Raw genomic sequence first — 55,304 nt, forward strand, 5'->3', positions numbered from 1 at the left:
TCAGGATATAGGCTTCGGCAACGAACTTCTTGTGCGGCTTGACGGTGCCGGGCTTGGCCAGGACCTGGCCGCGCTCGACGCCTTCACGGTCGACACCGCGCAACAGCGCGCCGATGTTGTCGCCGGCCTGGCCCTGGTCGAGCAGCTTGCGGAACATCTCGACGCCCGTGCAGGTCGTCTTGGTGGTCGGACGGATGCCGACGATCTCCAGCTCCTCGCCGACCTTGACGACGCCGCGCTCGACGCGGCCGGTCACCACCGTGCCGCGGCCCGAGATCGAGAACACGTCCTCGATCGGCATCAGGAACGGCTTGTCGAGCGGACGAACCGGCGTCGGGATGTAGGCATCGACCGCAGCCATCAATTCGCGGATGGCGTCCTCGCCGATCTTCTTGTCAGAATCTTCAAGTGCGGCAAGCGCCGAACCCTTGACGATCGGAATGTCGTCGCCGGGGAACTCGTTCTTGGTCAAAAGCTCGCGCACCTCCAGCTCGACCAGCTCGAGCAGCTCGGCGTCGTCGACCTGGTCGACCTTGTTCAAAAACACCACGATCGAGGGCACGCCGACCTGGCGGGCCAAAAGGATGTGCTCGCGGGTCTGCGGCATCGGGCCGTCGGCGGCCGACACCACCAGGATCGCACCGTCCATCTGCGCAGCACCGGTGATCATGTTCTTCACATAGTCGGCGTGGCCGGGGCAGTCGACATGGGCATAGTGGCGGTTGGCGGTCTCGTATTCGACATGCGCCGTCGAAATGGTGATGCCGCGCGCCTTCTCTTCCGGCGCCGCATCGATCTGGTCGTAGCGCTTGTATTCGCCAAAATACTTGGTGATCGCCGCCGTCAGCGACGTCTTGCCATGGTCGACGTGACCAATCGTGCCAATGTTCACATGAGGCTTAGTGCGCTCGAATTTACCTTTTGCCATAGTCTCTTTCCTTGGACGGCCTAGGGACGGCCTGGACCTTCAGTTCAGTCGAATGCGGGGCGATTAGCGACTAAGGCCGAAAAACACAAGTGCCTTGTCGCCGAGCGCGCTCGCCCGCCCGAACGCGTGATCCGGTTTCGGAGAATGTGGCGCGGATATAGGAACGAACAAGGGCAAATGGAATGGTTACGGCGGCGGCTGACGGCTTTGACGGATTTACAGCCGGATCTGGCCCATTGCCGCTCTGGCGCCGGTCTGATTTCGTGGGCCGATGCATTTCATCCCGACTGCCATACGAGGCCCGCTGTTCATGGTCGTTTCGACCGGGTCCTACATCGTCAACGACACGATGATGAAGCTCGCAACCGCGGGACTGCCGCCCTATGAGGTGCTGTTCCTGCGCGGCGCTGCGGCAACATTGTGGGGCATTCCGCTGCTGTTCATGCTGGGCTATGGCAAGCAGATCCCGCTGATCCTAGACGCCAAGGTTTTGCGCAGGAACCTGCTCGAGCTGGGTGCTATCCTTTGCTACGTGGTGGCGCTCGCCAACATGCAGATCGCCGACTCGACCGCGCTCGGGCAGATCACGCCCTTGCTGATGCTGGTCGGCTCCTCGATGCTGTTTGGCGAACGGATCGGCGGGGTACGCCTGGCGCTGATCGGGCTCGGCTTTGTCGGCGCGGTGATGGTGGCACAACCGACAATGCAAGGGATTTCGGTCTACGCCCTGCTGGCGCTAGGCAATGCAGCCCTGTCCGCGGCGCGCGATCTGGCCGGACGCAAGGTCGCCGCCGACGTGCCGGGAATGGTCGTGGCTATTTCCGCGGTGATTGTGGTGCTCGCGGGCGCCGGCGTTGCGCATCTGGTTTCCGAGCAGTGGGTGGTGCCTGGGACCGGTCACCTGCTGCTGATGGGCGGCGCCGGACTGTTCCTGATCTTCGGCCACTTCTTCATCTTCATGGCCTATCGCGTCGGGCCGACCAGCGTGGTGGCGCCGTTCTACTATTGCTTTACCGTCTGGGCGGTGATTTCAGGCCTGGTGGTATTCCGGCAGCTCCCGAATGCGCTGGCCATCTGCGGCATCCTGCTGGTGGTGGCCAGCGGGTTGACCATCGTCTCGCTCGACGAGCGCAAGCGCCGGTTGACCGTCGTCGCTTGAAACTGAAATCGGCCTGCACAATGGGAGGAGCGCGTGGCAAGCCCGGATGACAACCAGAATTCACGCAACCGCACGCTCGCCGGAAAGTGCCTGTGCGGCGCCGTTCAGTACGCGGTGGCGGACGCGTTCATCTATGCCGCGAACTGCCACTGCTCGAACTGCCGGCGCACCACCGGCTCGGCCTTCAAGCCATTCGCCGGCATCGAGCGCGACAGGCTGAGCCTGGCGACGGGCGAGGACAATCTCATGATCTTCGGCGACGAAACCGGCCATGATGCGCACTGCAAGACTTGCGGCTCGTTGCTCTATTCGGTGGTCCGCGACGGTGCCTTCGTGCATGTCGCCATGGGAAGCCTCGTCGACGAGCCGACCATCCGCCCGACGCAGCACATCTTCGTCGGCTCCAAGGCAAAGTGGTTCACGATCACCGACGATCTGCCGCAATATGAAGAACACGCGGTCGCCGGAGATGCCGGCGAATAGCTGACCGTTAGAAACGCTCAACCAAATTATCGTTTCGTTTTCGCGTGCGCCGCCAAGCAAACTATACTGTGCTCCGTCACTGAACTTATGTCGCGGAGATTTCTGTGGCATTGCCGCCCGACTGGTTGCCCAATGTTGCGATGAGGCGCGTCATTTGCCATTGGACGGCAGGCTCGCATTCGGCCGGCGATACCGACAGGGATGCGTATCACATACTGGTCGAGGGGAATGGCCGTCTGGTCAGGGGCCGGCCTTCGATCGCACTCAATTCGGGCCGGGTAAAACCGGGATATGCCGCGCACACGCTCAACTGCAACGGCGGCTCGATCGGGGTTTCGCTCTGCTGCATGGCCGGGAGGAAAGGCCGTTCGATGCCGGCCGCTATCCGATGACCAGGGCGCAGTGGGACGCGATGACCGCGGTTGTCGCCGAACTCTGCAAATATTACCGCATCAAGGTCACGTCCAAAACGGTGCTCTCGCATGCCGAGGTCGAGAGCAATCTCGGCATAGAACAACGCGGAAAATGGGATTCACCCGGCTGCCCTTCGATCCGACGATCAGCGGCGCAAGCGCCTGTGGCGAACGGCTGCGCCGCGACGTGACGGCGGCAATGGGCTTGATGCCAAATCTGCCGGTGAGGATTGGGCGCGATGCGGCATGGCAGCGACTGCTCGAGGAATTATGGCCGATCATGGTGAGAGGGCTGGAAGCCGGCCTCAACACGCTGATCCGCGAAATCCTCAAAAGGATCAGATAGGCGGTCGGCATTCGGGTGAATGCCGACGCAACTGCCGAACGGCTTCTACAGAGCCCTCTTGCCGCTGAACTGGTGATAGGCCCACAGGACAACCACGGCACCGACAACGGCTACGATCAGGCTGTAGATGTTGAGCCCGGTAACGCCCGACGCACCAAACGCACTGAAGATGAGCCCGCCGACGATAGCCCCGACAATCCCGAGCACGATGTCGAGCACAAGGCCTTGCCCGCTTTTATTGACAATCTTGCTGCCTATGAAGCCGGCGATGACGCCGAGAATAATCCAGCTTAATATTGACATTTTTCCTCTCCGTTCCCCGCGCTCGATTACTTCCACATTATTAAGCAAAGCTCAAGCCAACTTGAAAATCATGATTACGGAAAGCTCAAACCGGCTTGAAATTCGCCATGAATGCGTCATTGTCGGGGACGGACGGGCAATTTGACATGGAGATCCACAATGGGACTGTTTGACAATGCCGTTCCCGGCGGCAACGTCGCCAAGCCGCTGATGATCGCGCTCGGTGCACTTTTGGTGGGAAAAATGCTGAGCGGTGGAAGTTCCGCCCAGCCGGAGGCAGCGCAAAGCCCTGCCCCCGTCCCGCCTGATGCAACCGCATCCGCCGACGGCGGACTGCTCGGCGGTCTGGGCGGCCTGCTCGACAAACTGAAGGACGCCGGCCACGGCAACGTCGTCAATTCGTGGGTCGGCACCGGTCAGAACCAGCCGATCAACCCCAGCGATCTGGGCAGTGCTCTCGGGCCACAAATCATCCAGGAGATCGCCCAAAGGACGGGCCTGAACCAGCAGGAATTGCTCCAGCAATTGTCCGCGGCCTTGCCCGGGCTTGTCGACCAGCTGACGCCGAAAGGGCAAGTGCCGCAGCAGAACCAACTCGCGTCCATATTCAGCAAATTCGCGAGCTGACGCCTGTCGCCCAATGCCGCCTGCGGGTTGGGACAACGATATGCGTAAAACACAGATTAGAGTTCGTCGCGCGTCCGTTTGGACGCGCAACGAATACTTTGAACTATCGGCAAAGCGCTTCGCTTGGCGCTGCCTGCTTCGGGATCGTGCGCGAGGGACGCGGCGGCTGCGGGAAATCTGGAGCGGGTAGCGGGAATCGAACCCGCATATTCAGCTTGGAAGGCTGCTGCTCTACCACTGAGCTATACCCGCGCCTTTCAGTCAAGCGTCGGATCCGCTCCGACGCTCGCTCTGCGTTTCAGGGCTTCCGGGCCGGCAGTGGTGGAGAGGGTTGGATTTGAACCAACGTAGGCATAGCCAACGGATTTACAGTCCGTCCCCTTTAACCACTCGGGCACCTCTCCAGTCTGCCGCCGGAGCCATGCAACGAGGCATCGACGCGTCGCGGCCGCCAAAGCAGCCCTTCCGCGAAGCGCCTTATGGCGGCAGCGCCCAAAACTGTCAACCGCAACAGCCCGGCAAAAAGCGCTGAATCTCACGCCTCGCCCGACAAGCAGCTTCTGCGGCTGTATCCATGGCCGGACGACACGGCTATAGAAGCCGGCCATGAGCAACGATAACAAGTCCAAGACCCCGAAAGACACCCACTACGCCAAGCTGCGCCGCGCGCATCGCGACGAGAAGAGCGGCGGCGCGCCGTCGTTCAGGCCACGCCAGCCGGTGCCGGCCGGCGAGAACCCGGCGGATGGACTGGTGCGGCTCTACGGGCTGCACACGGTGCGGGCGGCGCTCGACAATCCGCGTCGCAAGATCAAAAAAATGCTGGTGACGCGCAACGCTGCCGAGCGGCTGGCAATCGCCGATCTCGGTGCTTTGGCCTTCAAGGCGGAACTGGTCGAGCCCAGGGACATCGACAAGGTCACCGGCTCCGATGCTGTGCACCAGGGTGTGCTGATCGAGGCCGAGCCGCTGAAACCGAAGCGGCTCGATGCGCTTGGCGACGCCAGGCTGGTGCTGGTGCTCGACCAGATCACCGATCCGCACAACGTCGGCGCGATCCTGCGCTCGGCGGTGGCCTTCGGCGCCGGCGCGCTGATCACCACGGCGCGCCACAGCCCGCAGGAATCCGGCGTACTGGCGAAGTCGGCCTCCGGTGCGCTGGAGCACATCGATCAGATCGAGGTGAAGAACCTCGCCGACGCGCTCGGCCAACTGCACGAGGCCGGATTCCAGACGATAGGGCTGGATTCGGACGGTCCGGCGGAGCTCGAAAAGAGTTTTTCGGGAGAAAAGATCGCATTGGTGCTGGGCGCCGAGGGCAAAGGCCTGCGCCAGAAAACGCGCGAAACGGTGACGACGCTTGCCCGGCTCGACATGCCCGGCGCCATCCGCTCCCTCAATGTGTCGAACGCGGCGGCGGTGGCGCTTTATGCGGCAAGGAAATTTTTGAAAGAGTGAATGGTGAATGGTGAATGGTGAATGGTGAGACTGCACGTAAGTCGTGACCAATTCACTATCAACTACTCACCTATCTGCTACTGACTACCTACCCACCATTCACTATTCACCCACTTCACATCCCGCCATCCGCTCCAGCGCTCGAACAAGCGCCGAATGATCTTCCTTAGCCCCACCATTCGCCGCGCAAGAATTGAACAATTGCTGCGTGGTCGAGGTGTTGGGCAGCGCCACGCCGAGGGCTTTCGCGCCTTCCAGCGCGAGATTGAGATCCTTCTGGTGAAGTTCGATGCGGAAGCCCGGCGCGAAGCTGCGCTTGATCATGCGCTCGCCGTGCACTTCGAGAATGCGCGAGGCGGCGAGCCCGCCCATCAGCGCTTGCCTGACCTTGGCCGGATCGGCGCCGGCTTTTGAAGCAAAGACAAGCGCTTCGGCGACGGCCTCGATGGTCAGCGCGACCACGATCTGATTGGCGACCTTGGTTGTCTGGCCGACGCCGTTCGGTCCGACCAGCGTGATGTTCTTGCCCAACTTCTCGAAGATGGGCCTGGCGCGTTCCAAGGCTTTTTCCTCGCCGCCGACCATGATGGTCAGCGACGCTGCCTTGGCGCCGACCTCGCCGCCCGACACCGGCGCATCGAGATAGTCGCAGCCGAGATCGTTGATCTTTTTTGCGAATTCCTTGGTCTCGATCGGCGAGATCGAGCTCATGTCGATGACCAGCTTGCCTCTTGTCAGCCCGGACGCGACGCCGTTTTCGCCGAACAGCACGTCGGCCACCTGCGGCGTATCCGGAACCATGGTGATGACAATGTCGGCCGTTTTCGCGACGGCGCTGTGGCCAGAGACGATCTTCAGACCCTTGTCGACGAGATCGGCCGGCGGTTTCGAGCGGTGGTCGCTGGCGAAGACTTGATAGCCGGCGTCGAGCAGATGCCCCGCCATCGGCGCGCCCATGATGCCGAGGCCGATGAAGCCGATGGTTTCCATGGTAGTTCTCCGTTCTTGTTAAGGCGGCGTTCCTGCGCGCCCCCCTCTGGCCTGCCGGCCATCTCCCCCACGAGTGAGGAGATCGGCAGTTCCCGCGCCGGCCCTCCCGACCTCGAAAATTGGCGAAAGCGGCGGTGACATCCAATCTCCCTCCTTGTGGGGGAGATGCCAAGTTTTGGCAAAGAGGGCAGGCCAGAGGGGGGCGCGAGGGAACGCGACGTGCGACACGTAGCGTCTACGCCGCCGCACTCCCCTGCCCGGCCGCGTCCCGAAACCACCCCAACCCGGCTTCCGTTCCGCCCTTTGCCTTGTATTCTGCGCCGACCCAGCCGGAATAGCCGATGCGGTCGATGTGGTTGTAGAGGAAGGGAAAATTGATCTCGCCCGTCCCCGGCTCATGGCGGCCGGGATTGTCCGCAAGCTGGATATGTGCGATGCGGCTGAGGTTTGCCTCTATGGTACGGGCGAGATCCCCCTCCATGATCTGCATGTGATAGATGTCGTATTGCAGGAACAGGTTCTTCGAGCCGACGCGGTCGATCAGCGCCAGGGCCTGATGCGAGTAATTCAGGAAAAAACCCGGAATGTCGCGGGTGTTGATCGGTTCGATCAGCAGCCTGATGCCGGCCTGCTCCAGCTTTTCGGCCGCGAAAGCCAGATTTTCGGCGAAGACGTCTTCCAGCACGGAGCGATCGACGCCCTGCGGCGCGATGCCGGCGAGGCAATTGACCTGTTCGCAGCCCAGCGCGTGCGCATAGGTGACGACCTTGGCAATGCCTTGCCGGAACTCCGGCACGCGGTCCGGCAGGATCGCAATGCCGCGCTCGCCCTTGGCCCAGTCGCCGGCAGGCAGGTTGAACAGGACCTGCGTCAGCCCGTTCTTCTTCAACCTGGCCGCGACCACATCCGGCGCATGGTCATAGGGGCCGATATACTCGACGCCCTTGAAGCCGGCGCGGGCGGCGGCATCGAAGCGGTCGAGGAAGTTATGCTCGGGAAAGAGCATCGAAAGATTGGCTGAAAACCGTGGCATTCTTCTTCTCCCAGTCAGTCCAGCATGACGATCGCCGTGGGGGCATCTTCGTGATGCTCGGCAAGTTCCTCGAATTCGGTGATCTTGTCGATTTCGGTACCCATCGAAACATTGGTGACGCGCTCGAGGATGAATTCGAGCACCACCGGAACCTGGTGCTCGTTCATCAGCTGCTGCGCCTCTTCGAAGGCACCGGCGAATTCCTCCGGCCGGCGCACCCGGACCGCCTTGCAGCCCATCGCCTCGGCAACGGCGACGTGCTCGACGCCGTAGCCCGCCTCAGGTTCGTCTTTCCGGTTGACGTTCTCGAAGGCCAGGCTGACCTCGAAATCCATCGAAAAGCCGCGCTGTGCCTGGCGGATCAGGCCGAGATAGGCATTGTTCACCACGACATGGATGTAGGGCAATTTGTGCTGTGCGCCGGCCGCCAGTTCCTCGATCATGAACTGGAAATCATAGTCGCCGGACAGCGCGACAATGGTGCGGTCCGGATCGGCGGCGCGAACGCCGAGTGCTGCCGGCAATGTCCAGCCGAGCGGCCCGGCCTGGCCGCAATTGATCCAGTTGCGCGGCTTGTAGACATGCAGGAACTGCGCCCCGGCGATCTGCGACAGGCCGATCGTGGTGACATAGGTGGTGTCGCGGCCGAACGCCTTGTTCATCTCCTCGTAGACGCGCTGCGGCTTCAGCGGCACCTGCTCGAAATGGGTCTTGCGCTTCATTGTCTTCTTGCGCTGCCGGCATTCGCCGGCCCAGCCCGACCAGTCGCGCAATTTTCCGGCCGTCCTCCATTCGGTGGCGACGTCTAGCAGCATTTTAAGCGCCGCACCGGCATCCGAGACGACGCCAAGGTCCGGCGCGAAGACCCGGCCGATCTGCGTCGGCTCGATATCGACGTGGATGAACTTCTTGCCTTTGGTGTAGACGTCGACCGAACCGGTGTGGCGGTTGGCCCAGCGGTTGCCGATGCCGAAGACGAAATCGGCTTCGAGCATCGTCGCGTTGCCGTAGCGGTGCGAGGTCTGCAGGCCGCACATGCCGGCCATCAGACGGTGGTCGTCGGGGATCGCGCCCCAACCCATCAGTGTCGGGATGACAGGCACGCCGGTGACTTCGGCGAATTCGATCAACAGGTCCGACGCATCGGCGTTGATGATACCGCCGCCGGCGACGATGACAGGCTTTTCCGCTGCGTTCAGCATCGTCAACGCCTTCTCGGCCTGAGCGCGCGACATTGCTGGCTTGAACGGCACCAGCGGCTCATAGGCATCAATGTCGAACTCGATCTCGGCCAGTTGCACATCGACCGGCAGATCGATCAGCACCGGCCCCGGCCGCGACGAGCGCATCAGATGGAACGCTTTCTGCAGCGCCATCGGCACCAGATAGGGCTCCATGACGGTGACCGCCCATTTGGCGACGGGTGCAGCGATGGCGGCGATGTCGACGGCCTGAAAATCTTCCTTGTTGAGACGCGCGCGCGGCGCCTGCCCGGTAATGCAGAGGATCGGGATAGAATCGGCAGCGGCCGAATAGAGACCGGTGATCATGTCGGTGCCGGCGGGACCCGAAGTGCCGATGCACAGCCCGATATTGCCCGACCTGGCGCGGGTAAACCCTTCGGCCATATGCGAGGCTGCCTCGACATGACGCGCAAGGATGTGGCGGATACTGCCCCTCGCCTTCAGCGCCGAATAGAGCGGGTTGATCGCAGCACCCGGCACGCCGAAGGCACAGGAGATGCCTTCCTTTTCGAGAACGAGAACCGCTGCGTCGACTGCGCGCATCCTGGCCATGTCAGCCTCCACGGAATTGTTGATAGCCGATGATGCCACCGCACCAACGATTTCTCAATTTTTTCAGAATATTTTTTCATTTCTAGAAAACGGCTCTTGTGGATTGAATTGATTTGGCTTTCTGTTTTCCACGAATTCACTTCGCAAAGCGGTGAAAAACTTTTCCATTGCCTATTTGGGCAAACAGAGCGAAGAACGGCCCGATGGAAACCACCGAAAAACGCCAGCGCGGCCGGCCGCGCGCCTTCAACGGGCCGTCCGAGGCCGCTTCGGTGCAGTCGCTGGACCGGGCGCTGCGCATCCTGGCAATCGTGGCCGATGGCAGCGGCCTGTCGCTGAGCGAGATCGCCGCCAGTTCCGGTCTGCCAGCATCCACCGCCTACCGCATGCTGACGACGCTGGAGAACCATGGCATGGTCGAGTTCGACGGCACCGACCAGCTGTGGTCGATCGGCGTCGAGACCTATCGCATGGGCGCGGCGTTCCTGCGCCGCCGCAAGCTGGTCGACCGCGCCCGTATCGTCATGCAGGAATTGATGGAGAAGACCGGCGAGACCGCCAATCTCGGCGTCGCCGAGGACGATTGCGTCGTCTTCGTCAGCCAGGTCGAGACCCATCAGGCGATCCGCGCCTTCTTCCGGCCAGGCACGCGCAGCTCCTTCCATGCCTCGGGTATCGGCAAGGCGGTGCTGGCGCATCTCGAGCCGGAACGCGTCGCCACCATCCTGCGCCGGGCCGGGCTGGAGCGCTTCACTGAAAACACGCTGTCCGACATCTCGGCTCTCGCCCGCGACCTGGTGACGATCAAATTGCGCGGCTGGTCGGTCGACGACGAGGAGCGGCATCCGGGTATGCGCTGCGTCGCCGCCGCCATCTTCAACGAATTCGGCGAGCCGATCGGCGGCGTTTCGGTCTCCGGGCCGACGGTGCGGGTCACGCCGGAACGGCTAGCCGAGATCGGCCCGCTGGTGCGCGATGCAGCTGCAGAGGTGACGAGGATGATCGGCGGCCTGCCGACCCGTCCCGGCCTTGGCAGCGAACCGAGCGCATGGCAGCGCTGACCAGCGCCGAATGGTGCGACATCAGCCAGGATGGCCAAAGCTAGGCCCCGGGCACCGCGCTCTTGGTCGATAGGTCGTAGAAATCAAGCAGCATCGCCAGCCCAACTCCGCAGGCGGTGAAGATGAGGCCGGCAATGAAGATACGATTGGCGCGTTCAAGAACGCGCCGTTGTAGAGACGTTAAGTCGAGCAGCAACCGCAGCGCTCGTATCTGCAGGGCAATGCCGATCAAAATCGGCACGACTGCGGCCAGGTGATAGATTTCCCATGGTATCGGGTTGGCGGCCCAATGCGTGATGAAGCCCAACGAGAACGCCAGCAGGATGCCGACGGTGGTGATTGTGCCGTTGCGGAAAACCGTCTCGATCGGCTCTTCGTTCGGATCGTGCTCGCCCAAGCGCCCTCTCCCTGTTTCGGCTCGGCAGTAGATTAGGCTGTCGGGAAATCGCTGTACATCCGGCAAGAGCCGAACGGCGGGATAAGGCAGTCTTCAGTGTTGGCGGTTGGCGAAAGCCGTTCGGCAATCCAATCTCCCCCCTTGCGGGGGAGATGTCCGGCAGGACAGAGGGGGGTGGGAAGGATCGCCGGCTTCGATGTTTAGCCACTCCAACTGGGAATTGGCTTAGGACTTGACTGTCATCTATTGACAGGTAGTGCGGGACAGCACCCCCCTGTGCCCTGCCGGGCATCTCCCCCGCAAGGGGGGAGATTGGCAGTTTCATCGACGGCGCCCAATTCGAAAATGATGCGCTATGCCGACAGTGGCGGTCGACCATTCGAATAGGAGCCCAGACACACAGAAAATGGGGCAGTGGGGTGCCCCTTCTTCCGGTGCCTGAAACGGTCACCTCCTCTCAAGCTGGCATAGTGGCTCTCAAAGCCGGCAGCGATGGCGATAACCGTCGTAGCCGACATAGGTGTCCGAGTACGGGTCGTAGCTCTGGTAGCGATTGAGGCAGCGCCGGACGTGCCAGGAGCCGCCGTCTTCCTCGATATAGACGGTGCGCGGCTGGGCCAGCGCGCTGCCGAGCAGGAAGCCGCCGACACCTGCGGCAATACCGATGCCGAGGTGCTTGTGCTTGTGATGGGCGGCTGAAGGCTGAACCGTGCCGACCAGCATGGCGGCGGCGACAGTGGTGGCGACGAGGCCGGAAACGATGGTGCGCTTGAACATGACGATCTCCTTGTTGTGGGAGGCGATCCAACCGCCCCTTGACCATCAGTCGTCGCAACAAGGAAAAAGGTTCGAAGATCTTTTTGGATTTTTTCTCGACGGGGGAAATCGCCCGGTCTGATGCTGTCAGCCGCGCGACCACGAACGGTCGCGCCGTCGACAGTTCACCGGAACAATCGGCAGGCCTCAGCCCATGCCGGTGATATGGCGAAGCCAGAAGGCGAGCGCGATGAAGCCGATGATGGTGGTGACGCCGGTCCAGTCGATATTGGCGCGCTTCAGATCCTTGATGAGCTTCACCAGGAGAAGCCAGGTCACGACGACGAGCGGGAGAATGATGACAAACCTGATCATGCGACAGCCTCGCTGATGCGATTGCACCTTCGATCAATATAGGGAGCGAATTGGCCGTTTTCAGGACGCCCTGGCGGCAGAACCGGCGCGTTCGCCGGGAACCGAAAAACGGAGTTTTGTCTTTACTGGCGCAACAAATATGCTAACCGAGGCGCCGTGCCCTTGTAGCTCAGCTGGTAGAGCAGCGGTTTTGTAAACCGAAGGTCGGCGGTTCGATCCCGTCCGGGGGCACCAGCACGGGCTTCTTGAGACCTCCGGGGCGCCTGATATCTGCTCATCCCCGATATCCACAGGCCGGGGCCGTCAGGATCGGTAGCACATCAGCTTCAACGCATATATTCCCTAGCGGAAACCATAGTTCCCTAGCGGAAAACCTAGGAGTCTTCGTTGGAGCAGAGACGCACGACTACCCCCTTCGTCAGCGGCATGTTTGGTGGCGTTGTCGTCTTCGCCTTCGCCTTCGGCTTCCGTTTCCTGATAAGTCCCGATCCTGATCCTGCATCAAGAGCAACGACAAGTCTTTCGGTACTGGCCTTCGCCATTTGTTTCGGCGCGGCATTCCTTCGCGAGCATCGACGCCAGATTGCCGCCGCCCGAGAATTTCTAAGCCGCCCAAGAACGTATTAGGCCCCACGCGTTCCCGACCGTCCCCCCTCGGCGAACCACAAATTTTGCGTGAGTTGCCGGCTTAATCTGACATCAGATTGCGCTTTGGCGTCTCATACCAGGAGATCCCTAGCCTATTCGTGTCTTGCGCTTACAGGGCGGTCATTTCGGCCGCTCTCCGGGCTCCGGGCCATTTAACAGCATTCGATTAAATTGCTCCTGTGTATATTAGCACTCGCTCAATTAAGCGCGCCGACAATGGCCGTGCGGCGGGCCAAAAACCAAAGGGTGTTGTCATGCGAAGCGATTTCGCCGCGGCGCGAGAGCTTTTGGAGTGCGCACAAAACCGCCTCTGCGGCGCGGATGAAACGAGCCGACGCGTCAACGAGGCCCTCGACGCGCTGATTGAAGAAATAGCCATCGCGGAATTCCGCAAGGCGCCACTGACGGTCGTGCCGTTTCCACGAGCGCGCCCGCCTAAGCATATCCGGTAGAGCGCCGGTCGCGCCCGTGTCGACGGAGCCGGCGCAAGAATTTCACAATCGCCCGTTCGAGCGTCGTTGAACGACCAACCCTTTAACCGTAACCTTGCCGGCAGCGGTGCTCTGAACCCGGAGCTGATCCATGTCACGTTGTGGAGATGTCTACGAGAACAAGGTGACCGGCGAATATGCAGTCATCCTGCGTGGCACCGAAGACCGCGGCCAGGGACCTGGCATCGCTCATCTGACCGCCCGGCCGGGAGCCGCAGTGGTGGGCGAGCACTTCCACCCGAACCTGACAGAACGGTTTACCGTCCTCGGCGGCCGGCTCGACGCCTGCATCGGCGGGAAGACTTTGTCTCTGGGGCCTGGCCAATCCGCCACGGTCGAAGCGGGCGTCGCACATGATTGGTGGAACAGCAGCAAAACCGAAGAAGCGCATGTGCTGGTCGAAGTCGATCGGGCGCCAGGTGCGGAAGATGTCGACCCGAACCGTTTCGAGCTGCTGATTGGCATGCTCTTCGGCCTGGCCAATGCCGGCAAGGTGGACAGAAAAGGCAGACCTTCGCCGCTTCAGGCGGCAGTCATCGCCAGGGAATTTGCCGACGTGATCGTCTTCACGCACCCGCCACCTTCGATTCAGCAAGTGGCGCTGGCGATCCTAGCGCCACTCGGCCATCTGCTCGGCTATCGCGCGATCGACCCGGACTACTGCAAGCCGCACGGGCATGTCACGCCGGCTCCTGAAATCCTCGCTAGAGCAGGCCTAGTAGCCGGATGATCCGGGTCCATATTGGGCGCCCGGCATTTTTGTCGGCAGCCATACATAGGACTCGCGGCAAGCTCTATGAAGCACTCGCGACCTGACCGGATATGGCGACCCGGTCGAACGTGTTTCTCACCCTGACCGACTTGTAGACGTAGGCGACCCAGATGCCGGTCAAGACAAAAGAAACTGCGGGCATTACCAGCGCATGCCCTGCAAGCACCAAGCTCACAGGAGCGCTCATAACCGCTGAGATCCATACCGCGTCCAGAATAAACACGATTGGTATTGCAAACCACTGATACAGGAATAGCTGCTTGAAGCGGTAACTCCGCAGCAGCATCGCAAAGAGCACAACCACCTGGAACACCGCAAACGCCAGCAAGAGGGCAATCTCTCCGTAGACCGCCAAAGTGCCATTCGGGAGCGTCATGAGCTGTCGGTAGCCTTCACTCGATGAGCCCAATGAGACGAGCGTGCGTAGCGGAGAGAAAGCCTGAAGGATCGCCAGCAGCATAAGCCAGCCTCCGAAACCTACGAGAGCCGAAGTATCCTGTAATGGCTTTGCGGCTGACCGAACGGCAAAGAAAACAGGCACGCCGATCAGCAGCAGCACTATAGCCCAATGCCAGATGGAAATCTGCATCCAATCCCTCCTTGATGCCCTTTTAGGTTGTAACAGATTTCAACCTCAACTCAAGAGGCAACATCGAGAGGAAGCGCTGCTTGCAGACCCGTCAACACTAGATTTCTGGCATGATACTATTTCCGGCAGGATGCAGCCATGTCGCGAACTCTGATCGTCGTTGGTCTCAGCATAGTCGCCATAGGCCTGCTGTGGCCTTGGTTGGCCCGGACCGGCCTTGGCAGGCTGCCCGGCGATATCGTGATCGAGCGTGAGAACTTCAGGCTTTATGTCCCCATCACCACGGGGATACTGGTCAGCATCGTGCTCTCGGCCATTCTATGGCTGATCAACCGTTAGGCGATGCTCCGGCTGCGGCGATTTGTGTTGCAGGCCCTACTCGCTCTTGATCTTCTTACATTCCGATTGCCGCCACCAATATCCGGTTCTGCCTGCGTATCGCCGTGCGCAGTTCGGCAATCCTCGCCTCCTCTCGCTTCACGAATTCGATGAACATCATGTTCATGTTGTTGAAGATGAGTTCGCCCAGCGCCGGCCCGTCGATGTCGCGGCGTACCAGGCCGAGCGCCTGCAGGCGGGCGATCAGCGCGCGGATCTGCTCGGTCAGTGCGCGGTCTAGCGCGGTGTAGGCCTGGCCGAACGGGCTGTCGGGCAGTTGCGTCGAGATCGCCATGGCCTGCCGCCACATCTCCTTGCTGAGGTAATGCAGCGAGTGCTCGATATAGATGCCGAGCAGCGTGTCCAGCGCGTCGCCGATATTGGCCGGCGGGTTGGCGACGACGCCGCGCCCGGCATTGAGCACCTCGTTGACCTCCATCGAGACGATGGCGCCGAGGATGTCGCCCTTGTTCTGGTAGTAATTGTAGATCGTGCCGACCGAGACTTCGGCCTGCGCGGCGATGGTCTCGATCTTGGCGCCTTCATAACCGGCATCGCGGAAAAGCGCCGCCGCAGCCTCTATGATGCGGCGGTGCCGATCCGCCTTCTGCCTTGCCCGCAATCCGCTCATAGCGGCTGTTTGCCACAAAAACAGAATTGACTCAATTTTAGAATTGGTTCAATTTTTTGCCACAAGCCAAAAGGCAAGGGAGAACACTCGATGTCCGTCAATCCAAAGACCCCCAATCCAACCGTCAGGAATCCGCTTTCCGTTCTGAAGAGCCATCTCCAAGGCGCGTGCGCCGCGGCAGCACTGCTGCTGGCGGCTGGCAGCCTCGCTCAGGCGCAGGACCTCAATGCGTTGATCTGGTGCGATCACGCCGATCCGGCACTGCTGCAGCCGTTCGAGGAAGCGAACGGCGTCAAGGTCAATGTCAAGGAGTTCGAAGGCACCGGCGCCGGCCTGGCCATCGTCGAACAGTCGCAGCCCGGCGATTGGGACGTGATGGTGATCGACAGCATCGACGTACCGCGAGGCGTCGAAAAGGGCCTGTTCGAACCGCTGCCGGAAGACAAGCTGCCGCTGTCCGACCTCTTCCCGCAGGTGAAGATGGACAGTTCCACCGTGGTCGACGGCAAGCGCTACGGCATCACCGAAAAGTTCGGCTACAACACGATCGGCTACAACAAGACCAAGGTCGACCCGGCCGACATGCAGTCGATGGCGGCGCTGACCGGCGACAAATACAAGGGCAAGATCGCCATCTACGATTATTACCTGCCGGTCATCGGCATGGCCGCACTGGCGATCGGCAAGAGGACGGCGGAACTGACCGAAGCCGACCTTCCCGCCATTAAGGAAGAGCTGCTCAAAATGAAGGCCAACGCCAAGCTGGTCGGCGAAGTGACCGCCAGCCAGACGGCGCTGGCAACCGGCGAGGTCGACATACTGGTCGGCGGCGGCGAATGGGTGACGGCCGGGCTAGCCAAGGAAAACCCGGCGCTGGACTTCTCGATCCCGAAAGAAGGCGCCGTGTTGTGGTCGCAGTCGCTGGCAATGTTCAAGGATTCCAAGAACAAGGAGCTGGCGCTTAAATTCATCCAGTACATTATGAGCCCCGAAGGCCAGGCGCGGCTCGCGACCTCGTCCTGCTATTGGGGCATGCCGGCCAACAGCAAGGCGGCGTTGAGCGACGAGCAGAAGAAGATCCTGCGTTTCGACGAGCAGCCGGAATTCCTCGCCCGCGCCCAGTCCTATCCGGCGCCGAACGCCGATCTCGACAAGAAGATGCAAGACGTCTGGACCGAAATGCTGCAGGCGCAATGACCGGCTACCGGTCGTGAGCGCTGCCACGAAGAGTGAGCGTGCCCTGCCCTGGGCGCTGGTCACGCCGGCGCTCGGCTGGACGCTGCTGTTCTTCGTGCTGCCCTTCGTCGCCATGGCGGTATCCAGCCTGACCGCGCATGAAGGCGGCGGCTTCACGCTGTCCAACTACAGCCAGTTCTTTGCCAATCCATCTTACTGGCAGGCGATGGTGAACTCGCTGCAGGTCACCGCTATCGTTACCGTGATCTCCGTGCTGCTTGCCTATCCCTTTGCGTGGATCCTGGCCGAGCAGGTGCCGGAGCGCTGGCAGCGGCTGGCGCTGATGCTGGCGGTGCTGCCGTTCTGGACCTCCTATGTCGTGCGCTCCTATTCGTGGCTGCTGGTGCTGGCGCAGAACGGCGTCGTCAACCGGGCGCTGACCGGCTCCGGCCTGCTCGGCGAACCGCTGCAACTCGCCAATACGCGGCTAGCGACCGTCACCGGCTTCGTGCATTTCTTCGTCATGCTGCTGACGCTGACGATCTTTGCCAATCTGAAGCAGCTCAGCCCAAGCTACCGCAAGGCCGCCGCCGACCTCGGCGCCGGGCCGGTGCGCACATTCCTGCACGTCGTTTTGCCGCTGACGCTGCCGGGCATCATGGTCGGCGCCTTTCTCACCTTTGTGCTGTGCATCGGCGACTACATCACGCCGCAGATCCTCGGCGGCAACAACGAGCTGTTGATGCCGCAGCTCGTCATGATGCAGATCGGCCGGCGCGGCGACTTTCCGCTCGCCTCTGCGCTGTCGATCATTCTGATGGCGGTGGTCACCATCGCCTATCTCGCCTGCGCCCGCTGGCTGAAGATCGAGCGGGCCTGACCATGCGCGCTTTCATCCGCCTCGTCTCCGGCCTTTATGCCCTCGCCATCTATGGCTTCATCTTCCTGCCGGTGGTGGTGCTGGTGCTGTTTTCGCTGCAAGCGACGTCGTTTCCGATCCCGCCCTTCACCGGGCCTTCGCTGCGCTGGTACGAGGCCGTGCTCGCCGACACGCGGCTGACTTCGGCGCTAGTCAATTCGCTGCTGGTGGCAATCGTCTCCTCGGCTCTCGCCATCACGCTCGGCTTCCTCTCCGCCTGGGGTTTTGCGCGCTTCGTCTTGCCGGGCTCAGGCCTGATGCGCGGGCTGATCACCTTGCCCTTGACCGTCAGCTATCTGATCATCGGCATGGGGCTGCTGGTGCTGTTCAATTGGGCCGGCGTGCCGAAGTCGCTCACTGCCGCCGGCATCGGCCATGTGGTGATCAACCTGCCGCTCTGCTTTGCCATCGTCTACAGCCAGATGGGCGACCACCAGATCAATATCGAGCGCGCTGCGCGCGACCTCGGCGCGCCGGAATGGAAGGTGCTGCTGCTGATCACGGTGCCTGTCATGGCGCCGGCCATCTTCGCCGGCTACTTCCTGTCGATGACCTTCTCCTGGGACGAATTCGTCATCTCGTTCCTGTTGACGCGCTTCGACACGACGCTGCCGGTCGAGATCTGGAACCTGCTGCGCTCCGGCCTCAATCCCAAGACCAACGCCGTCGGCTCGCTGGTCTTCGCCGTATCCATCGTACTGGTGGTATTGTTCGAGCTGATGCTGTTGCGGAGGAAGCCGGCATGAGTGCGCCACTGGTCGATATAAGCTCTGTCTCGCATCGCTTCGGCCAGCACACGGTGCTGAAGAACGTCTCGCTGACGATCGAGCCGGGCAGCTACACGATCCTGCTCGGGCCGTCCGGCTCCGGCAAGACGACGCTTCTGTCCATCCTCGGCGGCTTCGTCACGCCGAGCGAAGGCAAGGTGCTGATCCGCGGCGAGGACTGCACCGCCGTGCCACCGGCGAAGCGGCCGACGACGACCGTGTTCCAGGACTATGCGCTGTTTCCGCATATGAGCGTCGGCAGCAATGTCGGTTTCGGCCTGCGCATGCAGGGCGTCGATGGCGCAACCCGAGCAGCGAGAGCGCGCGAGGCGCTGGCGCTGGTTGGGCTGGCCACCGCCTTCGACAAGAAGCCTCACCAGCTTTCAGGCGGTCAGCGGCAGCGCGTGGCGCTGGCGCGCGCCCTGGTGGTCGAGCCGGCGGTGCTGTTGCTCGACGAGCCGCTCGGCGCGCTCGACCTGAAATTGCGCCGGCAGATGCAGGACGAGTTGAAGGCGATCCAGAAACGCGTCGGCACCGCCTTCATCCACGTCACCCACGACCAGGAAGAGGCGATGGCGCTGGCCGATCATTGCGTGGTGATGAATGACGGGCGCATCGAGGACGAAGGACCGCCCGAGCGCGTCTATGCACGGCCGGCGACGCGCTTTTCCGCGACTTTCATGGGCGAAAGCACGCTGATATCGGGAACGGTGACGGAGGCGAAGAGCGGCAAAATCACCGTCACCACGAAGCTTGGGTCGCTCTCGCTGCCCGGCACATTGCCGACCGGCTCGACCGTTGTGCTGGCCATTCGGCCTGAGCATCTTGTCCTCGGCGCGGCCGGCGGCGCTGTGCCGCTTGGCATGGTCAAAGTGAGCGACGTTGTCTTCCAGGGCAGCTTCAAGCGTGTGCTGGGGACCTCCACGACCGACCCGGCGCTGCACTTCATCGCCAAGGTTCCCTCGGCATCGGCCGTCCAGCCGGGCGACGTGGTCGCGGTATCGTGCGATGCTGGCGACATCATCCTGCTTGCGGACTGAACATGAGCACGCTTCCAACCATCGACGCCGGCCACTGGTACGAAACCATCCGCATGGGCGATGGCGTGACGCTGATCCACGAGCCGTGGATCAAGCCGTTCTTCCGCTGCAACATCTGGCATGTGCGCGGCCGCGACCGCGATCTGCTGTTCGACACCGGCCTCGGCCATTTCAGCTTGCGGTGCCACGTGCCGCTGGTGACGGAACGCAAGCTCGTTTGCGTGGCCAGCCATACGCATTTCGACCATATCGGCTGCCATCACGAATTTCCCGACCGCTGCGTGCACCCGGCCGAGGCCGAGATCCTCGCCGACCCGCGCAACGAATGGACGGTTGCCGACCGCTATGCCACCGACGAGATGTTCGACGGCATGCCGCAAGGCTGGGACACGAAACGCTACCGGATCCTGCCCGCACCAGCCGGCCGGTTGCTCGAACAAGGCGATGTCGTCGATCTCGGCGACCGCGCCTTCGAGGTGATCCACACGCCCGGTCATTCACCCGGCGGCATTGCGCTCTACGAAAACAGGACGGGCATCCTGTTTTCCGGCGACATCGTCTATGACGGACCGCTGATCGACGATGTCTATCACTCCGATATCGACGACTATGTCGAAACGCTGCTGCGCATGCGCGATCTCGATGTCTCGGTCGTGCATGGCGGCCATTTCCCGAGCTTCGGCAAAGTCCGCTATCGCCAGCTTGTCGACGAGTATCTCGCGCAAAAGCGCAAGGCCGGCTGCCACCTGCTCGCCCGATAAGCACTGGCGCAGTGGCGTCAAAGCGCCCTTTGCGGACAGGGTGTCCCCACCGCGTCGCCGCAGCGTGACGCCGTAGGCTCGGGTCTAAAACTCTTTTCCTCCGACTGGCGCACCAGTTCCGCGAAAGCCAGGGCAAAACTTGCCAGCATCAGGAAGACAATAATCAAGCGTGCCAGCGGCAATAGATCGGCCTCGACTGGTTAGCCCCACGCCGCCCGTCCGCTGCCGGCTAACATGATCGATCCGGCTTTACGAGAGTTTAAGGCGAGTCTTAACCATCACATCATTTTGTCCCGCGACATGATGCGCGAGTGCGGCTTGTTTGGCCGCCAACTCAAGGCACCTCCCTCCCTTTGCAGAAATGCCCACCCATGCTAACCCGGCGCTGGCGCGGCCCAGCAACCGGTCGCCGCCAATCGGTCGCCAAACGGTCGTCGCCAATCGGTTGTCGTTGAGAGCCATGAGCAAAACCGCCAGCCGTTTCGCCTTCGTCTCATCCGGTACAGCCGACGCCAATGCGGCGCTGGAAAGCCTTTCTGCACGTTACGGCCAGGCATCCGTCGAAGAAGCCGGGATCGTCGTGGCGCTCGGCGGCGACGGCTTTCTGCTGCAGACCCTGCGTGAGACGATGAGCACGGGAAAGAAGGTCTACGGCATGAACCGTGGCACCATCGGTTTCCTGATGAACGAATACCGCGCCAGCGGCTTGACGGGGCGCATCGCGGCGGCCGTTGCCGAAACGATCCGTCCGCTGGAGATGCAGGCGGTGACGGCGGAGGGCGAGACGATTTCGGCGCTCGCGATCAACGAGGTCGCGCTTTGGCGCCAGTCCTACCAGACCGCCAAGATCCGCATCACCGTGGATGGGCAAGAGCGGCTGGAGGAACTGCACTGCGACGGCGTGATGATTGCGACGCCGGCCGGCTCGACCGCGTATAATCTGTCGGCGCACGGGCCGATCCTGCCGCTCGACGCTCCGCTGCTGGCGCTGACCCCGGTCAGCCCGTTTCGTCCGCGCCGCGGGCGCGGCGCGCTGCTCTCCAACAAGGCGATCGTGCGTTTCGACATTCTGGAGCCGGAAAAGCGGCCGGTGAATGCCGCCGCTGACCACACCGAGGTCAAGGCGGTGACGACGGTCACGGTGAGGGAATCGCCGACGGCAACGGCGACGCTGCTGTTCGATCCCAACCATTCGTGGAACGAGCGCATTCTCGCCGAACAGTTCAGGTATTGAGCCGGCGCAGCAGCCACTGCGCAAATTAAGCATCGCGATTAAGGTTACGACTTCACAATCGCGCCAATGCCGCCCGTTTGTGTTGACAAATCGTGGGCTTGCGCCTACCTGCAATACCAATCTTGCAGGCGCGCGGCGCTTGCCGCGACTGCTTATGTTGCGCCCCCGAACCAGCCAAAGACAGCCAAACTTGTCCTCAGACACCCAGATCGCTCAAGAAGCGTTGACCTTCGCAGACCTCGGCCTGTCGCCGAAGGTCCTTTCCGCAGTTACCGATGCCGGCTACACCGAGCCGACGCCGATCCAGGCTGGCGCCATCCCTCACGCCTTGCTCGGCAAGGACGTGCTGGGCATTGCCCAGACCGGCACCGGCAAGACGGCGTCCTTCGTCCTGCCGATGCTCACCCGGCTGGAAAAGGGCCGCGCCCGCGCCCGCATGCCGCGCACGCTGATCCTCGAGCCGACGCGCGAGCTCGCCGCGCAGGTCGAGGAAAACTTCGTCAAATACGGCAAGAACCACAAGCTCAACATCGCGCTGCTGATCGGCGGCGTGTCCTTCGACGAGCAGGACAAGAAGCTCGAGCGCGGCGCCGACGTGCTGATCGCGACCCCCGGCCGCCTGCTCGACCATCGCGAGCGCGGCAAGCTCCTGCTCAATGGCGTCGAGATCCTCGTCATCGACGAGGCCGACCGCATGCTCGACATGGGCTTCATCCCCGACATCGAGCGTATCTGCGAGATGATCCCGTTCACCAGGCAGACGCTGTTCTTCTCTGCGACGATGCCGCCGGAGATCACCAAGCTCACCGAGAAGTTCCTGCACGCGCCGGTGCGCGTCGAAGTGTCGAAGGCTGCGTCCGCCGCCACCAACATCATCCAGCGGCTTGTGAAATCCGGGCCAAAGCCCTGGGACAAGCGCGAGACGCTGCGCAATCTGATGAAGGCCGAGGATGCCGAGCTGAAGAACGCCATTATCTTCTGCAACCGCAAGGTCGAGGTGTCGGAGCTGTTCCGCTCGCTGCTGAAATATGATTTCGACGCCGGCGCCCTGCATGGCGACATGGACCAGCGCGCGCGCATGCAGATGCTGGCGAATTTCCGTGACGGCAAGCTGCGCTACCTCGTTGCTTCGGACGTCGCGGCGCGCGGCCTCGACATTCCCGATGTCAGCCATGTTTTCAATTACGACGTGCCGATCCACGCCGAGGATTACGTCCACCGCATCGGCCGTACCGGCCGCGCCGGACGCTCCGGCAAATCCTTCACCATCGCGACCAAGTCGGATACCAAATACATCGACGCGATCGAACGGCTGATCGGCACTAAGATCGAATGGCACGACGGCGACCTATCGACGGTCGTCGCCAGCGAGGGCGGCGAGGATGAGGCGCCGCGCCGTGGCCGCGGTGCACCACGCCGCGCCGGCCGCAAGGACGACGCCAAGGACAGGGGCGAGCGCAAACCGCGTGAACGCCACGCCAAGCGCAGCGAAGAAGCAGCGCCGGAAGCAGTTAGCGAGGAACAGCCGGTCGTGGCCGAAGCCACCGTCGCCGACATAGGCGAGCGGCGTACCCGCAAAGACGCGATCCGCTCCGAAAATACCGAACGCAAAGCTTCGCCCGATCGCAACGAACGGCGCGCGCCCGAACGCGGCGACACCAGGCCGCAGCGCGAGCGCCCTGCCCGCCAGCGCCAGGAAGACAATGACGCGACCGTCGGTTTCGGCGACGACATGCCGGCCTTTATGCGGATCGTCGCCAAGGTCTGATACGGCGCTCGCGCGTACACCGACGCGCGAAGCATTGCCGCGAGTCAGTCCGGCAGGCCCGCCTTCCGAAGGCCTTCGATGTATCTGCTGCGATCGTCCGGTCGATAAAACGGCGGCAGCACCTCGGCGAGATTCGAAAGCCGCAGCGAAGGATCGAACTCGCAGACCCGGGCCATCATTTGCTGCGCTTCCGACAGGCGCCCCGCAAGGGCATGACTCGCCGCCACTACACGCATCGCGCTCACATAGTTCGGTTGGTACCGCAGCGACTTTCCCGCCCAAGCGACGGCGTCATCGTAGCGGCCGGCACAAAAATGAGCGAGTCCGGTGTTGAATTGCCAAGCGAACAGGCGTGGATCCAATGGGCTTAGGCGCATGGCAAGCGCGGCGTGCTCGACGGCCTTGCCTGGCTCGCCCAAGCAAGCCCTCACCCAGCTGCTGACGCCCAAAGCAGCGGCCAAGTTCGGGTTGAGCGCGAGCGCGCGATCGATGCAAGCCGCACTGTCATCAAGGTCGCCACCTACGTAGCCGAGGACGTATCCACCGAAGGTAAGCGCAATCGCATCGTCCCTTCCGAGTTCGACCGCTCTCCTGGCCAGTCGAGTAGCCTCGGCATTCTCTTTCGCGCGGTCGACCATCCAGCCGTTGCTTTTTCGGGTGGCGTAGCACCGCGCCGCCCGCGCATGGGCTATCGCGAACTCCGGGTCACGGTCGATCGCCTTCATGAAGAGGCGCAAGGCATCGTCAATGGCCGATCTGCTAGTGATCGTCCGGTCAAAGGCCGCCACCCCGCGGAGATAGTAGTCGTAAGCGTCGAGGCTCTCCGTCGGCTTGCTCTTGGCACGCTCGATCTCGGCCTCCTCCACTTTCGGCGTTATTGCGCCCACTATGCTTGAGGCGACCTGATCCTGCAGATCGAAGACTTCGGCGAGCGTTCCGTCAAAACGGTCGATGCGCAGGCGATCACCCGTCCGGCGTACACTTCCCTCAACCACATAGCGCACGTCCAACTCGCGCCCGACCTGCTTTAAGTCTACGGCCTGGCCCTTGTAGGTGAAGCTCGAATTCCGGGCGATGGCGTACAGGTGGCGGAAGTGAGTTAAGGCTATGATGATGTCCTCGACTATGCCGTCGGCAAAATACTCCTGCTCCGCATCGCCGCTTAAATTCTGAAATGGCAACACCGCTACCGACGGTCGATCGTGATGTTTCGTCGGGACCGGCAAGACTTGCGGCTGCGGTACCACATCAGATCTAGGTGCGGTCCGCTGATATTCGGCTCCCTTCCGTGATTGCAGCGAAGCCGCCAAGGAGACCGTCTGTGCCTCAGGTTCCGCGCCCAGATGCTTCTTCAAGAGAGCCCGACAGGACTCGAACTGTCGCAAAGCCGCGTTTTCGTGGCCCGTGAGGGTATGGATCCGCATCACCGCCCGATGGGCCGCCTCCACGGTCGGATCCGAAGCGAGCAGCCTCTCCGCGAGCCCTTCGCAGGCCGATTCTTCTGCGGAGCCGGGCTCGGAGAGAGCGAGGCTCAGCCGCTCCACCAGCTGCTGTGCCTTCCGTTGATACTGGCTCTGATAAGGTCCAAACCACTCGTCCAGTTCGTCAGGAATGGCTTGCCCGGCAAGCAGCTCACCGCGGTAGAGATCGGCGGCGACGGCGAGATCGGCGGTTCGGCCCTGCTCTAATTTCCGGTCGAAGATCGAGATGTCCGCCTCATCCGGACCGGCAAAAAGCGCGACGGTTTCCTGATCACCATCGATATAGACGGTTGCATCCGAGCTGGCGGGGAACGTGCGCCTGATGTCGACCAGCGCTTGCCGCAGACTATTGCGGGCCTGCCCGTTGCTTCGCCCCGGCCAAAAAGTTTCGGAAAGCTGCTCGCGACGATGGCCGCGGCGGCCTGCGAGAACCAGAGCAGCAAAAAGAAGCGAAGTCTTGCGTGTGGCGAACCGGACAGGCCGGTGCTCCGGGGAAGTAACCTCCAGGCCACCAAGCAACCGGATGCGCACAAATCCTCTCCAGACTTCGACCGCAGCGACAGAATAGCATCTCGGTGGATCGATTTAACACCGATTTAACGGCCGATCGCCGGACTTCTCCCAGTTGTTCACGCCCAGCCGAACAGCCCGAAAACGCCTGCGTGGCACGCTCCCATCCGCAAACTCGAAATGGGAGACCAAAACAATGGCTCACACGGAACCTCGCGCCGCCCGCAGCATGGCCAAACGCTTGCTTGGGTCTAGCCTTAAAGACGCAGCAATGATGATCGCTGCCTTCAGCGGTTGGCGGCGGACCGTCGCAAGACGCAGGGCACTGGCAGATTTGACGACCGATCAGCTGAAGGACATCGGTCATTCGGAGGTCCATCAGCCCGCACTCGACGCCGTCACAGCTGTTCTGATCACGAACTTGATGTCGATGAGGTAAGATCGGCGTTCAGTTTGGTCTGGGCCCTAAAGGTTCTTGAGCTCCAGGCGGGATGCCAGCAGGTCCAGAAAAGCGCGGACTTTGGCCGAGGATGATCTGCCTTCCGGCCACACGGCGTGTATCGGCACCGGCACTGGCTCGAATTCGGTCAGAACCAGTTCCAAACGGCCATCGTCCACCAAGTGCCTTACCTGCCAAAGCGGCGAGTAGCCCAGACCCAATCCGTGAACCGCGGCTGCATAGATCGATATCATCAAATTCGACCGGAAGGTGCCCGCGACCTTCACCGGCCGGGGCTTGCCTTCAATCTGAAACATCCATTCCCCTGGGCGGCCGTCGACAGTTCGTACGATGCATTCATGCTCACGCAATTCAAGCGGATGGGCCGGTCGGCCGTGTTGCTGGAAGTAGGCAGGTGCGCCGAACACCACGCGCCGCAGCGCCCCCAGGCGCTTCGCACGTAAATTGGAATCCGGCAAATTGCCGATCCTTACCGCCAGATCGAGACCCTCGGCATCAAGATCGACAAATTCATCGGAAAGCTGGAGGTCAACCCCGACCCGGGGATATGTCCGCATATAGTCGGCGATAACCGGCACGAGGAAGTCCGGGCCGAACAGAACCGGGGCACTCATGCGCAGGATGCCGGACGGCTCGGATCGTCGATTGGCCGCTTGAAGCCTGGCTTCGTTAATTTCCTCGACGGCGGGTTTGATGCGCTGGAAAAAGGCCGCTCCGGCTTCGCTCGGCGTCGAGCGGCGCGTCGTCCTGTGCAGAAGCTCGACCCCGATTGATTCCTCCAATGTCGCCAGAGACCGACTGACCGACTGCAGCGAGCGGTTCAGCCGGCGTGCGGCAGCCGTCAGGCTGCCATGCTCGACAATGGCAATGAAGGCTTCGAAATCCTCTATCCGGCTCATTGCCTATTTCTCCCGAAAACCGGGAGAAACTATCGCAAAATCGGTGAATTGTAACGCAGTTCGCTAGATTTTATCTTCCCTGCACAGGCCGAAAGGCAGACTCGAGGGAAGGAGATCGTCATGCGAACACCCAGTCCAACCGTCCTGGTCGTAGGCGCCGCAGGCCGCGTTGCCGGTTTGGTGGTGCCTGAACTCGTCCGCCGCAACGCCAGGGTTCGGGCGCTTGTTCGTGACGCCGCGAGTGCCGAAAAAGCCCGGAAAGCCGGCGCATCAGAGATCGCGATCGGAGATCTGCGCAACCATCAGAGCCTTGAGCAGGCCGTGAAAGGTGTCGACGGTGTCTTTCACATCGGACCGGCCTTTGCTCCCGATGAAGCCGCCATGGGGGTTGCCATGGTTGAGGCGGCGGCGCGAGCGGGCGTTCGGAAATTCGTCTTTTCGTCGGTGATCCAGCCCACAAATACGAGGCTGGAAAACCATGCAAGCAAGATACCCGTCGAAGCTGCCCTCTATTCGACGAACATGGAATACACCATTCTGCACCCGGCCAATTTCATGCAAAATATCGCGGCCGCCTGGCCGTCCGTCGTCGAGCATGGCGTTTTCTCGGAGCCGTTTCCAAAGACGGCGAAGCTTGCCCGCGTCGACTACCGCGATGTGGCTGAAGTGGCGGCGATCGCACTGACCGAAGCGCGTTTGTCCTATGCGACCCTCGAACTGTGCGCCGACGGTATGCACAGCCGCGAAGAGGTCGTTGCCATGATGAGCCAAGCGCTTGGCCGGCCGGTTTCGGCGGGCGAGCCGACATTTCAGGACTGGGCGGCGAAAGCCCGCCTTCCCTATACCGACCGCCAGTTGCAGATGCTGGCCAAAGTACACAGCCACTACGCCAAATACGGCCTCGGCGGGAACAGCCTGGCGTTGCGCGCCGCGCTTGGCCGCGAGCCGCGTTCGCTGCGAAGCTTCATTCGGGAATTGGCGCTGCAGGCGGCATATGCCGCCTGATCGTCCTCACAATAATACTTACGCACATTTTCTGATGGGGAGATTTCGATGCAAGCATCACCGGACCGAGCCTTCAAGTTGAGAAAGCTGCCGCCCTCCTACGGCGCGGTGGTGATGCCGTTGGTTCTTTCGATTCTGATGTCCTCGATTGTCTCGGCGGTTTCGACGGCAATCGGCGCAGGCTGGACGAACGGGTTTATTGCGGCCTGGAGCTATGCATGGGGTGCTTCATGGCTTGTCGCGTTTCCCAGTCTGCTGATTGTGCTTCCGATCGTACGCCGGATCGTTGCCGCGATTGTCGATCAGCCGGCCCGGTCCTGACATCACGAACAAAGGGCGCCGGCGGCCGGCGGTCCGGCATAACCATTAGAGCGGCCCCTTGCGGGGCCGCTCCCGGTTCATGCGCTTGCCTCAGGTGAGCGGCGACAGCTGGATCTCGACGCGGCGGTTCTGTGCCCGGCCGGCAGCGGTCGCATTGGAGACGATCGGACGCGTCTTGCCGAAGCCGGTGACGGCGAAGCGGCGGGAATCGACGCCCTGTCCGGACAGGTAGTTGGCGACCGCCAAAGCGCGGCGCTGCGACAGGTCGAAATTGTGCTCGTCGCTGCCGGTCGAGTCGGTGTGGCCGAACACGTCGACCGTGGTCTGGCGGAATTTTTTCAGCACAAGGGCCACTGAATTCAGCACCGGATAGAAACCGGCCTTCACCGCATCCTGGTCGACGTTGAAGGTTATGTCGGACGGCATGTTGAGGATGATCTGGTCGCCGGTGCGCGTAACGCTGACGCCGGTGCCCTGAAGCTGCCGGCGCAGTTCGGCCTCGTTCTGGTCCATGGTGGCGCCGATGGCACCACCGGCAAGCGCACCGATGCCCGCGCCGATCAGCGCGTTGCGGCGGTCGTTGCCGCCGGCAAGCATACCGAGCCCGGCACCCGCCAAAGCACCGAGACCGGCGCCGGCAGCGGTGTTGGAAACCTTCTGCTCCCCGGTGTAGGGATCGGTGGTGCATGCGCTCACGAGCACAGCCGTCGCCACGACGGCGAGCACAATCTTTTTCATTTGGTGGTCCCTCTCCATTCCACGGCCGCGCAACGGCGCACCGCATCAGCCCTTCCAGCGACTTGTAACATGAAATGCGGCGAAAAGCGGACCAGCAAAAGCCGCTGCCGCGGCTTTCCCCGGCTCAATTCCACACGCCTGCAGCGGCTCGCGCGACCACCGCAATTCGACCCGGCTACCAGAGATTCTTGCCGTCGATGACCACCACTTCGACCTTGTCGAGATCGAAATCGTCGAACAGCCGCGAGTTCACGCTGATTTTCGGATTGTCGAAATTCGGCTCGCCCGTCGACCAGTCCGGCGTCTCGGTGAAGGTGCCGCAGCCGCAGGTGGCGCAAAAACCATGTTTTATGGTTTTCGATCCCCACTGGTAGAACGAAACATTCTCCGGCGGGCTGGTGAGTCTGAATTGCGATGGGGTGTAATAGGCCCACAACGACCCGCGTTTCGAACAGAAGGAACAGGTGCACCGGGTCACTGTCTGCGGCGCTTGCGAAACCTCGAACGTCGTCGCCTTGCAGTGGCAGCTTGCCTTGATGGTCATGAACCAGTCCCTCATAATGCCCGCCGCCCCTACGGCAAGGCACCATAAAGTAACGCTCCTGACAACTCCCCGTCAGCAGACCTGTGGGCCTGCGATGGAGCGCGTCAATCCAAAACCGCTGCACTCCCTGGGGTCAAGCCGTGGGCAAAACTTTGGGTGACATGCACTAATAGGACGAAGGTGGCACGAACAGGCAGATGGTCTTTCCGTCATTGGCGCCGGCGACGGAGCACCAATGATATTCGCCGTCGGGCGAATTCTTGATCCGCTTGTCGCTATAGGCCACGACTTCCCCGGTTCCTTTGATGACATAGCCCTCGGGACGTTCGCTGATCGACGTCTGAGAGACCTCGCGGCAATCATAGCCCGAGCAGCAGGAGAACGGGTAGCTCCAGCCTTGAGGCATGGCCGCGGTCGGCGTGGCATCATGCGCCAGAGCAGGCGCCGCGAATGGAATGGCGGCAGCTATCAAAACCACTGCCGCGACAAGTGAATTCAGGAGTCGGCGCGCCGTGCGGGCGATTGGGGCCGGTCTGGGTGCGAGAGCAGGCATGAGCGCAGTTCCTATCAACGGTTGTCAAGCATTTCGCTTGCCCGTTCCCGGAACGTGTCTTCCCAGTGGCCGGATCGTCAGGTCGCAGATACGCCGCGTCCGGCCATAAATGCTTTTTCCTCCCCAGCGCATGAATGCTGAGCTGATTCGTTGGTTGGCGCAAGGAATTGCTGTTGCAACCGAACGCCGACCTCTGCAGTCGGAACCAACCTGCCGCCCTGATTGACGAAATTTGGTCAACCCCGGCAGCGGGATCGCCAATAACGGGATTTGGCTCGCGCTGGTTCCAGGCTTGGCACCGGCAGGCCCGAGGCATCCACGTCAAAAGCGGAATTCGATTTTGAAAAACTCTACGAAAAACAAAGTTGTAGAACGACAGGTAAGTGCAAATTGAGAGCTCGTCACTCTCGCGCGATGGCCGTAACTCTCGCGTGATGAACTCACATTCCCGGCAGCCTCAGTCGATATCGGCCACCGTTTCACCGGCGCCACCCTCGATCCGCTGCGACAGCGAGGCTTCCATGAAATCGTCGAGGTCGCCGTCGAGCACGCTCGACGGGCTGGTGCTCTCGACACCGGTGCGCAGATCTTTCACCAGCTGATAGGGCTGCAGCACGTAGGACCGTATCTGGTGGCCCCAGCCGATATCGCTCTTCGACGCTTCCGTGGCGTTCGCCACCGCTTCGCGCTTCTTCAGCTCTTCCTCGTAAAGCCGCGAGCGCAGCATTTCCCAAGCCTTGGCCTTGTTCTTGTGCTGGGAGCGCTCCGCCTGGCAGGCGACCGCGATGCCGGTGGCGAGATGGGTTATGCGCACCGCCGAATCGGTGGTGTTGACGTGCTGGCCGCCCGATCCCGAAGAACGGTAAGTGTCGATACGGACGTCGGATTCGGAAACGTCGATGTCGATCGTATCGTCGATGACGGGATAGACCCAGACGCTGGCGAAGGAGGTGTGGCGGCGCGCATTGCTGTCATAGGGCGAAATCCGCACGAGACGATGCACACCGGATTCCGTCTTCAGCCAGCCATAGGCGTTGTGGCCCTTGATCAGCAGCGTGGCGGACTTGATGCCGGCTTCTTCGCCGTCATGCACTTCCAGCACCTCGACCTTGAAGCGGCGGCGCTCGGCCCAGCGCGTATACATGCGCAGAAGCATCGAGGCCCAGTCCTGGCTTTCGGTGCCGCCGGCGCCGGCATGGACTTCCAGATAGCTATCGTTGGCGTCAGCCTCGCCCGACAGCAGCGTTTCGATCTGGCGCGCCTTGGCCTCGCCGCGCATCGAGCGGATCGCCGCTTCGGCCTCCGCGATGACGCCCTCGTCGCCCTCTTCCTCGCCAAGCTCGATCAGGCCGATATTGTCTTCGAGGGCCTGGGTGAGGCCTTTGACCGCGGCAATGCCTTCCTCGAGGCCCTGACGCTCGCGCATCAGCTTTTGCGCTTCCAACGGCTCGTTCCAGAGGCTTGAATCCTCGGCACGCACATTCAGGTACTCAAGCCGCTTTATGGCTTGGTCCCAGTCAAAGATGCCTCCTCAGCAGGGTGATCGCCTGCCTGATCTCGTCGACAATATTTTGCGTTTCCGCGCGCATGGCTGGCTGTTCTGTCCTGTTGTTGGATGGCGGTTTGGTGGCGCGATACATAGGGACGGCACGGTCTCCTGTAAAGCGCCGGCCCCTGTAAAGCGGAGTGGGCCGGGTCGACCATGATCGTCAAGCCGGCCCGACCCGATGTAGTGATTGTCAGTAGAGCCCGCCGCCGCCCGACTGGATGGCCTGGTTGGCCTGCGGCGATAGCGCCCCGCCGGTGGCGTTCGAGCCGTCCGCACCCATGCCGATCACCCAATAGCTGTCGGCGGGACCGGTACCCGGCTTGAAGGCTTCGATGATGGTTCCGGCGTCGCCCGCGTTAGCCCGCATGCCGGTCTTGCGATTGATCGCAATCAGCTTCATGCCTTCCGGAACCTTGAAGTCGACATTGGGCGTGCCGTCCAGCGCCACGCGCATGAAATCCTTGAAGATCGGCGCGGCAAGGCCGCCGCCGGTCGCGCCCTTGCCGAGACCTTTCGGCTGATCGTAGCCCATGTAGAGGCCGACAACGAGGTTCGGCGTATAGCCGATGAACCAGGCATCCTTTTCGTCGTTGGTCGTTCCGGTCTTGCCGGCGATGTGACGACCGAGTTCGTTGATGGTGGCGCCGGTACCGCGTTGCACGACGCCCTCCATCATCGATGTGATCTGGTAGGCCGTCATCGGATCGAGCACCTGCTCGGAATTGTCGACCAGCTCCGGCTCTGGCTGGTTCTGCCATTCTGCAGCGTTGCAGTTCGAGCAGCCGCGTTCGTCCTGCCTAAAGACGGTCTTGCCGTAGCGGTCCTGGATGCGGTCGATCAGCGACGGCTTGATCGACTTGCCGCCATTGGCCATGATCGAATAGGCCGACACCATGCGCATCACCGTCGTCTCGCCTGATCCCAGCGCCATCGGCAGATACGGCGCCAGGTGGTCGTAGACGCCGAAACGCTCGGCATATTCCACGACCAGCTTCATGCCCATGTCGTTGGCAAGCCGCACCGTCATCAGGTTGCGCGATTTCTCGATGCCGGAGCGCAACGTCGCCGGGCCGGCCACCGTTCCGTCGTAGTTCTTGGGCGTCCAGGTCGTGTTGCCGCTCTGGATGGTGATCGGCCCGTCCATGATCACGGAGGCGGGCGTATAGCCATTGTCGAGGGCGGCCGAATAGACGATCGGCTTGAACGACGATCCCGGCTGGCGCATGGCCTGCGTCGCCCGGTTGAACTCCGACTGCGCGTAGGAGAAACCGCCGACCATGGCCAGGACGCGTCCGGTATGCGGGTCCATGGCGATCAGGCCGCCCTCCACTTCGGGAACCTGGCGCAAGCTGTAGCTGTTGTCCGAGCCGTCGTTCTTCTGCACGAAAATCACGTCGCCCGGCTTCAGCACGTCGGCCGGCGACTTCGCCTTGACGGTTCTACCGTCGACGACGTGGCGCATGGCGAAGCTCATGTCCTCCCGGCTGACGGTGCCTTCGACACGGTCCTTGACGATTTCGCCGGAGATCTGGCGCGTCGGCTGCAGGCCGATCGACAGGCCGGTGGCCGAGCTGTCGAGCACGACGGCGAGCGACCATTCCGGCACGTCTTCCAACCGCTTGACGTTGCCCAGCGGCACGCCCCAATCGCCGGAAATGTCGATGCTCGTGACCGGCCCGCGATAGCCGCGCAGTGTGTCGAACTTCATGAGACCATTCTGCATGGCCTTGCGGGCAATCAGCTGCATCTTCGGATCGAGCGTCGTGCGGACGGAAAGGCCGCCCTCGTAGAGCGCATTCTCACCATAGCGCGCGATGATCTGGCGACGCACTTCCTCGGTGAAATACTCCCCGGCGAAGAGATAGTTGCCGGTGCGGCGCGGCGAGACGCCGAGCGGCTCGGCCTTGGCCTTCTCGCCTTCTTCATGCGTGACGTAAGCGTTCTCGACCATCTGGTCGATGACCCAGTTGCGGCGCTCCAAGGCGCGATCGGCATGCTTGAAGGGATGATAGTTGTTCGGCCCCTTCGGCAGAGAGGCAAGATAGGCAGCCTCGGCCACGGTGAGCTCGTTCACCGATTTGTCGAAATAGGTGAGCGCAGCACCGGCGACGCCATAGGCACCGAAACCGAAGAAAATCTCGTTGAGATAGAGCTCGAGAATGCGATCCTTCGAATAGGCCTGCTCGATGCGGAAGGCGAGGATCATCTCCTTGATCTTGCGCTCGTAGGTCTGGTCTGAAGACAACAGGAAGTTCTTCGCCACCTGCTGGGTAATCGTCGAGGCGCCGACCTGGCGCTTTCCCGAGCCAACATTCTGCAGGTTGACGACAATGGCGCGACCAAGGCCGGTCACGTCGATACCGGGGTGGTTGTAAAAGTTCTTGTCCTCGGCCGACAGGAAGGCCGCCTTGACACGATCCGGGATCGCCTGAATCGGCAGATAAAGCCGCCGCTCACGCGCATATTCGGCCATCAGCGCGCCATCCGACGCGTGGATGCGGGTCGTCACCGGCGGCTCATATTTGGCCAGCACCTCGTAATCGGGCAGGTCCTTCGACAAATGGCCGATATAGATCGCCACGCCCGCCGCGACCAAAAGGGCCAGCGTCGTGCCGATGCCGAAGAAATAGCCAATGAGACGAATCATACCCGCTCCAGTCCTTGGTTCGGGAATTTCCTAAACGAAGCCGCCCTTCACGCAAGCTTTCGGGACGATCCCAAACCGTAATCGCAAACCCATGTCGCGACCATGTGGGCAAAATACGGCAGCGTGGAATTTCGGTTTCGAATGCCGGAAATAAAAGCACAGGGTGTTGTCGCCGTGCAACGCTGCTTCAGGTTGTGGGCGCCGGCGGGCATTTCAGCCTCCGGCCCCCGTTCCGCTCTTGGCCGAAGCAAACAGTGCAACGGCGTTGGTTATGCTCTGGGTCGCCTTGTTGCGCCAATCGGCGCTGAGCAACTGCGCTTCGTCCTTGGCGTTCGACAGATAGCCGAGTTCGACCAGCACGGATGGAACGTCCGGCGCCTTCAGCACCTTGAAGCCGGCAGAGCGCTGCGGGTTGTTTATCAGACCGACGCTGGTGGAAAGCTGGCCGACGAGTGTATGGGCAAAGCTCATCGAAAAATTATGCGTCTCGCGGCGGATCAGGTCGATCAGGATATCGGTCACTTCCTTGCTGTCGTCCTTGATCTCCATGCCGGCGAACTGGTCGGAAAGATTTTCACGGTCGGCAAGCGCCTGCGCCTCGGGATCGGAAGCCTTGTCGGACACGGTGTAGACGGTTGCGCCGCGAATGCCCTTGAGGCTGATCGTGTCGGCATGGATCGAGATGAGCAGGTCGGCCTCATGCTGGCGGGCAATGCGGACGCGGTCGTCGAGCCGCAGGAACACGTCGGTCTCACGCGTCAGGAACACGTCGTATTTGCCGCTGGCGGCGAGCTTGTCGCGCAGTTCCATGGCAAAGGCGAGCGTCACGTTCTTTTCGACCGTACCGTTCAGGCCCCCGGCACCGCCGTCGATGCCGCCATGGCCGGGATCGATGACGACGGTGAATCGATGGCCCGGATTAGAGACCGGCCCGGTACCGACCCTGCCGGCCTTGTCGGCGGAGACCGTCGAACCGGTGGTCAGCGCCTGATTGGCGAGCGCCGCATCGAATTCCCGCTGCGACGCCGCCGACATGTCGATGGCGATGCGGTAGCCGTTGCCGTCATCGTTCTTGAGCACGTCGAGATTGTTGACGGCGAACGGTCCCTTGCCGGTGAGAATCAGCCGCGATTTCCCCTCGCCGAGTCCACCGTAACGCACGGCGCGGACAAGCCCGCGCGGCTTCACATCCTTGGCATTGAGGGCGAATCTCGTGGCCGGCAGATCGACGACCAGACGATTTGGGCCGCGCAGCAGGAACCATTTGATGTCGGGCTCGCGGTCGAAATTGATGACGATACGCATCTTGGTGGCATCGCCGGCCATCTTGTAGCTTGTGGCACCGAGCGGTGCGTCGGCAGCACGCGAAAGCGGCGAAAGGAGCAGGCAAGCCAGGATCAGCGGCAGCAGGCAGGCGGTGCGGAAGAACCGGCCTCCATTATGACGGCCCTTGTCTGCGAAGCCTGCCAGTCCCATCTTTCTACCAGTCGCTCCCTTTTTGGCGTCATGCGATCGCTTGTCGAAGCGCCTTATTGCTTGTCAAAGTTCTGGCAGGCCGCGAACTCGATTAACGATTGGTATCCAGAGAAGGTTAACCAAGCCTTCATGGAAGGCTTGGGACCTGTGCTTCCGCTGCGGAACGGCTTTTTGCCGGCATCGGGAATCGGGGTTGCCTTCCAACCCGCCAAATCATAAAAGCGATGGTGGATCACTGCAATCCTGGAACCGTCCTCCTCCGCAGCTTACTGCTACAGGTCAGACGCAAGACGGCTCCTTTCGCTTCAGGCGAAGAAGGCATCGGTGATCGCGACGATTTTCGCAGGCGTGCTCCCGTGGCGGGGGAATCGCCTGCGTGAGCAAAACGGCCGGGATTGTCCCGTGCCGGCTCTGTATGAGCAAACAAGCTGGTCCGGTTTTTCCCGGGCTTTGGTTCAAAAGGTTCTGCTGGTGACGATGGCTTCAAGCGCAATCATGGAAAGGTCCGCAACAAACCGCGCCACTACGGCTGCGGGCGGCACCGCCATGGCGCTCAGGCAGCGGCCGGCGGACGTTCAATTGTCCGGCACCCATGTCCCGGGTCCACGGCAGCGGGCATTGCCCCGCAAGCCGCGGCCGACGGCTGCCGGGAGGAAACGAAATAATGCCCAACAAAATGCTGATAGACGCCTCCCACCCGGAGGAAACACGCGTTGTCGTCGTTCGCGGTAACCGTATTGAAGAATTCGACTTTGAATCCCAGGACAAGAAGCAGCTCAAAGGAAATATCTATCTCGCCCGCGTAACGCGCGTCGAACCTTCCCTTCAGGCAGCCTTCGTCGAATATGGCGGCAACCGTCACGGTTTCCTCGCCTTCAGTGAAATACACCCCGACTACTACCAGATTCCGGTCGCCGACCGTCAGGCGCTGCTGCGTGCGGAAGCACAGGAGGCCCAGGACGAAGAGGACGAGGAAGCCGCCGAAGGCGAGGACCGCCAGAGCCGCGACCGTGGCAAGCGCGGACGCCGGCGTGGCGGCAAGAGCCGCGACCGCGGCGAGCACAGGCGCGAGGCAGGCGCGGCCGACGGTGAGAATGGCGAGAACGGCGAAGATGCCGTCGCAGAAAACCTGGATGCCGCTGCCGACGACACCATGTCCGACATTGCCGGACAGAGCGAGGATGCCGCCGGACAGAGCGATGAGGTCGCCGATCGCGGCGAGACCGAGCCATCCGAAGGCGGATCCAGTTCCATCGCTGCCAGCGTCGATGCCGACGTAATCTCGGAAGCCGTCCCGCAAGTCGAGACAAGCGGGGCCGAGACAAGCGGGGCCGAGACAAGCGGCGAAGCAACCTCCGAAGACAATGATCGCGGCATGCTGGAAGAGGTGCAATCCTCGCATCCGGACGATCACGAGGTCGAATCGGTCGGCGCCGAAGACGCGCTGGAAGAAGTGCGCAACCGGCGCAAGCCGGTGCGCCGCCAGTACAAGATCCAGGAAGTGATCAAGCGCCGGCAGATCCTGCTGGTGCAGGTCGTCAAGGAAGAGCGCGGCAACAAGGGTGCAGCGCTGACCACTTATCTGTCGCTGGCCGGCCGCTATTCGGTGCTGATGCCGAATACGGCACGCGGCGGCGGTATTTCGCGCAAGATCACCAATGCGCAGGACCGCAAGCGGCTGAAGGAAGTGGTCGCCGATCTCGAAGTGCCGCAGGGCATGGGTGTCATCCTGCGTACGGCCGGCGAAAGCCGCACCAAGGCAGAGATCAAGCGCGATTACGAATATTTGATGCGGCTTTGGGAAAACGTCCGCAATCTGACGCTGCAATCCACGGCCCCTGCCCTGGTTTACGAGGAAGGCAGCCTGATCAAGCGCTCGGTGCGCGACCTTTACAACAAGGATATCGACGAGATCCTGGTTTCCGGCGAAGAAGGCTACCGCGAGGCCAAGGACTTCATGCGCATGCTGATGCCGAGCCACGCCAAGGTGGTTCAGCCGTTCCGCGACACGACGCCGATCTTTGTGCGCAACGGCATCGAAGCGCAGCTCGACCGCATGCTGCAGCCGCAGGTGACGCTGAAGAGCGGCGGCTACATCATCATCAACCAGACGGAAGCGCTGGTCGCCATCGACGTCAATTCGGGCCGTTCCACCAAGGAGCACTCGATCGAGGACACCGCACTTCACACCAATCTGGAAGCCGCCGAGGAAGTCGCCCGGCAATTAAGGCTGCGCGATCTCGCCGGCCTCATCGTCATCGACTTCATCGACATGGAGGAGAACCGCAACAACCGCTCCGTCGAGAAGCGGCTGAAGGATCACCTCAAGAACGACCGCGCCCGCATTCAGGTCGGCCGCATCTCGCATTTCGGCCTGATGGAGATGTCGCGCCAGCGCATCCGTGCCAGCGTGCTGGAATCGACGATGAAGCCTTGCCCGCATTGCGGCGGCACCGGCCATGTGCGCTCCGATTCGTCGGTTGCGCTGATGGTGGTGCGGGCAATCGAGGAATTCCTGCTCAAGGATTCGCGCAGCCACATCACGGTGCGGACGCCGGCAGCGACCGCGCTCTATGTGCTCAATCACAAGCGCGGCACGCTGGTGGAATTCGAGCACCGCTTCGGCGTGACCATCACCATCGAAGCCGATGACGCGGTCGGTGCACAACACTATGCCATCTTCCGCGGTGCGTTGGCCGAAAAGCCTGAAGGCTTTGTCGAGGCGCGCACGTTCCCGGCCTATGTCGAGCCGGAAGAACCCGAGGACGAGATCGTCATCGAGCAGGAAGACGAGGCACCGGTGCAGGCCGAGCAGCCACGTCCTGTCCAGCAGCCGCAGCAGCCAAGGTCCGGCGAGGACGGCGAAGGCCGCGATCGCAAGCGCCGCAAGCGCCGCAGACGGCGCGGCGGCAAGGATCGTGAACACGGGGAACGCGAGCACGGGGACCGCGAACATGGGGACCGCGAGCATGGCGCTGCTGTGGAAGGTGCTTCCGTTTCGGCGCCGGCAGACGACGCCTTCGTAGCCGCGGGCGACCAAGCCGCCGAAGCGGACCGTGAAGCGCCGGCCGGTGTTGCCGAAACGGCGGAAGCGGCGGACGACGGTCACGGCAAGAAGCGCCGGCGCGGCAAGCGCGGCGGCAAACGCAATCGCCGTGAAGACGGCGAGGACGGCGTCGAAGCCGGCGCCGGCGAGCCAGCCGCCATGACGGAAGATGCCGTGTCGGAAGCAGAGCCCGTGACCGGCGAGCCGGAAGGTGCGCCGCCGGCCGAAGAGCTTGCGGTGCTTGCTCCGGCGAACGACGACATGCCGAGCGCCGAAAAGCCGAAGAAGCCGCGCCGCGCCGCCAAGCCGAAGAAGGTTGCGGCGGAAGCAGTTGCCGAGATTGCGGGCGCCGAGACATCGGCTGCCGAGGCCGCCTCCGTGGCTTCCGGCGAGACCCCCGCGCCGGTGTCGCAGGAGACCGAAGTGGCGGCTGCCGAGGAAACGCCGAAGGTCCGGCCGTCGCGGCGCAAGCCCGTACCGGTGGATGCTCCGGTCGTGCCGGTCGTCTCCTCGATCGTCCCCGACGAGGCAAAGACCGAGGAAGCAAAGGCCGAGGACAAGCCGAAGCGTGCCGGCTGGTGGCAGCGGAAGGGCTTTTTCTAAGCCTTTCCGTGCATTAGCCAGACTTTCTGATTAAAAAAGTCCCGCGTGGCCGATCGGCTGCGCGGGATTTTTTTGCCCCAATTCCAGGCGACAACACTATGGTGCGAAGATCGACCAGTTCATTATCTTCGCCAGTTTTTCCAGCGCGATCGAGCCCAGCCTGGAATTGCCGTTGGCATTGAGGCCAGGCGACCAGACGGCAAGCGAGGCGATGCCCGGCACGATCCCCAATATGCCGCCGCCAACGCCGCTCTTGCCGGGAATGCCGACGCGGAAAGCGAAGTCGCCGGAGCCGTCATAGTGGCCGCAGGTCAGCATCATCGCGCCGATGCGGCGGGCGCGCTCGGCCGAGACGACGGAATGCCCGGTCGCCGGGTTGTTGCCGCCATTGGCGAGGAAGCGGCCGGCCAGGGCCAGTTGCCGGCAGCTCATGGCGATAGCGCAATGGTGGAAGTAAACGCCCAGCGCCAGTTCCGGCGCATGGTGGAGATTGCCGAACGATTTCATGTAATTGGCAAGCGCGAAATTGCGAAAGCCGGTGGCGCGTTCGGACGCCGCGACCTCGCGGTCGATGATGATCGTGTCGTCATCGGCCAGGAACTGGACGAAGCGCAGGATCTCGCCGATCGCCTCGCGCGGCTGATGGCCGGCGAGCAGGATGTCGGAGACGACGATGGCGCCGGCATTGATGAACGGATTGCGCGGAATGCCGTTCTCGTGCTCGAGCTGGACGATCGAGTTGAACGGATTGCCCGACGGCTCGCGCCCAACCCGCTGCCATAGCGCATCGCCGACATTGCCAAGCGCCAGCGTCAGCGTGAACACCTTTGAGATACTCTGGATCGAAAACGCCTCGTCGGCATCGCCCGCGGTCAGCACGCGGCCGTCATTGGTCACCGCGGAAATGCCGAATTTTTTCGGGTCGATCTTGCCGAGCTGGGGAATATAGCTGGCGACGTCGCCGCGATCGGTACGCTCCGCCATTTCGGCGGCGACCTCGCGCAACGCATGTTCGAGTTGGGGCGCCTGATCAAACTCCGGCATGGTCGCCCCCGCTACTTCAGCCAGCGTTCGATGCGCGCCATCGCCTCGACCATATCGTCGTGGCTGCCGGCATAGGAAAAGCGCATCGTGCGATGGCCTTGCAGCGGATCGAAATCGCGGCCCGGCGTCGCCGCCACATGCGCCTCGGCCAACATCCTGCGCGCAAACGCCATGCTGTCATTGGTATGCCTGGTGACGTCGCAGAAAGCGTAGAAGGCGCCGTCCATGGGCGCGGCCAAAGCAAAGCCGAGCTCCGGCAGGCGTTGCATCAGGATCTCGCGGTTCCAGGCATAGCGCGCCTTCACCGCTTCCAGTTCTGGCGTCGCCTTGAATGCCTCGATCGCGGCAATCTGGGACAGCTCGGGCGGCGAGATGTAGAGGCTCTGGGCGATGCGCTCGACCGGCCGCACCAATTCCTGCGGCAGCACCATCCAGCCGATGCGCCAGCCGGTCATGCAATAATATTTCGAGAAGGAATTGATCACCGTCACATCCGCGCCGAAAGAAAGCGCGGTCGTGTCGGGCGCCGCATAGGCCAGCCGGTGGTAGATTTCGTCCGAGATGACGGCGATGCCGAGCTCTTGCGCCGTCTTGACCAGCGCCTCGAGATCGCCGGCGGGAATGACCGCGCCGGTCGGGTTGGCCGGGCTGGCGAACAGCACGCCCTTCAGCGGTTTTTCGCGATGCGCGGCTTGCAGGTGCTCGGCATGGAGATAGGCGGCGCCGTCCAACTCGATCTCGGCGATGTCGATGCCGAGCGCGGCCATGATGTTGCGATAGGCAGGATAGCCGGGCGCCGCGATGGCGACGCGGTCGCCTGGATCGAACATTGCCAGGAAAGCGAGGTTGAAGGCAGCCGACGATCCGGTGGTGACGGCTATCCGCTCGGGCGAAACGTCAAGCCCGTAATGCTCGCCATAATGGGCCGCGATCGCCTTGCGGAGGCCGGTGAGGCCCAGCGCGTCGGTATAGCCGATGCGGCCTGCTTTCAAGGCGATCGTCGCCGCTTCGCGAACGCCGGCCGGCGCCGGATCGGAAGGCTGGCCGACGGCCATGGAAACGACCGGCAGGCCCTTGGCCTTCAGCCGATTCGCCTCGGCCAGGATGTCCATGGCATGGAACGGTTCGACCGCGCCGCGGCGCGAAAGCGAAACAACCATTTTTCAATCCACCACACTTGTCCGCACGTGCCGCCATGCTGGCTGCGCCGCACAAATGCCCGATTGGTGTGGGGATCACAAGTTCGGTAAGTTTAAGCTGCCGACTTTTCATCCTTCGCCCACTCGTCTACCAGTGGACCTGCCATGTTGAGCCGACCCAAATCGACGATCGCCAGGACAGCGCGCGCCTTCGCGACGCTTTCGCTTGCCGCGGTGGTCGCCATGGCCGGCTCGGTCAATGCGTTTGCGCAGAATGTGCCGGTGGTGCGCGATGCCGAGATCGAGGCGCTGGTACGCGATTACGCGCGGCCGATCTTCAAGGCGGCGGGCTTGTCGGGCGACGCCATCAACATCGTGCTGGTCAATGACCAGAGCTTCAACGCCTTTGTTGCCGGCCGCCGCATGTTCATCAATACCGGCGCGCTGATGACGGCCGAAACGCCCAACGAGATCATCGGCGTCATCGCCCACGAGGCCGGCCATATCGCCGGCGGGCACCAGCAGAAATTGCGCGAACAGCTCGAGCGCGCCAAGACGATGGCGATCCTGGCGACGCTGTTGGGCGCCGGCGCCATGGTGGCCGGCGCCACCAGCAACAGCCGCGGCCTCGCCGGCGCCGGCATGGGCGTGATGGCCGGCGGCGGCGAGATGGCGCAACGCAGTATCCTCGCCTATCAGCGCACCGAAGAGATGACCGCCGACCGCTCGGCAATCGCTTATCTCAATGCTACCGGCCAGTCCGGCATGGGCATGCTGAAGACGTTCAGCCGTTTCCAGAACGCATTGTCGCTCTCGGGCGCCCAAGTCGATCCCTACAGGATCAGCCATCCGATGCCGCAGGAGCGTATCGCCAATCTCGAAGTGTTGGTGAAGCAGAGCCCTTACGTCGACAAGGTCGACCCCCCTGCACTGCAGCAGCGCCACGATATGATGCGCATCAAGATCGCCGCCTATATGCAAGGCCAGGCCGCGGCGTCGCGATTGATGCGCAAGAACCCCGGCAGCCTCGCCTCACGCTATGGCGACGCGCAGATGACCTATCTTTTCGGCAATCTGGCCTCGGCGCTCACCAAAACCAACGCGCTGATCAAGGAACAGCCGAAAAATCCCTATTTCCAGGAATTACGCGGCGACATCCTGATGAAGGCGAACCGGCCGAAGGATGCGGCGGACGCCTATGCCAAGTCGGTCAGTCTCGATCCGGCGCGATCCGGGCTGCTGCCGGTCTCTTACGGCCAGGCGCTGATGGCCATCGGCACGGCGGATTCGCTGAAGAAGGCGGTGGCGCAGATCAACACCGGCCTCGGGCGGGACCGCGAAAACGCCGCCGGATACCGTTATCTGGCACAGGCCTACGGGGAACTCGGCAACATCCCGGCCGCCGAGCTTGCAACCGCCGAAGGGCATTTCTATTCCGGCGACTACAAGAATGCGAAAATCTTCGCCATGCGGGCGCAGCAGAGCATGAAGCGGGGCGAGCCGGGCTGGCTTCGCGCGCAGGACATTATAAACTACGCACCATCAGGTAAGAAGAAGTGAACCTTTTCGGACGCACGCTGCGACGCAGCCAAACCGAGCGGACCCGAACACAGGCAAGAGGATCGAGGATCATGACCAAGGCAATTCTGCTGGGCACTACCGGAGTGGCAGCGGCTCTCGCCATGCTGGCTTTCGGCTTCGTCGCCGGAAATCCGCAGACGGCGAAGGCCGGCACGGCACAGCTTGCCCAGACGGCGTCCTCGGGTACCAAGCTCGACCGTGCCGAAGTCGAAGGCATCGTCCGCGACTATCTGCTGAAGAACCCGGAAGTGCTTCTGGAGGCCCAGCAGGCACTCGAGGCCAAGCAGAAGGAAGAACAGCGCGTCGCCAGTCTCGGCGTCATCAAAGACGCCAAGGACCAGATCTTCAATTCCTCATTCGACGGCGTTGTCGGCAATCCGAACGGCAAGGTCACCATCGTCGAGTTCTACGATTACAATTGCGGCTACTGCAAACGCGCCATCGACGACATGCGCGCGCTGACCAAGGCCGATCCGGACCTGCGTTTCATGCTCAAGGAGTTCCCGATCCTCGGCCCGGATTCGCAGAAGGCGAGCGTCGTCTCGATGGCCTTCCATTTGATGAAGCCGGAGAAATACGGCGAATTCCACAATGCGCTGCTCGGCGGCCAGGGGCGCGCCACCGAGGCGGCGGCAATCAAGGTGGCGCTGTCGCTCGGCGCCGACGAGGCGGCGCTGCGCGAAAAGATGAAAGACCCGAGCATCACCGAGGCCTTCTCCAAGACCTATGACCTCGCCACCAAGCTCGCCATCACCGGAACGCCGTCCTATGTCGTCGGCAACGAGGTGGTGTTCGGCGCGCTTGGCCAGGAAGTGCTGGCCGAAAAGATCGAGGCGGCGAAGGCCGCGCTCTGATTAGCGTTCGGGTTTCGATTAGGCTGCGGGTTTCCGGCACGGGCCGTTTTCCGGCTGTTGTGGACGGCGAAAGAACGCACTTGCGCTCTTTTCGCCAGCGTCTATGCCCATTATAGAGGGTCCGGCGCGCCGGCTTAGCCGCGCCGGGAAAGGTCGGCATTTTTTGAAAACGGTTTTCGTCCTGAACGGCCCCAATCTCAACGCGCTCGGCAAGCGCGAGCCGGGCATCTATGGCGGCAAGACGCTTGCCGCGATCGCCGACGACTGCAAGCAGGCGGGTGCCGCACTTGGGCTGGAGATCGATTTCCGCCAGTCGAACCATGAGGGCGACCTCGTCGACTGGATCCAGGAGGCCGCCGACAAGGCCGCCGCAATCGTCATCAATCCGGGCGCCTACGGCCATACGTCGATCGCCATTCACGATGCCATCCGCGCTGTCGCGCCGCTGCCGGTCGCTGAGGTGCATCTTTCCAACATCCACGCGCGGGAACCATTCCGCCACGTTTCCATGGTCGCGCCGGTCGCCGTCGGCATGATCTGCGGGTTCGGGCCGCTCGGCTACACGCTGGCGCTGCAGGCGCTGGCTGCACGCCTATGACCGGCCAACAAACAGAAGGCTCGAAAATGTCGATAAAGAAGAACGGTGTTGACCAGCAGCTGATCCGCGATCTGGCGGGCATACTGAACGACACCAACCTGACCGAGATCGAGGTCGAGCTGGGCGATCTGAAGGTGCGCGTCTCGCGGCAGGCGCCGGCCGTCCATGCGGTCGCCGCAGCCCAGCCGGCCTATGCGCCGGCAGCCGCGCAGCCCGCGGCAGCGGCCGCCCCGGCGACGCCCGATGTGTCGAAGAACGCCGTCGCCTCGCCAATGGTCGGCACCGCCTATCTGGCACCGTCGCCCGACGCCAGGCCGTTCATCGAAATCGGCCAGAAGGTCAAGGAAGGCCAGACGCTGCTGATCATCGAAGCAATGAAGACGATGAACCAGATCCCCTCGCCGCGCGCCGGCACGGTGACGGCGATCCTGTTTGAAGATGCGCAGCCGGTCGAATATGGCATGCCGCTCGTCGTGATCGAGTAGAGCCGGGAACAGGCGAAAGATGTTCCAGAAAATCCTCATCGCCAATCGCGGCGAAATCGCCCTCAGGGTGCTGCGCGCCTGTAAGGAGCTGGGCATCCAGACGGTGGTGGTGCATTCGACCGCCGACGCCGACGCCATGCATGTGCGTCTCGCCGACGAGAGCGTCTGCATCGGCCCGCCGCCGTCGCGCGACAGCTATCTCAACATCCACCAGATCGTCGCCGCCTGCGAGATCACCGGCGCCGACGCGGTGCATCCCGGCTACGGTTTTCTGTCGGAGAACGCCAAGTTCGCCGACATCCTCGCCGCGCACAACATCACCTTCATCGGCCCGACGGGCGACCATATCCGCATCATGGGTGACAAGATCGAGGCCAAGCGCACCGCAAAACGCCTCGGCATTCCCGTGGTGCCCGGCTCCGACGGCGCGGTCACCGAGGACAAGGAAGCCAAGCGCATTGCCGCCGCGATCGGCTACCCCGTGATCATCAAGGCGTCGGCCGGCGGCGGCGGGCGCGGCATGAAAGTGGCGCGTAGCGAGGCCGACCTCGAGGTGGCGCTGCAGACGGCACGCTCGGAGGCGGGTGCGGCCTTCGGCGACGACGCCGTCTATATCGAGAAATATCTGCAGAAGCCGCGCCATATCGAAGTGCAGGTGTTCGGCGACGGCGCCGGGCGCGGCGTGCATTTCGGCGAGCGCGACTGCTCGCTGCAGCGCCGTCACCAGAAGGTCTGGGAAGAAGCGCCCTCGCCGGCGCTCAATGCGGAGGAGCGCGCGCATATTGGCGGCGTCTGCGCCAGGGCGATCGCCCATCTCGGCTATTCCGGCGCCGGCACCATCGAATTCCTCTATGAGGACGGCGAGTTCTATTTCATCGAAATGAACACGCGCCTGCAGGTCGAACATCCGGTGACCGAGGCGATTACCGGCATCGACCTCGTGCACGAGCAGATCCGCGTCGCCTCGGGCGGCGGGCTTTCGGTGCGCCAGGAAGATATCCGCTTCCATGGCCATGCCATCGAATGCCGCATCAATGCAGAGGATCCGCGCACCTTCACCCCGTCGCCGGGCACCATTACCCATTTCCACACGCCGGGCGGCCTCGGCATCCGCGTCGATTCCGGCGTCTATTCCGGCTACAAGATCCCGCCCTACTACGACAGCCTGATCGGCAAGCTGATCGTGCATGGCCGCAACCGCGTCGAATGCATGATGCGACTGCGGCGCGCGCTCGACGAGTTCGTCGTCGACGGCATCAAGACGACGCTGCCGCTGTTTCGCGACCTCGTCGGCAACGCCGACATCGCCAATGGCGACTACGACATCCACTGGCTGGAAAAATACCTGGCCGAAGGCGAGTGATACAGGGCGAAGCGATGACCCGTCCCTACGCACCCGGTTATCGCATCCCGACCGACCTTTTGCTCAAAGCCTATGCCTCCGGCGTCTTCCCGATGGCCGAAAGCGCCAATGACCCCGAAGTGTTCTGGGTGCGGCCGGAGACGCGCGGCATCATTCCGCTCGACGGGTTCCACATACCGAAAAGCCTGAGAAAGACGATCCGCAAGAACCTGTTCGAGTTCCGCATCGATTTCGACTTCGAGGCGACGATCGAGGCCTGCGCCGAAAGGCGCGAGGAACGGCGGTCGACCTGGATCAACGCACCGATCCGCGAAGCCTATATCGAGCTGCATCGGATGGGCCATTGCCATTCGGTCGAGGCCTGGCACGACGACCGGATGGTCGGCGGCCTCTACGGCGTATCGCTCGGCCGCGTGTTCTTCGGCGAGAGCATGTTCGCCAGGGAGACCGACGCGTCAAAGGCCTGCCTGGTTCACCTCGTCGAACGCCTGAAGGCGCGCGGCTTTGCGCTGCTCGATACGCAGTTCACCACCGAGCATCTCAAACGCTTCGGCGCAATCGACGTGCCGCGCGGCAAGTACGAGAAGATGCTGGCCGGGGCGCTGAAGGGCGAGGCCGTGTTTTTTCCATAACCTGGAATGGTTCATCGTTTCACAGAAACGCAATTCCGGACGGAAACCGTTCACACTTTTCCTGGAATTGCTCCAGCGGCCGGTCAGCCTTTTGATGCCGTCACCAGCGGCGTCTGTGCGTGGAACATCATTTTCCAGCCATTGACGCGGTGGACATAGCCGGTGCTGACCAGCGCCGCATAGGCTTCGCCATCTTGCCGCGTCGCACGCGCCTCGTAGGTCAGCATGACGATGTCGCTGCCAGGCTCGATGATGCCTTTGAGGTCGATGTCGAGATCGCGCCAGCGGTTCGGGTCCGTCGCAGTTGCGGCCAGATCGGTATTGCTCATCACCCGCGCCATCTGCGGGAAGGCCACCAGGCATTCGGTATCGGCGTTGGCCTTGAAATAGTCGGCACCGCCGCTCCAGAATCCCCTTTCGATATCGAGAAGTTCGTTCTTGTTGGCCATCATCATGGCAACCTCCACCGTAGAGAGGCACCAACGCTCGGGCAACACGGCGGTTCCGCAAGGCGCGGTATCCGCCGCCGCGCTGACAGATTCTAGTTGGTTTTGGGGGCAGTGGGTGCCGGCACGTCGGACTTCTGCTTGCAGCCCTTCAGCCAGATATCATAGACGGCATGCTCGACGGCGTTGATCCCGGGGCTTTCGGCGAACATCCAGCCGGTGAAGATACGGCGTATTTTCCGGTCGAGCGTGATCTCGTCGACCTCGACGAACGAATCCGTCTTCGGCTCTTCGTTCTCCGGCCGCGAATAGCAGATGCGCGGCGTCACCTGCAAAGCGCCGAACTGCACCGTCTCGTCGATATAGACATCGAAGGTGATGATACGGCCGGTGATCTTGTCGATGCCGGCGAATTCAGCGACGGGATTGGTGATGCGCTCGGATACTGCGGGTGCTGCAGGCGCCACGGACGCGTCCGGTGCAGGCGGCGCCAATTCCTGCGCAGCAGCAAGCGCCACCATAGAAGCGAGAACGACCGCGGTTAATCCGCCCGTCAAAATTCGGCTGAACATGCTCATGCAAGGTCCGGTGGTTTGCGCCCGGGTGATTCTCTTAACGCCAAGGCTAGTTGCTGCTGTCGGATCAGCAAACAGCTAAACAGCAATTGTGGCGACAAAGGACCGCCCCGTGGGGACCGCGCCCGTGGAGACCGCGCGCGTGTCGCGGCGATCGATCACGAACCAGGCGTCCAGGCGTCGTAGTCGCCCGTCACCTGCGGACGATGCTGGTTGGTCAGCACCGAGCCTTTCGGCCGATAGGCTGCGGGGCTGCCGGTGAGGTTCGGCACATGCGGCTTTTGCCAGTCGCGTGGCTTGTAGTCTTCGCTTGGCGGCGCAACGTCGACACGGTGATGGATCCAGCCATGCCAGCCGGGCGGAATCGCCGAGGCTTCCGAATAGTCGCGGTAGATGACCCAGCGGCGCGTGCGGCCTTCCGAATCGACGCCGCCCTCATAGTAGACGTTGCCGACCTCGTCCTGCCCGACCTTCTTGCCATGCCGCCAGGTGTGGAAGCGCGTTCCCAATGTCTGGCTGTTCCACCAGGTGAAAAACTGCAGAAGGAAAGTTTTCATCCAAATCCTCGTGGCAAGTCCTTGTAGCAAGTCCTCGCGGCGGCTGCGGCGGCGCCTGTTCCTGCTTATGGCGTCACGGCATTGCGAAGGCAAGGGTCTTGCCGCAACCGGCGAGCAAATGGCTGGCGGGAAAGCGAAACGTTCATGCGATTTTCGCGTCCGCCCGAAGCAGATGAAATGGGTTGTTGGCGACCTTACGCAGCGTTATTCTAGGAGTTGATGCTTCGTTGCCTCAAGGACGGCAAATGAGAGGGGCTCATGTCATCGCTGGCGGGCACGGCCGGTCGCGCATTGCCGCAGGTCGTTGAGGCGATCTACGATTCGATTGCCGACGTCGACCGCTGGCAGGCGACACTCGAGGCCATCTGCAGCCTGGCGGAAGGCCAGCTTGCCATGCTCGCCGTCATCGACACGATCAGCAGTTCCGCGCGGTTTTCGGTGTCCTGCGGCGATCCCGCAGTTCTTGAGCCGTTGAAGCATGACTACGGCTCGCAAGTGCCGTTCTATGCGGCGGTTCCCAAGATGGAGATCGACGTGCCGTTCACCGTCGATTCGATCTACGCCCTGCAAGGCCCGGATACGCGACAGAGATGGCTCGAAAGCCGCATCGTGCGCGAATGGGTGCAACCCAACCGCCTGGACGATTTCTTCTGGGTGGCGTTGATGAAGCGGCCGACCCGGATCGGCACGCTAATGGTGGTGACCGACAAGGACAGGCGCCAGATTTCCCGCGAGGATCTCGAGCTTGTCTGCCTGCTGGCGCCGCATGTGCGGCGCGCGGTGACCATCGGCGACCTGTTCGAGGCCGAGCGGCGGAAGGCCGAAATCTTCCGCTCCATCATCGAAAGCCTCGACCATCCGGTGCTGATCGTCGCCGAAGACATGACCATCATCTTCGCCAACCCGTCAGCCGAAGCGCTGCTCGCCGAAAACATTTCGGTTGCTTGCGTGCGCGGCCAGCTTTCCTTCACCTATGCCAACGCCAATGCCGCGATCGGCCGCGCCGTCCAGCTCGGCACGCGCGACGAATTCGCGCTCGGACCTTGCGGCATCAACATTCCCCTGGCCAAGACGGCCGTTCCGGCGGTGGCCCATGTGATGCCGCTGGCGCGGCGTGAAATCTCGGCGCGCATCTCGCAGCGCGCCGCCGCAGCAATCTTCATCGCTGCGGCCGGTTCGGCACCAATCCCGGCGCTGGACGCCATTGCGGCGCTGTTCGGACTGACCGCGGCAGAAAGGCGCGTTGCCGATCACGTTGCCGCCGGCCTGACCCGAAAGGAAATCGCCGCGGCCGGCGGCGTCTCGGACGGCACCGTCAAGTCGCAGCTGGCGACGATCTTCGACAAGACCGGTACCGGCGATCAGCGCGAGCTCGAACTCTTGATGCGGGAATTGTCGCCGCCGTTGCGCTCCAGTTAATTTGCGCAGATTCCCCGGACCGGCGGCGGTCCAAAAGGCTCGGCCGGTCAGTTTTCCAAGCCTTTAAGACCATCGTCCGCAAAATCTGCGAAACGAAACCGGCAACGTTGCAATTCGGCCAAAATCATGGTGCGGTCGTTCGCGGTCCAGAAACGCGGCACTATGCTCGGCTGGAAAGAAAATGGTTTCTGGCGCGGATCTCGACCTTTGACACCGACATCTACCGAGCGGCTGCTCCCCTACCTCTTTTTGCTTGGGCTGATCGTAATCGCGGTCGCTTTCCGGCCACTGCTGCCCGTCGACGAAACGCGATATCTCAGCGTCACCTGGGAAATGTATCTGAGCGGACAGATCTTCGTCCCGACGATGAATTTCGCGCCCTATCTGCAGAAGCCGCCACTGCTGTTTTGGCTTATCGACCTTGTCTGGACCGTTTTCGGCGCCAGCCGGCCGGCGGCGATGTTGGTCATCTTCGCCGCCTCCTCGCTCGTCATCTGGCTGACCACGGCGTTGGCAAAGACCCTGTTTCCGGGCCGCGACGACATCGCGCGGCGCATCCCCTGGCTGGTCGCCGGAAGCAGCGTGTTCGTCATCTATTCGACGCTGATCCTGTTCGACCTGTTGCTGACGGTCTTTGTGCTCGCCGCGCTGTTGTCGCTGATTGCCTTTGCCCGGAGCGGCAACCGCTGGCAGGCCGTTCTGGCCGGGCTGTTCATCGGCATGGGCGTGCTGACGAAAGGCCCGGTGGTGCTGATCCATATCGGCGCGCCCATCCTGTTCTACCCGTTCTGGCGCGACCGGCGGGCGGGACTGGCGACACCGAACTTCCTCGCTGGAGTGGGCCTGGCATTGCTCGCCGCGCTGATTCCGGTTGCGATCTGGCTGGTGCCGGCGACGATCCTGACAAAAGGCAATTTCGTCTATGATCTCGTCTGGAACCAGTCGGCGGGGCGCGTCACCGGCAATTTGCGCAATTCGCACGGCCGGCCGTTCTATTTCTATCTGCTGCTGCTGCCGGTCATGTTCATACCGTGGATCTTCATACCCGAGGTCTGGCGGTTGAAGCTGCGCACGCGGATACGCAGCCTGATCGACGCGAAGTCGCCGGATCTGCGCGCCTTGCGCCTGCTGTCGTTCTCGTTCGTTGCCGTGTTCTTGGTGTTCAGCGCGATATCTGGCAAGCAGCCCCACTATGTCGTGCCGATGTTGCCGTTCGTGGTCATCCTGTTCGGCTATTTCATGGCGGAGATCCCGCTCGCCAGGCTGAAGAGCTCGGCCGTCGTCATGCTTGTCATTTTCGGCATCGGCCACGCGGTGGCATCGGCAACCGCGTTCAAACGCTATGACCTGACGCCGCTCGCCAACTTCATCGACGAGCGAAAGGATGCGGACTGGGCCGTGGCTTTCGACTATCAAGGCGAAGTCGGCTTCCTGGCCCGGTTGCAAAGGCCGTTCGAAAGCACCGACAAACCGGAAGAATGGCTTGGTTCGCATCCCAGCGGCTATGTCATCGACAAAGTTTCCAAGGATCCCGGCACTGCAGGGCAAATCGCGTTCCGGCTTCGCGTCGAACGCGGTTATCTCGTCGTGCTGAAGGGACAGCATTGACGATCGTCACCGGTATGCGAGTTCGTCCCCCACGCGGGAGATGAAGGCGTTGCTGCTTCGTGGTTCCATCGCTCGATAGAACCGGGAGGTATTCATGTGCAAGCTTATCTCGACGATGCTTTTTGTCCTATCGCTCGCCGTGGCCGGCCTTGCCGCCGATCCGGTATGGAGCTTCAAATGTCAGTCCGGAACGATTGGGCAAGGCAGTTGCTCCTGCTCCGGGACCGCCGACTGCACCGACATGCGGCATTCCAAAATGTGCAAGGGCGACCTGAACTGCGGTTCGGGCAAATGCTCCTGCACGGCCGCACTGGTAGTCGACCCAGGCCCGAAAACCCCCAAGCCGAAGGTCGTCGCGCCGAAGGCGACAACCGAAGGCGCCGTGAAGCAGTAGCCATCCGATCCGAAAGGACGGCGGCGGCTCAACGTCGCTGGGCCCGCCCGACGTTTCGCGGTTCATCCCCCGTGCGGGCGATGAACCGCCATCGAAGAAATGCTGCTGTCTAGGCGGAGGGTGGTTTCCAACGACAGAGCGAGGATACCATGTTGAAAACCTGCACGATGCTGTTCTTCTGCCTGATGGCGGCCACCGCGGCCGCCCAGCCGCCGCCTTCGGGGCCGCCGGTTCCCAGTGCGGCACTTGCCCCATGCAACCCCACACAATCGAACAGGCCCTGCAAAGCTGAACTCGGCGTGTTCCTGATCACCAACACCGTCCGCAACCTGGCGCAAGCCAAGGTCGACGCCACCAACGCACAGCTGGCCGCCCAGGGACGATCGTCGCGCGCATCGATCGAATCGCTGAAGCAATGGCGGCCGTCGCGCTTTGCGACGCAGATGCTGAACCAGCCGAACAGCTGGTTTGTCAAAGTTCCTTACATCCTGACCATCAAAGTCTCGATCCCGGTGACCTCCGACCGCCACATCGGCATTCCCATAGACGTCAACGTCTTCTGCAGCGGCTGGCAGACCGATTCCAGCCAGGTCATCATCCGCTCGCAACCCGGCCCGGCGAGCTTCGAAGGTGGCAACATCCTCGAAGACGTTTTCAACGTCGGCAATTACATCGACGCCCAGGTACGCAGCTCGTTTTCGGCACCCCTGCCGGTGACGACGCCGGTTCCGAATTCGAAATGCTCGGCCATAGACGGCTCCGATGCCGGCACGCAGGCCACCGACGATGATCTCATCTTCTGGACGGTGCCGCGACGCAACCTGGTGGTGACGGACGCCATAGCCAAGCCGACGATAGAAGTGACCTTCGACAGCCTCACACGCCTGGCAGCCCGCGACTTCCACAACAATGTCGTCTATGCGGAATCCGAGGCCATAAACCTCAACGTCTATGCCAATGAGGATGGCCTTCAGAAGGCGCTGACGATGCGCGAAGGCGACGTGGCTGCGCTGAACCTTCCCGCAGTACAGCTCGACGCGCGAAAATACGATTCGCTGGTCGTCATCGGCAATGTCGATCAGCCGCCGAACGATCCCAGAGACAGCGCCTTCGCAGTAGCGGCCAAGACTGCGGGATTCGGTGCCGGTTCCAAGATCATGCAGATCCCGAAGTGGTATTCGAGGCCTCCGGACCAGTTCAATCACAAGCCTACATGGATCAGAGTTCCGGGCTATGAGCTGCACTATACGGTACGCTATCTCAACAGCGGCGGGCTGGCCGTCGACGGTGGGGCCAGTACGGTCCGGCCACCAAAAGTCGCTGTTCCGATAAAGACGCTCATCAAGCCGAAAACGCCCTGACGCGGCCGCTCGCGGATGACGGCGGCGGTTCCCGCCATCTCCCGCGCGGCCGATGCGGCAGCGCCGGCTTCATGGCCTGATCTTGCGGGAACAAACGCGCCGCTGCGCCACGAGCGAGCGGCGCCATCGATGGAGACAAACGATGCTGCACTTTCCCCACACCATGCCCGCCGTCCGGATCATTGCGGCAATCTCGCTGCTTGCCTTCCCGAACTTCCTGCCGCCGGTCACGAGCCCGGCGAACGCGCTGCCGGTCAGCCAATCCTGCAGGATCACCACGTATTTCAAGACTGCGGCAAAGGCGACGGAGGTTGGCCTGCGCTCGACGTGCCAGGGCGTCAAAAAATGGGGCGTCACCTCGAAATATTACGAGGTGGAAAAAATCGAAGCCGCCACGCCCCCGCACACGTCGGGTGGCGGCGGCAGCCTGCCGTGCGAGTTTCTCGCTGCCGGCTGCTCCAACCTGCCCGTGAAACGCAACTGAGCGCCAGGCGAACGAGCTAGCCGATCGCCTTCTCCAAAACCAGCGCCGGCAATCCTGAGGCGCCGCCGCAATCGGCCGTGTTGCCGGCGGGCAAGAACCCTCTCGAGCGATAAAAGGCGATGGCCGGAGCATTTGCTTCCTCGACCTCGACGCGCAGCGTCCGGGCCTCCGGAAAGCTGGCCTCGATCTCGTCCAGCAGCGCCTGGCCGATGCCTTGCCTCTGCCAGGCCGGATGCACGTAAAGCTGGTTCAGCATGACGATCCCGGGATCCGTGGTGGCGGCGGCGAAGGCCATGCCGCCGATGCTCTTGCCGTCGTCGGCGAGCAGGAACTCCGAGTTCGGCCGCGTCAGCCGTGCTTTGAGTGCGGCAATCGAATGCCATTCATCGGTGATTTCGGTGACCCGCGCCGCGCCGTAGATGGCGTCATAGGTGGCATGCCAGGTCTCGATCAGCAATGCGCGTACCGCCGCAAGATCGCGCTCGCCGGCGGTACGGACGAACATCCTACTCGATCCCGAGCCTGGCCTTGACCAGCTCGTTGACCGCCTGCGGATTGGCCTTGCCGCCGGTCGCCTTCATCACCTGGCCGACGAACCAGCCGGCCATGGTCGGCTTGGCGCGCGCCTGTTCGACCTTGTCTGGGTTGGCTGCGATCACCTCGTCCACCGCCTTTTCGATGGCGCCGGTATCGGTGACCTGCTTCATGCCGCGGCTTTCGACCAGCTGACGCGGATCGCCGCCCTCGTTCCAGACGATCTCGAACAGATCCTTGGCGATTTTGCCGGAGATGGTGCCTTCCTTGATCAGGTCGATGACGGCACCAAGCTGGTTGGGCGAAACAGGAGCGTTTTCAATATCCTTGCCGGCTTTGTTCAAGGCCCCCAGGAGGTCGTTGATGACCCAGTTGGCGGCGAGCTTGCCGTCGCGCCCGGCCGCCACCTTCTCGAAATAATCGGCAATCGCCTTTTCAGAAACCAGGATCGAGGCATCGTAGGTCGACAGGCCGAGCGAGGTGATCAGCCGCGCCTTCTTGGCGTCCGGAAGTTCCGGCAGGTCCTTTGCCAGCGCGTCGACATAGGCCTGGTCGAATTCCAGCGGCAGAAGGTCGGGATCGGGGAAATAGCGATAGTCGTGCGCTTCTTCCTTGGAGCGCATCGAGCGCGTCTCGCCCTTGTTGGGGTCGAACAGCCGCGTTTCCTGTTCGATCCTGCCGCCGTCCTCGAGGATGGCAATCTGGCGGCGCGCCTCATAGTCGATGGCCTGGCCGATGAAACGGATCGAGTTGACGTTCTTGATCTCGCAGCGCGTGCCGAATTCACCGCCGAGCCGGCGTACCGAGACGTTGACGTCGGCGCGCAACGAGCCTTCGTCCATATTGCCGTCGCACGTGCCGAGATAGCGCACGATCGTGCGCAGCTTGGTGACATAGGCCTTGGCTTCATCGGCGGAGCGCATATCCGGCTTGGAGACGATCTCCATCAGCGCCACGCCGGAGCGGTTGAGATCGACATAGGACATCGTCGCATGCTGGTCGTGCATCGACTTGCCGGCATCCTGCTCAAGGTGCAGGCGCTCGATGCCGACCTCGATGTCCTCGAACTCGCCCTGCCGGTCCGGGCCGACCGAGACGA

At 62.3% G+C, this 55,304-nt stretch carries 58 protein-coding genes and 3 tRNA genes (1 of these 61 running past the window's edge); 34 read left to right on the forward strand and 27 right to left on the reverse strand.

Going from position 1 to position 55,304, the window contains the following annotated elements; genetic code table 11:
- The coding region (gene tuf / locus NKH70_RS29025; RefSeq protein ID WP_353026737.1) for an elongation factor Tu at positions 1 to 928 on the reverse strand (928 nt) is incomplete at its 3' end.
- 271 nt (positions 929 to 1,199) lie between these two features.
- Here tuf and NKH70_RS29030 point away from each other — a divergent pair.
- The 4 genes from NKH70_RS29030 (at position 1,200) to NKH70_RS29045 (ending at position 3,329) form a co-directional block, all read left to right on the forward strand.
- The gene (locus NKH70_RS29030; protein ID WP_352915874.1) at positions 1,200 to 2,087 is read left to right on the forward strand and encodes a DMT family transporter; all 888 of its coding nucleotides are present in this window, start codon (positions 1,200 to 1,202) and stop codon (positions 2,085 to 2,087) included.
- Between the two features lie 33 nt (positions 2,088 to 2,120).
- Positions 2,121 to 2,570, forward strand: a complete 450-nt coding sequence (locus NKH70_RS29035) for a GFA family protein (RefSeq protein WP_352720817.1) — start codon at positions 2,121 to 2,123, stop codon at positions 2,568 to 2,570.
- Positions 2,571 to 2,674: 104 nt separating this feature from the next.
- Entirely contained in the window at positions 2,675 to 2,962 is a 288-nt protein-coding gene (locus NKH70_RS29040) for a peptidoglycan recognition protein family protein (protein ID WP_352915877.1), read from the forward strand.
- 133 nt (positions 2,963 to 3,095) lie between these two features.
- Positions 3,096 to 3,329, forward strand: coding sequence for a hypothetical protein (locus NKH70_RS29045; protein ID WP_352720815.1), 234 nt, complete (start codon positions 3,096 to 3,098; stop codon positions 3,327 to 3,329).
- Positions 3,330 to 3,374: 45 nt separating this feature from the next.
- On the opposite strand, the gene NKH70_RS29050 is transcribed toward NKH70_RS29045, so the two are convergent.
- Positions 3,375 to 3,632: a GlsB/YeaQ/YmgE family stress response membrane protein gene (locus NKH70_RS29050; protein ID WP_023717513.1), complete on the reverse strand. Its 258-nt coding sequence runs from the start codon at positions 3,630 to 3,632 to the stop codon at positions 3,375 to 3,377.
- A 159-nt stretch (positions 3,633 to 3,791) separates the two neighbouring features.
- Here NKH70_RS29050 and NKH70_RS29055 point away from each other — a divergent pair, with 159 nt between their 5' ends.
- Complete coding sequence (locus tag NKH70_RS29055) at positions 3,792 to 4,259, forward strand: YidB family protein (RefSeq protein WP_352720813.1); 468 nt, start codon at positions 3,792 to 3,794, stop codon at positions 4,257 to 4,259.
- Between the two features lie 178 nt (positions 4,260 to 4,437).
- On the opposite strand, the gene NKH70_RS29060 is transcribed toward NKH70_RS29055, so the two are convergent.
- Positions 4,438 to 4,511 (reverse strand) — tRNA-Gly (locus NKH70_RS29060).
- 67 nt (positions 4,512 to 4,578) lie between these two features.
- Positions 4,579 to 4,663: transfer RNA gene (locus NKH70_RS29065), tRNA-Tyr, on the reverse strand.
- Positions 4,664 to 4,865: 202 nt separating this feature from the next.
- On the opposite strand from NKH70_RS29065, the gene NKH70_RS29070 reads away from it, so the two are divergent.
- Positions 4,866 to 5,717, forward strand: a complete 852-nt coding sequence (locus NKH70_RS29070; RefSeq protein ID WP_352720811.1) for a TrmH family RNA methyltransferase — start codon at positions 4,866 to 4,868, stop codon at positions 5,715 to 5,717.
- 102 nt (positions 5,718 to 5,819) lie between these two features.
- Here the strand turns inward: NKH70_RS29070 and NKH70_RS29075 are convergent, their stop codons facing one another.
- The 3 genes from NKH70_RS29075 to gcl form a co-directional block, all read right to left on the reverse strand.
- Positions 5,820 to 6,707, reverse strand: coding sequence for a 2-hydroxy-3-oxopropionate reductase (locus tag NKH70_RS29075; protein ID WP_353026741.1), 888 nt, complete (start codon positions 6,705 to 6,707; stop codon positions 5,820 to 5,822).
- Positions 6,708 to 6,942: 235 nt separating this feature from the next.
- A complete protein-coding gene (gene hyi, locus NKH70_RS29080) occupies positions 6,943 to 7,740 on the reverse strand; it encodes a hydroxypyruvate isomerase (RefSeq protein WP_352720809.1) in 798 nt (265 codons plus the stop codon).
- 14 nt (positions 7,741 to 7,754) lie between these two features.
- Positions 7,755 to 9,536 (reverse strand): glyoxylate carboligase, encoded by a 1,782-nt coding sequence (gcl, locus tag NKH70_RS29085; protein WP_353026743.1) that lies wholly within the window; start codon positions 9,534 to 9,536, stop codon positions 7,755 to 7,757.
- Between the two features lie 203 nt (positions 9,537 to 9,739).
- Between gcl and bhcR the strand changes: the two genes are divergently transcribed.
- Positions 9,740 to 10,597, forward strand: coding sequence for an HTH-type transcriptional regulator BhcR (gene bhcR, locus NKH70_RS29090; RefSeq protein ID WP_352720806.1), 858 nt, complete (start codon positions 9,740 to 9,742; stop codon positions 10,595 to 10,597).
- 40 nt (positions 10,598 to 10,637) lie between these two features.
- Here bhcR and NKH70_RS29095 read toward each other — a convergent pair whose 3' ends face one another.
- The 3 genes from NKH70_RS29095 to NKH70_RS29105 form a co-directional block, all read right to left on the reverse strand.
- The gene (locus tag NKH70_RS29095) at positions 10,638 to 10,994 is read right to left on the reverse strand and encodes a hypothetical protein (RefSeq protein WP_292665071.1); all 357 of its coding nucleotides are present in this window, start codon (positions 10,992 to 10,994) and stop codon (positions 10,638 to 10,640) included.
- A 477-nt stretch (positions 10,995 to 11,471) separates the two neighbouring features.
- A complete protein-coding gene (locus NKH70_RS29100) occupies positions 11,472 to 11,771 on the reverse strand; it encodes a BA14K family protein (protein ID WP_352724701.1) in 300 nt (99 codons plus the stop codon).
- Positions 11,772 to 11,957: 186 nt separating this feature from the next.
- Complete coding sequence (locus tag NKH70_RS29105; protein WP_352720803.1) at positions 11,958 to 12,125, reverse strand: hypothetical protein; 168 nt, start codon at positions 12,123 to 12,125, stop codon at positions 11,958 to 11,960.
- Positions 12,126 to 12,283: 158 nt separating this feature from the next.
- Between NKH70_RS29105 and NKH70_RS29110 the strand changes: the two genes are divergently transcribed.
- From NKH70_RS29110 to NKH70_RS29125, 4 genes are all read left to right on the forward strand, one after another.
- Positions 12,284 to 12,359, forward strand: a tRNA-Thr gene (locus NKH70_RS29110).
- Positions 12,360 to 12,512: 153 nt separating this feature from the next.
- Positions 12,513 to 12,752, forward strand: a complete 240-nt coding sequence (locus tag NKH70_RS29115; protein ID WP_352720801.1) for a hypothetical protein — start codon at positions 12,513 to 12,515, stop codon at positions 12,750 to 12,752.
- Between the two features lie 275 nt (positions 12,753 to 13,027).
- Positions 13,028 to 13,225, forward strand: a complete 198-nt coding sequence (locus tag NKH70_RS29120; protein ID WP_352496180.1) for a hypothetical protein — start codon at positions 13,028 to 13,030, stop codon at positions 13,223 to 13,225.
- A 130-nt stretch (positions 13,226 to 13,355) separates the two neighbouring features.
- Positions 13,356 to 13,994: a cupin domain-containing protein gene (locus NKH70_RS29125; RefSeq protein WP_352720799.1), complete on the forward strand. Its 639-nt coding sequence runs from the start codon at positions 13,356 to 13,358 to the stop codon at positions 13,992 to 13,994.
- A gap of 64 nt (positions 13,995 to 14,058) precedes the next feature.
- Here NKH70_RS29125 and NKH70_RS29130 read toward each other — a convergent pair whose 3' ends face one another.
- Positions 14,059 to 14,625 (reverse strand): DUF2569 family protein, encoded by a 567-nt coding sequence (locus tag NKH70_RS29130; RefSeq protein ID WP_352720797.1) that lies wholly within the window; start codon positions 14,623 to 14,625, stop codon positions 14,059 to 14,061.
- 138 nt (positions 14,626 to 14,763) lie between these two features.
- Between NKH70_RS29130 and NKH70_RS29135 the strand changes: the two genes are divergently transcribed.
- Positions 14,764 to 14,964 (forward strand): DUF2905 domain-containing protein, encoded by a 201-nt coding sequence (locus tag NKH70_RS29135; RefSeq protein ID WP_023679908.1) that lies wholly within the window; start codon positions 14,764 to 14,766, stop codon positions 14,962 to 14,964.
- A gap of 55 nt (positions 14,965 to 15,019) precedes the next feature.
- On the opposite strand, the gene NKH70_RS29140 is transcribed toward NKH70_RS29135, so the two are convergent.
- Positions 15,020 to 15,634, reverse strand: a complete 615-nt coding sequence (locus NKH70_RS29140) for a TetR/AcrR family transcriptional regulator (RefSeq protein ID WP_352720795.1) — start codon at positions 15,632 to 15,634, stop codon at positions 15,020 to 15,022.
- Positions 15,635 to 15,724: 90 nt separating this feature from the next.
- On the opposite strand from NKH70_RS29140, the gene NKH70_RS29145 reads away from it, so the two are divergent.
- The 7 genes from NKH70_RS29145 (at position 15,725) to NKH70_RS29175 (ending at position 23,299) form a co-directional block, all read left to right on the forward strand.
- Positions 15,725 to 16,831, forward strand: coding sequence for a polyamine ABC transporter substrate-binding protein (locus NKH70_RS29145; protein WP_352720792.1), 1,107 nt, complete (start codon positions 15,725 to 15,727; stop codon positions 16,829 to 16,831).
- Between the two features lie 13 nt (positions 16,832 to 16,844).
- Entirely contained in the window at positions 16,845 to 17,690 is an 846-nt protein-coding gene (locus tag NKH70_RS29150; protein WP_352720790.1) for an ABC transporter permease, read from the forward strand.
- A gap of 2 nt (positions 17,691 to 17,692) precedes the next feature.
- Positions 17,693 to 18,475, forward strand: coding sequence for an ABC transporter permease (locus NKH70_RS29155; protein ID WP_352720788.1), 783 nt, complete (start codon positions 17,693 to 17,695; stop codon positions 18,473 to 18,475).
- Positions 18,472 to 19,536: an ABC transporter ATP-binding protein gene (locus NKH70_RS29160; protein WP_352720786.1), complete on the forward strand. Its 1,065-nt coding sequence runs from the start codon at positions 18,472 to 18,474 to the stop codon at positions 19,534 to 19,536. The genes NKH70_RS29155 and NKH70_RS29160 overlap by 4 nt, the downstream gene beginning before the upstream one ends.
- Before the next feature lie 2 nt (positions 19,537 to 19,538).
- Positions 19,539 to 20,297 carry an MBL fold metallo-hydrolase gene (locus NKH70_RS29165; protein ID WP_352720784.1) on the forward strand — a complete coding sequence of 253 codons (759 nt, stop codon included), beginning with the start codon at positions 19,539 to 19,541 and terminating at the stop codon, positions 20,295 to 20,297.
- Positions 20,298 to 20,757: 460 nt separating this feature from the next.
- Positions 20,758 to 21,531: an NAD kinase gene (locus NKH70_RS29170; protein WP_352705043.1), complete on the forward strand. Its 774-nt coding sequence runs from the start codon at positions 20,758 to 20,760 to the stop codon at positions 21,529 to 21,531.
- Between the two features lie 190 nt (positions 21,532 to 21,721).
- Positions 21,722 to 23,299 carry a DEAD/DEAH box helicase gene (locus NKH70_RS29175; RefSeq protein ID WP_352720782.1) on the forward strand — a complete coding sequence of 526 codons (1,578 nt, stop codon included), beginning with the start codon at positions 21,722 to 21,724 and terminating at the stop codon, positions 23,297 to 23,299.
- Positions 23,300 to 23,343: 44 nt separating this feature from the next.
- Here NKH70_RS29175 and NKH70_RS29180 read toward each other — a convergent pair whose 3' ends face one another.
- Complete coding sequence (locus NKH70_RS29180; protein ID WP_353026748.1) at positions 23,344 to 25,311, reverse strand: BTAD domain-containing putative transcriptional regulator; 1,968 nt, start codon at positions 25,309 to 25,311, stop codon at positions 23,344 to 23,346.
- A 253-nt stretch (positions 25,312 to 25,564) separates the two neighbouring features.
- Here NKH70_RS29180 and NKH70_RS29185 point away from each other — a divergent pair, with 253 nt between their 5' ends.
- Positions 25,565 to 25,729: a YjiS-like domain-containing protein gene (locus tag NKH70_RS29185; protein ID WP_352915918.1), complete on the forward strand. Its 165-nt coding sequence runs from the start codon at positions 25,565 to 25,567 to the stop codon at positions 25,727 to 25,729.
- Positions 25,730 to 25,755: 26 nt separating this feature from the next.
- Here the strand turns inward: NKH70_RS29185 and NKH70_RS29190 are convergent, their stop codons facing one another.
- Entirely contained in the window at positions 25,756 to 26,649 is an 894-nt protein-coding gene (locus tag NKH70_RS29190; protein WP_352915891.1) for a LysR family transcriptional regulator, read from the reverse strand.
- Between the two features lie 120 nt (positions 26,650 to 26,769).
- Between NKH70_RS29190 and NKH70_RS29195 the strand changes: the two genes are divergently transcribed.
- Both NKH70_RS29195 and NKH70_RS29200 read left to right on the forward strand, forming a co-directional pair.
- Positions 26,770 to 27,654 (forward strand): NmrA/HSCARG family protein, encoded by an 885-nt coding sequence (locus NKH70_RS29195; protein ID WP_352720775.1) that lies wholly within the window; start codon positions 26,770 to 26,772, stop codon positions 27,652 to 27,654.
- A gap of 48 nt (positions 27,655 to 27,702) precedes the next feature.
- A complete protein-coding gene (locus NKH70_RS29200) occupies positions 27,703 to 27,975 on the forward strand; it encodes a DUF2798 domain-containing protein (protein WP_023679921.1) in 273 nt (90 codons plus the stop codon).
- Between the two features lie 90 nt (positions 27,976 to 28,065).
- Here NKH70_RS29200 and NKH70_RS29205 read toward each other — a convergent pair whose 3' ends face one another.
- The 6 genes from NKH70_RS29205 to NKH70_RS29230 form a co-directional block, all read right to left on the reverse strand.
- Positions 28,066 to 28,713, reverse strand: coding sequence for a YiaD family glycine zipper/OmpA-like lipoprotein (locus NKH70_RS29205; protein WP_352720774.1), 648 nt, complete (start codon positions 28,711 to 28,713; stop codon positions 28,066 to 28,068).
- A gap of 175 nt (positions 28,714 to 28,888) precedes the next feature.
- Positions 28,889 to 29,257 carry a GFA family protein gene (locus NKH70_RS29210; RefSeq protein WP_023679923.1) on the reverse strand — a complete coding sequence of 123 codons (369 nt, stop codon included), beginning with the start codon at positions 29,255 to 29,257 and terminating at the stop codon, positions 28,889 to 28,891.
- A 166-nt stretch (positions 29,258 to 29,423) separates the two neighbouring features.
- A complete protein-coding gene (locus tag NKH70_RS29215) occupies positions 29,424 to 29,810 on the reverse strand; it encodes a hypothetical protein (RefSeq protein ID WP_352468780.1) in 387 nt (128 codons plus the stop codon).
- A 457-nt stretch (positions 29,811 to 30,267) separates the two neighbouring features.
- Positions 30,268 to 31,399 (reverse strand): peptide chain release factor 2 gene (gene prfB / locus NKH70_RS29220; RefSeq protein ID WP_352451084.1). Its coding sequence is split into 2 segments (ribosomal slippage): positions 30,268 to 31,332 and positions 31,334 to 31,399, totalling 1,131 coding nucleotides; the frame shifts between segments, so codons are not numbered across the junction.
- A gap of 150 nt (positions 31,400 to 31,549) precedes the next feature.
- Positions 31,550 to 34,006, reverse strand: coding sequence for a penicillin-binding protein 1A (locus NKH70_RS29225; RefSeq protein WP_352720772.1), 2,457 nt, complete (start codon positions 34,004 to 34,006; stop codon positions 31,550 to 31,552).
- A 213-nt stretch (positions 34,007 to 34,219) separates the two neighbouring features.
- Positions 34,220 to 35,482, reverse strand: a complete 1,263-nt coding sequence (locus tag NKH70_RS29230) for an N-acetylmuramoyl-L-alanine amidase (RefSeq protein ID WP_352720770.1) — start codon at positions 35,480 to 35,482, stop codon at positions 34,220 to 34,222.
- A 664-nt stretch (positions 35,483 to 36,146) separates the two neighbouring features.
- Here NKH70_RS29230 and NKH70_RS29235 point away from each other — a divergent pair.
- Entirely contained in the window at positions 36,147 to 39,131 is a 2,985-nt protein-coding gene (locus NKH70_RS29235; RefSeq protein ID WP_352979165.1) for an Rne/Rng family ribonuclease, read from the forward strand.
- Between the two features lie 96 nt (positions 39,132 to 39,227).
- Here the strand turns inward: NKH70_RS29235 and NKH70_RS29240 are convergent, their stop codons facing one another.
- Positions 39,228 to 40,175 (reverse strand): glutaminase, encoded by a 948-nt coding sequence (locus NKH70_RS29240; protein ID WP_352720767.1) that lies wholly within the window; start codon positions 40,173 to 40,175, stop codon positions 39,228 to 39,230.
- A gap of 11 nt (positions 40,176 to 40,186) precedes the next feature.
- A complete protein-coding gene (locus NKH70_RS29245; protein ID WP_352720766.1) occupies positions 40,187 to 41,335 on the reverse strand; it encodes a pyridoxal phosphate-dependent aminotransferase in 1,149 nt (382 codons plus the stop codon).
- 144 nt (positions 41,336 to 41,479) lie between these two features.
- Here NKH70_RS29245 and NKH70_RS29250 point away from each other — a divergent pair, with 144 nt between their 5' ends.
- The 6 genes from NKH70_RS29250 (at position 41,480) to aat (ending at position 46,827) form a co-directional block, all read left to right on the forward strand.
- Complete coding sequence (locus NKH70_RS29250; protein ID WP_352720765.1) at positions 41,480 to 42,874, forward strand: M48 family metalloprotease; 1,395 nt, start codon at positions 41,480 to 41,482, stop codon at positions 42,872 to 42,874.
- A gap of 71 nt (positions 42,875 to 42,945) precedes the next feature.
- On the forward strand, positions 42,946 to 43,749 hold the full coding sequence (locus NKH70_RS29255) for a DsbA family protein (protein WP_352915897.1): 804 nt from the start codon (positions 42,946 to 42,948) through the stop codon (positions 43,747 to 43,749).
- 163 nt (positions 43,750 to 43,912) lie between these two features.
- Positions 43,913 to 44,347 carry a type II 3-dehydroquinate dehydratase gene (aroQ, locus tag NKH70_RS29260; RefSeq protein ID WP_031211260.1) on the forward strand — a complete coding sequence of 145 codons (435 nt, stop codon included), beginning with the start codon at positions 43,913 to 43,915 and terminating at the stop codon, positions 44,345 to 44,347.
- A 26-nt stretch (positions 44,348 to 44,373) separates the two neighbouring features.
- Positions 44,374 to 44,832, forward strand: a complete 459-nt coding sequence (gene accB / locus NKH70_RS29265) for an acetyl-CoA carboxylase biotin carboxyl carrier protein (protein WP_292662508.1) — start codon at positions 44,374 to 44,376, stop codon at positions 44,830 to 44,832.
- 19 nt (positions 44,833 to 44,851) lie between these two features.
- Complete coding sequence (accC, locus tag NKH70_RS29270) at positions 44,852 to 46,195, forward strand: acetyl-CoA carboxylase biotin carboxylase subunit (RefSeq protein ID WP_353026753.1); 1,344 nt, start codon at positions 44,852 to 44,854, stop codon at positions 46,193 to 46,195.
- Between the two features lie 14 nt (positions 46,196 to 46,209).
- A complete protein-coding gene (gene aat, locus NKH70_RS29275; protein WP_352720763.1) occupies positions 46,210 to 46,827 on the forward strand; it encodes a leucyl/phenylalanyl-tRNA--protein transferase in 618 nt (205 codons plus the stop codon).
- A gap of 83 nt (positions 46,828 to 46,910) precedes the next feature.
- On the opposite strand, the gene NKH70_RS29280 is transcribed toward aat, so the two are convergent.
- From NKH70_RS29280 to NKH70_RS29290, 3 genes are all read right to left on the reverse strand, one after another.
- Complete coding sequence (locus NKH70_RS29280) at positions 46,911 to 47,279, reverse strand: hypothetical protein (RefSeq protein WP_352467351.1); 369 nt, start codon at positions 47,277 to 47,279, stop codon at positions 46,911 to 46,913.
- 89 nt (positions 47,280 to 47,368) lie between these two features.
- Positions 47,369 to 47,851: a DUF2155 domain-containing protein gene (locus tag NKH70_RS29285; protein WP_352467340.1), complete on the reverse strand. Its 483-nt coding sequence runs from the start codon at positions 47,849 to 47,851 to the stop codon at positions 47,369 to 47,371.
- Positions 47,852 to 48,006: 155 nt separating this feature from the next.
- Positions 48,007 to 48,405: an NADH:ubiquinone oxidoreductase subunit NDUFA12 gene (locus NKH70_RS29290; RefSeq protein WP_023674818.1), complete on the reverse strand. Its 399-nt coding sequence runs from the start codon at positions 48,403 to 48,405 to the stop codon at positions 48,007 to 48,009.
- A gap of 258 nt (positions 48,406 to 48,663) precedes the next feature.
- Between NKH70_RS29290 and NKH70_RS29295 the strand changes: the two genes are divergently transcribed.
- The 5 genes from NKH70_RS29295 (at position 48,664) to NKH70_RS29315 (ending at position 53,671) form a co-directional block, all read left to right on the forward strand.
- Positions 48,664 to 49,824 carry a helix-turn-helix transcriptional regulator gene (locus tag NKH70_RS29295; protein ID WP_352979169.1) on the forward strand — a complete coding sequence of 387 codons (1,161 nt, stop codon included), beginning with the start codon at positions 48,664 to 48,666 and terminating at the stop codon, positions 49,822 to 49,824.
- A 207-nt stretch (positions 49,825 to 50,031) separates the two neighbouring features.
- Positions 50,032 to 51,432: an ArnT family glycosyltransferase gene (locus tag NKH70_RS29300; RefSeq protein ID WP_352720757.1), complete on the forward strand. Its 1,401-nt coding sequence runs from the start codon at positions 50,032 to 50,034 to the stop codon at positions 51,430 to 51,432.
- Positions 51,433 to 51,526: 94 nt separating this feature from the next.
- Complete coding sequence (locus NKH70_RS29305) at positions 51,527 to 51,826, forward strand: hypothetical protein (RefSeq protein WP_353026756.1); 300 nt, start codon at positions 51,527 to 51,529, stop codon at positions 51,824 to 51,826.
- 149 nt (positions 51,827 to 51,975) lie between these two features.
- Positions 51,976 to 53,187, forward strand: coding sequence for a hypothetical protein (locus tag NKH70_RS29310; protein ID WP_352979171.1), 1,212 nt, complete (start codon positions 51,976 to 51,978; stop codon positions 53,185 to 53,187).
- 142 nt (positions 53,188 to 53,329) lie between these two features.
- On the forward strand, positions 53,330 to 53,671 hold the full coding sequence (locus NKH70_RS29315; protein WP_352720751.1) for a hypothetical protein: 342 nt from the start codon (positions 53,330 to 53,332) through the stop codon (positions 53,669 to 53,671).
- Between the two features lie 16 nt (positions 53,672 to 53,687).
- Here NKH70_RS29315 and NKH70_RS29320 read toward each other — a convergent pair whose 3' ends face one another.
- Positions 53,688 to 54,176, reverse strand: a complete 489-nt coding sequence (locus NKH70_RS29320) for a GNAT family N-acetyltransferase (protein ID WP_352720749.1) — start codon at positions 54,174 to 54,176, stop codon at positions 53,688 to 53,690.
- A gap of 1 nt (position 54,177) precedes the next feature.
- On the reverse strand, positions 54,178 to 55,304 hold the 3' portion of the coding sequence (gene gatB / locus NKH70_RS29325; RefSeq protein ID WP_352720746.1) for an Asp-tRNA(Asn)/Glu-tRNA(Gln) amidotransferase subunit GatB. Its footprint extends 373 nt past the window's final position; the window shows 1,127 of its 1,500 coding nt (coding positions 374-1,500); its start codon lies beyond the right edge, outside the window — the gene reads right to left on this strand; the stop codon is at positions 54,178 to 54,180.

Source organism: Mesorhizobium sp. M0991 (genome assembly GCF_040318915.1).
Classification (GTDB): domain Bacteria; phylum Pseudomonadota; class Alphaproteobacteria; order Rhizobiales; family Rhizobiaceae; genus Mesorhizobium.

Bases quoted from the DNA above. Each gene is read 5' to 3' on its own strand.
- NKH70_RS29105 (WP_352720803.1), bottom strand. From the start codon at position 12,125: ATGATCAGGTTTGTCATCATTCTCCCGCTCGTCGTCGTGACCTGGCTT.
- NKH70_RS29205 (WP_352720774.1), bottom strand. From the start codon at position 28,713: ATGAAAAAGATTGTGCTCGCCGTCGTGGCGACGGCTGTGCTCGTGAGC.
- NKH70_RS29170 (WP_352705043.1), top strand. From the start codon at position 20,758: ATGAGCAAAACCGCCAGCCGTTTCGCCTTCGTCTCATCCGGTACAGCC.
- NKH70_RS29255 (WP_352915897.1), top strand. From the start codon at position 42,946: ATGACCAAGGCAATTCTGCTGGGCACTACCGGAGTGGCAGCGGCTCTC.
- NKH70_RS29225 (WP_352720772.1), bottom strand. From the start codon at position 34,006: ATGATTCGTCTCATTGGCTATTTCTTCGGCATCGGCACGACGCTGGCC.
- NKH70_RS29230 (WP_352720770.1), bottom strand. From the start codon at position 35,482: ATGGGACTGGCAGGCTTCGCAGACAAGGGCCGTCATAATGGAGGCCGG.
- NKH70_RS29070 (WP_352720811.1), top strand. From the start codon at position 4,866: ATGAGCAACGATAACAAGTCCAAGACCCCGAAAGACACCCACTACGCC.
- accB (WP_292662508.1), top strand. From the start codon at position 44,374: ATGTCGATAAAGAAGAACGGTGTTGACCAGCAGCTGATCCGCGATCTG.
- NKH70_RS29280 (WP_352467351.1), bottom strand. From the start codon at position 47,279: ATGATGGCCAACAAGAACGAACTTCTCGATATCGAAAGGGGATTCTGG.
- NKH70_RS29055 (WP_352720813.1), top strand. From the start codon at position 3,792: ATGGGACTGTTTGACAATGCCGTTCCCGGCGGCAACGTCGCCAAGCCG.
- NKH70_RS29050 (WP_023717513.1), bottom strand. From the start codon at position 3,632: ATGTCAATATTAAGCTGGATTATTCTCGGCGTCATCGCCGGCTTCATA.
- NKH70_RS29135 (WP_023679908.1), top strand. From the start codon at position 14,764: ATGTCGCGAACTCTGATCGTCGTTGGTCTCAGCATAGTCGCCATAGGC.
- NKH70_RS29100 (WP_352724701.1), bottom strand. From the start codon at position 11,771: ATGTTCAAGCGCACCATCGTTTCCGGCCTCGTCGCCACCACTGTCGCC.
- NKH70_RS29155 (WP_352720788.1), top strand. From the start codon at position 17,693: ATGCGCGCTTTCATCCGCCTCGTCTCCGGCCTTTATGCCCTCGCCATC.
- NKH70_RS29120 (WP_352496180.1), top strand. From the start codon at position 13,028: ATGCGAAGCGATTTCGCCGCGGCGCGAGAGCTTTTGGAGTGCGCACAA.
- NKH70_RS29235 (WP_352979165.1), top strand. From the start codon at position 36,147: ATGCCCAACAAAATGCTGATAGACGCCTCCCACCCGGAGGAAACACGC.
- NKH70_RS29075 (WP_353026741.1), bottom strand. From the start codon at position 6,707: ATGGAAACCATCGGCTTCATCGGCCTCGGCATCATGGGCGCGCCGATG.
- NKH70_RS29310 (WP_352979171.1), top strand. From the start codon at position 51,976: ATGTTGAAAACCTGCACGATGCTGTTCTTCTGCCTGATGGCGGCCACC.
- aat (WP_352720763.1), top strand. From the start codon at position 46,210: ATGACCCGTCCCTACGCACCCGGTTATCGCATCCCGACCGACCTTTTG.
- NKH70_RS29285 (WP_352467340.1), bottom strand. From the start codon at position 47,851: ATGAGCATGTTCAGCCGAATTTTGACGGGCGGATTAACCGCGGTCGTT.
- NKH70_RS29295 (WP_352979169.1), top strand. From the start codon at position 48,664: ATGTCATCGCTGGCGGGCACGGCCGGTCGCGCATTGCCGCAGGTCGTT.
- NKH70_RS29200 (WP_023679921.1), top strand. From the start codon at position 27,703: ATGCAAGCATCACCGGACCGAGCCTTCAAGTTGAGAAAGCTGCCGCCC.
- accC (WP_353026753.1), top strand. From the start codon at position 44,852: ATGTTCCAGAAAATCCTCATCGCCAATCGCGGCGAAATCGCCCTCAGG.
- NKH70_RS29195 (WP_352720775.1), top strand. From the start codon at position 26,770: ATGCGAACACCCAGTCCAACCGTCCTGGTCGTAGGCGCCGCAGGCCGC.
- hyi (WP_352720809.1), bottom strand. From the start codon at position 7,740: ATGCCACGGTTTTCAGCCAATCTTTCGATGCTCTTTCCCGAGCATAAC.
- NKH70_RS29190 (WP_352915891.1), bottom strand. From the start codon at position 26,649: ATGAGCCGGATAGAGGATTTCGAAGCCTTCATTGCCATTGTCGAGCAT.
- NKH70_RS29290 (WP_023674818.1), bottom strand. From the start codon at position 48,405: ATGAAAACTTTCCTTCTGCAGTTTTTCACCTGGTGGAACAGCCAGACA.
- NKH70_RS29305 (WP_353026756.1), top strand. From the start codon at position 51,527: ATGTGCAAGCTTATCTCGACGATGCTTTTTGTCCTATCGCTCGCCGTG.
- NKH70_RS29315 (WP_352720751.1), top strand. From the start codon at position 53,330: ATGCTGCACTTTCCCCACACCATGCCCGCCGTCCGGATCATTGCGGCA.
- NKH70_RS29045 (WP_352720815.1), top strand. From the start codon at position 3,096: ATGGGATTCACCCGGCTGCCCTTCGATCCGACGATCAGCGGCGCAAGC.
- NKH70_RS29130 (WP_352720797.1), bottom strand. From the start codon at position 14,625: ATGCAGATTTCCATCTGGCATTGGGCTATAGTGCTGCTGCTGATCGGC.
- NKH70_RS29245 (WP_352720766.1), bottom strand. From the start codon at position 41,335: ATGGTTGTTTCGCTTTCGCGCCGCGGCGCGGTCGAACCGTTCCATGCC.
- gcl (WP_353026743.1), bottom strand. From the start codon at position 9,536: ATGGCCAGGATGCGCGCAGTCGACGCAGCGGTTCTCGTTCTCGAAAAG.
- NKH70_RS29215 (WP_352468780.1), bottom strand. From the start codon at position 29,810: ATGCCTGCTCTCGCACCCAGACCGGCCCCAATCGCCCGCACGGCGCGC.
- NKH70_RS29140 (WP_352720795.1), bottom strand. From the start codon at position 15,634: ATGAGCGGATTGCGGGCAAGGCAGAAGGCGGATCGGCACCGCCGCATC.
- NKH70_RS29160 (WP_352720786.1), top strand. From the start codon at position 18,472: ATGAGTGCGCCACTGGTCGATATAAGCTCTGTCTCGCATCGCTTCGGC.
- NKH70_RS29125 (WP_352720799.1), top strand. From the start codon at position 13,356: ATGTCACGTTGTGGAGATGTCTACGAGAACAAGGTGACCGGCGAATAT.
- NKH70_RS29320 (WP_352720749.1), bottom strand. From the start codon at position 54,176: ATGTTCGTCCGTACCGCCGGCGAGCGCGATCTTGCGGCGGTACGCGCA.
- NKH70_RS29030 (WP_352915874.1), top strand. From the start codon at position 1,200: ATGCATTTCATCCCGACTGCCATACGAGGCCCGCTGTTCATGGTCGTT.
- NKH70_RS29185 (WP_352915918.1), top strand. From the start codon at position 25,565: ATGATCGCTGCCTTCAGCGGTTGGCGGCGGACCGTCGCAAGACGCAGG.
- NKH70_RS29145 (WP_352720792.1), top strand. From the start codon at position 15,725: ATGTCCGTCAATCCAAAGACCCCCAATCCAACCGTCAGGAATCCGCTT.
- NKH70_RS29165 (WP_352720784.1), top strand. From the start codon at position 19,539: ATGAGCACGCTTCCAACCATCGACGCCGGCCACTGGTACGAAACCATC.
- NKH70_RS29250 (WP_352720765.1), top strand. From the start codon at position 41,480: ATGTTGAGCCGACCCAAATCGACGATCGCCAGGACAGCGCGCGCCTTC.
- NKH70_RS29210 (WP_023679923.1), bottom strand. From the start codon at position 29,257: ATGACCATCAAGGCAAGCTGCCACTGCAAGGCGACGACGTTCGAGGTT.
- bhcR (WP_352720806.1), top strand. From the start codon at position 9,740: ATGGAAACCACCGAAAAACGCCAGCGCGGCCGGCCGCGCGCCTTCAAC.
- NKH70_RS29240 (WP_352720767.1), bottom strand. From the start codon at position 40,175: ATGCCGGAGTTTGATCAGGCGCCCCAACTCGAACATGCGTTGCGCGAG.